The following is a 50,513-nucleotide window of genomic DNA, read 5'->3' as shown; positions in this document are numbered from 1 at the left end:
AACATGAAATCAATCAACAAGTGCCCACACAGATTGTCTGTTAGATTGTTAAAGAACGTTGCATCAAGCAAGGCTGTAAATAGTAATAAAACTTATTTTTTCTGTCAAGCGATTTTTTTGCAGATTTTGTGCAAAATGACCTTTAAACTCATCGTCTTGTCTGTTCGCTTGCGACTCTTGCGTTGCGGGGGTGCATTATAGATAGTTATCAAAATCCTTCAAGATCTTTTTTCATATATTTTTCTAAATTAAGATCGAATGCTATTTTTTTAACCAAAATAATTAAAAAGTGGCATTACACAAGATGATGTTAACTATCATGCGTTAATTGTGTTAAATATTAAACAAGTCATTCAGATTTAGTAGTACTCTTTTAGCTTAATTAACGCATTAATGCGATCTCATATACTATAAATGCTCAATCTGTATTCGAAATTAAATAATAATTTATTATTTTTTCGATCTAAATCTCAAAATTTATAACAAATTACAATATTTTTTCTAAAATTAATGAAAAGATGCTATAATTTATTTCGCTCAAGGAATGGGCAATGCGTAACACAATCTTGTCAATAATATAACTATAAAGGAAAAGTTAACATGACAAAAACAGATAAAGATACTCTCGAAATTCGAGAAACACTAAGTGAGTTGATTGGAGAAGTCACAGCAAAGACACTCTTTGCAAGTTATGGTTTATTCCATCAAAAAGTAATGTTTGGCTTATACCAAAACAAAATATTTTATTTAAAAGCAGAAGGTAAACTTGCCACCTTTTTAGAATCCAAAGGCGCCGCTAATTATCTCGCTAAACAAACACCTTCAAAATTAAATATTTCCACTTATTATCGACTTCCTCAAGAAATCACTTCTGATAAAGAACTTTATAAGCAAATCCTGGAACAATCCCTGCAACAAATTAAAACGCGAAAATTATCTGAAACGCTCGCTAAGAAAAACCGCATTAAAGAATTACCTAATTTATCCATTAAGCACGAAAGAATGTTAGAAAAAGTAAACATTCACAATGTCATGACATTTCAAACATTAGGGGCTAAAAATGCGTATATTAGATTAAAAAAGAAAGGGATTACAGCAGATATTGGCATATTCTGGGCATTTTATGCCGCACTTGAAAATAAAAACATCAATTTGATCAGTGAATCAGAAAAGCAAAATGTCTTAGCTCGTTTAAATACAGCACTCTCTGAAGCAGGATTAAGACCAGTAAAATAGTAATACAAAACAGGCTGTTTATAACAGCCTGTTTTCGCTAAGGGAAATTAATAATAAGAATGTTCACCGCGTTGATGCTCTGTGATGTCTTTCGCACCTTTTAATTCATTCGGGAATAAACTTAATAATTGTTTTTCGATCCCATCTTTCAATGTTACATCTACCATTGAACAACCATTACATCCACCACCAAATTGTAAAATTGCATAACCATCGTCCGTAATTTCAATTAAAGTAATACGTCCACCGTGACTTGCAAGTTGTGGGTTAACTTGTGTTTGAATCACGTATTCAACGCGTTCAATAAGTGGTGCGTCGTCAGCAACTTTACGCATTTTCGCATTTGGTGCTTTGAGTGTTAATTGTGCTCCAAGTTCTTCTGTAACATAATCAATTTCTGCATCTTCCAAAAAAGGTAAACTGATTTCATCAATAAATGCAGAGAAAGACGCATATTTCATTTCTGTATCTGTCGGCTCTACCGCATTGGGTGGGCAATAAGACACCCCACACTCCGCATTAGGTGAACCAGGATTAACCACAAAAATACGGATATTGGTTCCTTCTTCTTGCTGGTCAAGTAAACGACGAAAATGCGCTTGAGCAGCATCAGAGATCATAATTTGTTGCATAAATTATCCTAAAAGAAAGTAAATACTTGAGTAGGTTTGTCAAGAATGATACTCCGAGATTGTTTTTTTTTCTACCTTTTACAGCAATAAATCTTTGCTTACGTTTTCGCGAGCCCCCAAACTTGAATATGCTCTATACCGATTTTACGTAGTTCTTGAATCATTTCATTTAATGTTGCACCAGTGGTAATCACATCATCAATAATTGCAATGGATTTATAAGGATAAGTATTCCATTTGGTATGTAATTTAAACGCATTAGAGACATTCTTCTGACGGGCACTCGCGGTTAATCCTCTTTGTGTATGTGTGTGTTTTACACGTAGAAGAAGCGTATTATCATAAGGGAGCCTTAACCATTTAGCCAAGCATTGTGCGAGTAAGTCAGCCTGGTTATAACCACGTTGCCATTGGCGAATACGATGCAAAGGTACTGGCACAATCACCTCAGGGAGTGTAAGACCATGTGTACGTTTTGCATCTAAAATCGCTAAGAGTAAGAGTCTAGCTAAAGTGCGGTCCAAAAAGAAACCTTTCTGAAATTTGAAACGATGAATGAGTGAAGATAACGGATCAACATAGCGCCCAATAAACACGATTCGATCCCAACTGATTTTATGCTGTAAACAATGCCCACAATAGCGCGCATGTTGTGCTAGCTCCTTGCCACAATGTCCACAATAAACAAATCGTTTAATTTGCTTGTTACAACGGCAACACAATCCGTGTTTCGCAATTGCTAATTTTTGTTGGCAATAAACACAACGAAAACCAAACCAATTCATGCTATCCCCTAATTTTAGATGTGTTACTACAGAATAAAATTAGGGGAAAATTTTCTAAAACATTAACTGCACTTTTGCGAACTATCTCGCAAAATTAGCATTTTGCTAATCAATCAATTTTGCGCACTTTAAAAAATACTCAATACCATGTTCTTCAATATGTAACGTGACGTGATCCGCAACCTCTTTTAATTGGCTATTTGCATTCCCCATGGCGACACCAACACCTGCCATACTTAGCATTTCGATGTCGTTTAAACCGTCCCCGAATGCCATCACATTCTCCATTCGTAATCCCAAATGTGCAACAGCTGCGGCAATACCACTGGCTTTTGAAATATTTTCATCAAATAAATCAACAGAGTGTTCATGCCATCTTACCTGTTGTAACCCACTCAGCACCCCCGAATTATGTACAAACTCATCAGCCGAGTGATCATAAAAGGCTAAGATCTGGAAAACATCATGTTGCTTAAAATACGCTTTATCCACACGATAACTCCCTCTTAATGGGTCAAGTGCACGGCAAACTTTCTCTGTCGCCGCGGAAATACACGTATCCGTTGGAGAAACTTGTGCGTAATCGATTTGATGTTGTTCAAAAAAATCAACTAACTGTTGAATTTTCTGTTTCGGTAGTGGATTTTTCTCTAATGCTTTCCCTTGATAACTCACATATTGACCGTTCATCGTAACAAACAAATCAATTTGTGTTTGTTGAATTAATTGTTTAATTTTAGGTGGGAAATTAGAGGGGGTACGCCCAGTTGCGATAGCAGGAATAATGCCATTTTCTTTTAACTTTTGTAGCGCAGGCACAACAGTATCAGGTATGTAATCTTTGTCTTTTACTAAAAGCGTTTCATCAATATCAAAAAACACAATTTTAATTTTATTGCGATAATCAGGGATTGTCATAGGATACCTTTACTCAAAATTCATTCAACTTATCCATATGAATTTTAGCACTATTTTAATGGGGTACGCATTGTTTTTCGCAAGAAATCACATCAATATTAAGCGAAAACAAAAACTTGCACAGTTTGCTAGTGTATTTATCAATAGAAGAAAAGATGTTTGTGACCAATCTAATACAACTGGTTCTGATCCATTTCAGACTGCTCTTAACGTAAAAAGCCACGTGAAAATCACATGGCTTTTTAGTATGGTGTTACAAATTACACATCGTAAGTCGTTGATGCAGTATCACCACCACGACCAGTCCAGTTGGTGTGGAAGAACTCACCACGAGCTTTGTCAGTGCGTTCATAAGTGTGTGCACCGAAGTAGTCACGTTGTGCTTGTAATAAGTTTGCTGGTAAACGTGCGCTAGTATAGCTGTCTAAGAAAGTGATCGCAGACGCCATACAAGGCATTGGGATACCCACTTCGATCGATTTTGCGACCACTTTACGCCATTCGCCTAAGCTGTTTTCTAAAATGCCTTTGAAGTAATCGTCTGAACCTAAGAAGACTAAATCTGGGTTCGCTTCATAAGCATCACGAATGTTACCTAAGAAACGGCTACGAATGATACAACCCTCACGCCATAAAAGTGCGGTGTTACCGTAGTTAATATTCCAACCGAAGTTTTCAGATGCCTCACGGATTAACATAAAACCTTGTGCGTAAGAAATGATTTTTGATGCCAATAACGCTTTGCGTACTGCTTCAATCCACACTTTTTTATCGCCTTCCACTTTGCCCACTGCTTTGTTGAATAATTTTGATGCTTCAACACGTTGATCTTTGAATGAAGATACGCAACGCGCGAATACAGATTCCGTGATCAATGTTAATGGAATACCGAAATCAAGAGCGTTGATACCCGTCCATTTACCTGTACCTTTTTGACCCGCAGTGTCTAAAATCTTATCAACTAAGCGAGAGCCGTCTTCATCTTTATAGCCTAAAATATCTGCTGTGATGTCGATGAGATAGCTGTCTAGCTCGGTGTTACGCCATTCGTTAAATGTGGCTTCTAATTCGTCATCTGATAAGCCCAAGCCTTCTTTTAAGAATTGGTACGCTTCGCAGATAAGTTGCATATCGCCGTATTCGATACCGTTGTGAACCATTTTTACGAAGTGACCTGCGCCATCACGACCCACCCAGTCACAGCACGCTTCGCCTTGTTCTGTTTTCGCAGAGATTGCTTGTAGAATTGGTTTTACGTGTTCCCACGCTGATTCATCACCGCCTGGCATAATTGAAGGTCCGAAACGTGCACCCTCTTCACCACCAGAAACACCTGTACCAATAAAGCGAATACCTTTTTCGCGTAAGTAAGCCACACGGCGATTCGTATCAGGATAATTGGTGTTACCGCCATCAATAATGATGTCACCTTCTTCTAAGTGAGGTAATAATGCCTCGATGAATTGATCCACAACATCACCCGCGCGCACCATTAACATCACTTTACGCGGTTTTTCTAATTTATCCGCTAAGTCTTGTAATGAATAAGCCCCGATAATATTGGTACCTTTCGCAGCCCCTTGTAAAAACTCATCGACTTTCGAAGTAGTACGGTTGAATGCCACCACTTTAAAGCCGTGATCATTCATATTTAAAATTAAGTTTTGGCCCATTACCGCTAAGCCGATAACACCGATATCGCCTTTTACTGACATTGTTTGCTCCTGTGTTGAAACATTGTAATTGGTGAGAACAGACTGATATGTCTGATCAATTAAAATTTTATTTTGTGCTTGCCACGGTTTTGAAAACCTGACAACGTCTTACAACCACTTCGCTGCCTCTTTATCCAAATACCACTCTGTCACCCCATTTTTTGCCTTAATTTTGGCGGCTGGATAGGGTAGGTTTTCTGCTGGAGTAGTTTGAATTTCTTTTAAGATCTCTGCTTTGCTTGCGCCAGTCACTAAATAAGTCACGCGTTTCGCTTGTTCAATCAGTTTTGCCGTTTTTGAAATACGAATTTGCCCTGTTTCAGGGTGTTTTGCGATAACGGCTAAATTTGGGTCATCAAAATTGGTTTGATGTGGGAAAAGTGATGCAGTGTGTCCATCTGTCCCCATACCTAAAATAATCCAATCAAAAACTTGCTGAGGAACGACCGCACTTAGTTCTTGCTCAAAGCGTTTAAGTTCCGTTTCTACTGGCGCCTCACCACGAATGCGGTGGATATTTTCCGCAGGAATTTGAATGTGGTCGAACAATAATTTTTGCACTTCGCCGTAGTTACTTTCAGGATCGGTTGGTAATACCATACGATCATCGCCCCACCAGAAATGCAAGTTTTGCCATTGAATTTCAGTGTTGTAAGGCGCTTGTGCGAGGGTTTTAAATAATAATTTTGGCGTTGAACCGCCAGATAAAGAAATGTGCACAGGGCGATTTTCAAGGCTGTATGCTAAAAGCTCTTGTGCGATTTTTTCGACGGCATTTTGCGCGTTGTCAAAAATAACTGTATTCATTGCGTATCCTAAGTCGTCTTCAATGATCCCCTTTGAAGTCGGGGGATTGTTCAATACATTACACTTTTTTCTTCATTAAACCGCTGGGTCTGCGCCAAACACGACCAGTTTTTGCGATCAATTTATCTGCTTCGGTTGGACCCCAAGTGCCTGATTCATATTCATACACACGGCCATTTTTCGCTTTGTACTCTAAAATTGGCTCAACAAATTTCCAGCACGCGTGTACCGCATCAGTACGCGCAAATAACGTTGCATCGCCTTTCATTGAATCTAACAGTAAGCGTTCATAAGCAGTTAATAAACTTGGTGACGCTAGATCGGCATAACGGAAATCCATTGAAACTTCTTTTGCTTCAAAGCCTGCACCTGGCTTTTTCAAGCCGAAACGCATTGAAATGCCTTCATCAGGCTGAATACGGATAATCAATTTATTCTCTGGCGCTTTTTGGCTGAATACTGGGTGTGGTGTGGTTTTGAAGTGAATGACGACTTCAGTCACACGGGTTGGTAAACGTTTCCCCGTACGTACATAGAAAGGCACGCCCGCCCAGCGCCAGTTGTCAATTTCACAACGTAATGCCATGTAAGTTTCCGTATTAGAATCCTCAGGCACACCTTTTTCTTGTAAATAACTATTTACTTTTTGACCGTCAACCGTTCCCGAACTATATTGCCCAAGCACTAAATTATTTTTGAGATCATCATCGCTCAACGGGTGTAAACAATGTAAAACTTTGGCCACTTCATCACGCATAGAGTCCGCATTAATAATCGCAGGTGGTTCCATCGCAACCATCGCCAGTACTTGCAATAAGTGGTTTTGGAACATGTCACGCATCGCCCCCGAACCATCATAATAACCGCCTCGTTCTTCTACCCCTATTGATTCCGCGCCCGTGATTTCAACATAATCAATGAAATTACGGTTCCAAAGAGGTTCAAATAAGCCATTTGAAAAACGTAACACAAGAAGATTTTGTACTGTTTCTTTACCAAGATAATGGTCAATACGGTAAATTTGGTGTTCATCAAAGAAACGATGGATTTGCACGTCTAATTCTTTTGCAGTACGAATATCATAGCCAAACGGTTTTTCGACAATCAGACGTTTCCAACCAAATTCTTCGGTATTTAAGCCATGTGCCGCAAGGCACTCTGGAATCACACCGTAAAGACTCGGTGGTGTCGATAAATAGTACAACGTATTACCACAAGTTTGATATTTATCATGTAGTTCGTCAAGACGTGGAATTAATTTGCCATAGTCTGCAGAGTCTGAGGTGTTAATCGCTTGGTAATATAGATGCTGGCAAAATTGATCAAGTGTTTCACCATTCGCCCCTTCACTCTTCACGAGAGCATTACGCATTTTTTCACGAAAACGCTCATCGTCTAAATCCGTTCTCGCCACGCCTAATACTGAAAAATGTTCTGTTAATCGACCGATTTTATAGAGATTGTAGAGTGCGGGAATAAGTTTACGATACGTTAAATCGCCTGAGGCACCAAAAATAACAATACAATTGTTGTCTGCTTCAATTTTCATTTTTGTCCTGAAATCATTTTGTTAAAAAATTCATTTAATCGGTAACATATTATAACAAATTACCCATCGTGCTAATTAAATTTGAAGATTTTCTGCCAATCAAATGTCGTATTCGCCACCATCACAAAATTCGGATTGGTAAAATTATCACGTTGATTATAAGTCAACGCTTGGAAGTGAAAATCAAATATCCCGCCCCCTAACTCTGCTAAAAGCACTTCTGCAGGTGCGGTATCCCACTCTCCCGTCCGCCCTAAACGGACATAACAATCACAGCTCCCCTCTGACACTAAACCACTTTTTAACCCGCAAGAACCATAAATAATGAATTGATATTGATAATCTGGATTCAATAAGGGTTGTACTTTTCGTTTTGCACTTTGCGATCCGACGCCAACTTTAATCACACGTTGTTGTGGCGCACCCTGGGGTTGAAGTTTGGTGACGGTATCTTTGCTTTTCTTATAAGCGCCTAACCCTTGCATCGCATAATAAGTGATTTGCAAAATAGGGGCATGAATGATACTTAGCACAGGTCGTTGGTGTTGTACTAATGTAATCAGAACAGCAAACTGATCGGTACGGTTAATAAATTGTTGAGTTCCATCTAAAGGATCGATTAACCAATATTCCTGCCACATTGCACGTGTTTCAAAAGGCACTTTACAATTTTCTTCTGACAAAATTGGGACATTTGGTGTCAGTGCGGTCAATTTTTCAATTAAAAATTGGCTTAAAAATAAATCGGCTGCGGTCACAGGCGTATCATCCGCCTTTGTTTGAATATTTAATTCGCGTTGTGACACGCCTGTATAAAATTCTGTGAGATACTTTCCTGCTTGTTCAGCAATATGCTGTGTTTTTTCTAATAATTGCGGGGAAAGTCTCAACATAAAAGGGTCCTTGTTATCATTTAAAAAGCCATCCAGTTATCTGATATAACCGTTTGCTCAACACAGAAAAGCAGGCTATCAAATATCTTGATAGCCTGCAACTTAATCAATGAGATAGACACTGATTTTCATACAAACGCCTTCACTTATTCATCTTGTGCTTTCAACTGATTGATTGCCTCTTTATTAAATAAATAGTGCGTTCCACAACACTCACATTGCATGTCAATCGTGCCATGATGTTCTGCTAATACCTCATCAATTTCATCATCTGGAATTAATAATAACGCGGCACCAGAACGCGCTTGAGAGCAGCCACAAAAAAATTCAATCGGTTGAGCTGGGAAAAGCTGCACCGTTTCTTCATGATATAAACGATATAAGAGTTGATCTGTTGTTAAACCAAATAACTCATCTTCTTTTACCGTTGCTGTGAGTGTGGCTAAATGTTCAAAATCCTCCGGTGTCCCTGAACCATCTGGCATGATCTGTAATAACATACCTGCTGCCACAGGTTCGCCTTGATATTCTCCTGCTCGAATAATCAACTGAGTTTGAAGTTGTTCTGAGCGCACGAAATAGTCTTCTAAACATTCTGTAACTGTTGGTTTATCAAGAGCAATCACACCTTGATAACGCTCTCCCTCTGTGGGTGCAATCGTAATGACCAATACCCCTTTACCAACTAACTGAGCCAAACTCATGTCATCATTTACATCCGCTTGTAAACGTGCTAATGCGCGAATTTGTTGTTGGTCATTACCATTCACGAGTGCCAGTTTTAACGGACCATCTCCTTGAATTTGTACCGTGATATCCCCTTCAAACTTTAAAGTAGCCGTTAATAAACTGGTTGCCACCATCATTTCACCCAATAAATTTTGGATAATGCGTGGATATTCGTGAGTATTCAGTGTATCAGCAAAGGTTTTATTTAATCGTACCCACTCACCTCGTACAGCACGATTTTCAAACAAGTAGCGATAAAGTTTATCGTTGTCAATTTGGTAAGTCATAACCTTTCCTCTCTTTAAATCTAGTATTTGCCTCAAAACACAGGATAAATAACCTCTCGTATTTTAACGCACGCGATTCTGTCTCAATATTGTCACTGTTGATGACATTACAGATGATCTTGTTGCTTAAACTTCAATAAATCGCGCCGCTCTTTTTTATTCGGACGGCGATCTGGATGTGGCATCGTTAGCGCATGAATCTTGCGCGCAATCGCCAGTTTAGCGCGCTGTTCAATACTTTTCTCTGTTTCTTGATATAAACCCTGTGCTTCTGGTGCGCCACGACGCTGAGCCGACAGTGCGATGACTTCGACTTCTTTTTCTTCATTACCTTGGCGCAATTTAATCATTGCCCCCACTTCAACCGTTTTATTTGGCTTAGTCCGCTGCCCATTGTAGTGCACTTTTCCCCCATCGATCATCTCTTTAGCCAGGGTCCGTGTTTTATAAAACCGCGCCGCCCACAGCCATTTATCTAAACGAACGTCTTCTGTTTTGTCTTGTTGAGTACTCTTTTGGGTCATTTTTACTCCACTAATGTGCGGTAATTTTTAACAGAAAAATGGCGAGCAAAGACTTTATCAGGCAAGGTACTGTCTGGATTCTCTACACCAATCGTGTAGGCAATGCCAAATTGTTTCGCGCTATCTAACACCAGTTCTGTATCATCAATAAACAATGTCCGAGTAGGATCAAAATAATGTTGCTGCTGTAAGTTATGCCAGAGTGGTTGTTCAATTTTAGGAGCACCAAATTGGTGGCTCGACAAGAGCAAGTCAAAATGCTGTTCAAAACGACAAAATTTCAGTTTCATGTCCAAACTAAATTGGTTACTGTCTGTTAATAACATCACTTGCTTGTTCATCTTATTCACAGCCTGCAAAAAAGGGGCAACATCAGCACGTACCACCAAGCTAGGACCTTGCGCCTCATACAAGTCTCGCAACGGCAAATTCAATTCCTCTGCCCAGAAATCTAAACAATACCAAGCTTTGCTGTGTTCAAGTTCATCATAACGCTGTTTTAACGCGCGACGACTTTCTTCAAGATAGAGATGAAATTTGTCAGCATAGGCTTGAGGAACGATGTTTTTCCAAAAATGATGATCAAAATAGAGATCAATTAATGTTCCGTCTAAATCCAAAATGACTGTATCAATGTGCTGCCAATTTATTTCCATCATTTACATCCCTTTCCTTTATTGCGATAAGCGGTTTATGGTATCGTTATTCCACAATTTTGTAAAATTTTGCGTCTTAACAGGGGGTAAATAAAATGCCACAAAAACCAGCCATTCTCTCAATTTCTCTTGCTGCCAAATCTCGTATTTTTGAAATTCAAGCAGTGGATCTTCAGTTTTCCAATGGCGTGACACGTACTTACGAGCGTTTTAAACCGAGTAGTCGTTCCGCTGTCATGATTTTACCGATTGAAAATAACCAATTACTTATGGTTCGAGAATATGCGGTTGGTACCGAGCGATATGAGTTAGGTTTTCCAAAAGGATTAATGGATGCTAATGAGACACCTGAACAAAGTGCCAACCGTGAATTAAAAGAAGAAATCGGTTTAGGTGCTAAAAAATTCGTCCATTTACGTACGGTCAATACTTCGCCAAGCTACATGAATAATCCCATGCACATTTTCTTAGCGCAGGATTTTTATCCATGTAAACTGGAAGGTGATGAGCCTGAGCCCCTTGAGTTAGTTCGTTTTCCACTCGAAAAAATTGATGAACTCCTGACCGATCCTGACTTTTGCGAGGCACGTAATCTAGTTGGGCTTTATTGTCTTCGTGATTACTTAAATCAACCTCATACCGCCTATCATGTCGCTTTTCCCAATCGCGTATAATTTAGGTTGTTCACTTTCTTCAAAACCGTTCTGCTTGGCGCGGTTTTTCTTTGACATAAATCATAGAACAATAAAAATCTTGAGTAATTTTTCAAAATTTTGATCAACCTAACAGTTTTTAGGTAGAAATTTGATTAAAATGCTCCCATTATTTTTTCAACTTTAAAACTTAACTCTATGAGGTGATGTATGACTGACTTAAATAAAGTAATCAACGAACTTGGTGCACTTGGTATTCATGATGTAAAAGAAATCGTTTATAACCCAAGTTATGAACAATTATTTGAAGAAGAAACCAAACCAGGTTTAGAAGGTTATGAAAAAGGTATCGTAACTCAATCAGGCGCAGTCGCCGTTGATACGGGTATCTTTACTGGTCGTTCGCCAAAAGATAAATATATCGTGCTTGATGACAAAACAAAAGACACGGTTTGGTGGACAAGTGATGCTGCGAAAAACGATAACAAACCAATGACACAAGAGACGTGGAAAAGCTTAAAAGGTTTAGTCACAAATCAACTTTCTGGTAAACGTTTATTCGTCATTGATGCCTTCTGTGGTGCGAACGCTGACACACGTTTAGCTGTACGTATCGTCACAGAAGTGGCATGGCAAGCGCACTTTGTGAAAAACATGTTCATTCGTCCAACTGAAGCTGAATTAGTTGGTTTCAAACCAGACTTCGTAGTCATGAACGGTTCTAAAGTCACTAACCCTAACTGGAAAGAGCAAGGCTTAAATTCAGAAAACTTCGTTGCATTCAACTTAACTGAAGGCGTGCAATTAATCGGTGGTACTTGGTACGGCGGTGAGATGAAAAAAGGGATGTTCTCAATGATGAACTACTTCTTACCATTAAGAGGCATCGCATCAATGCACTGTTCAGCAAACGTGGGTAAAGATGGCGACGTAGCCGTATTCTTCGGTTTATCAGGTACTGGTAAAACAACGCTTTCAACCGATCCAAAACGTCAATTAATCGGTGACGATGAACACGGTTGGGATGATGATGGCGTATTCAACTACGAAGGTGGTTGCTATGCGAAAACGATCAAACTTTCTCCAGAAAACGAACCAGATATCTATGGTGCAATCAAACGTGATGCATTATTAGAAAACGTGGTTGTTCGTGCAGACGGTTCTGTTGATTATGATGATGGTTCAAAAACAGAAAACACGCGTGTTTCTTACCCAATTTACCACATTGACAACATCGTAACGCCAGTATCAAAAGCGGGTCACGCGAAAAAAGTGATTTTCTTAACAGCGGATGCGTTCGGTGTGTTACCACCAGTCTCTAAATTGACTCCAGAACAAACTAAATACTACTTCTTATCTGGTTTCACCGCGAAATTAGCAGGTACAGAACGTGGTATTACAGAACCAACGCCAACATTCTCAGCATGTTTCGGTGCAGCGTTCTTATCACTTCACCCAACTCAATACGCTGAAGTGTTAGTGAAACGTATGGAAGCTGCAGGTGCAGAAGCATACTTAGTGAACACTGGTTGGAACGGTACGGGTAAACGTATCTCAATCAAAGATACTCGTGGTATCATCGATGCCATCTTAGATGGTTCAATCGAAAAAGCGGAAATGGGTAAATTACCAATCTTTGATTTAGCAATCCCAACAGCATTACCAGGTGTTGACCCTGCAATCTTAGATCCACGTGATACTTATGCAGACAAAGCACAATGGCAAGCGAAAGCTGAAGACCTTGCAAGTCGTTTCGTGAAAAACTTCGAAAAATATACAACGAATGAAGAAGGTAAATCATTAGTTGCAGCAGGTCCAAAAGCATAATTAAGTTACGCTTAGATTAAATAGACAAACAGCTCGGTGAAAATCGAGCTGTTTTTTATTTCTGTTTATCGCCACATTTTTGTGTTGAAAACGAATCAAAACAACCGCACTTTTCCCTGATGTTTAACAACACATTTAAGTCATGCAAAATAAAAAAGCACAGTGTTCACCTGTGCTTTTTCGAATTAACTCTTCGTTATACTTTCAAACAAAGGTATTTCATTTCCAAAAATTCTTCAATGCCATAACGAGAGCCTTCACGTCCTAAGCCAGATTCCTTGACGCCACCAAACGGTGCCATTTCATTACTAATTAACCCTTCGTTAATACCGACGATACCGTATTCTAGCGCTTCGGACACACGCCAAATACGCGAAATATCTTGTGTGTAGAGATAAGAGGCTAAACCAAACTCGGTGTCATTCGCCATCTCGATAACCTGTTCTTCAGTATCAAATTTAAACACGGGGGCAAGTGGTGCAAAGGTTTCGTCTTTAGATACCAACATAGATTGTGTTACATCACGTAACACAGTAGGTTCAAAGAAAGTCCCACCGCGGCTATGCAATTTACCGCCGATCACTAAATTTGCCCCTTTCGCTGTCGCATCTTCAATATGTTCTTGAATTTTTTTGACCGCACTTTCGCTGATAAGTGGTCCAATATTCACGCCTGCTTCATTCGCGCTGCCGACTTTAAACTCGGAAACTTTACGGCTAAATTGTTCGACAAAACGCTCATAAATACCTGACTGAACATAAATACGGTTAGTACAAACACAAGTTTGTCCGCTGTTACGGAATTTTGAGGCGAGAATACCTTCAATCGCATTATCTAAATCTGCATCATCAAACACGATAGACGGCGCATTGCCACCTAATTCAAGTGACAGTTTTTTCACGGTATTCGCTGATTGCGCCATTAAGATTTTGCCCACACGCGTTGAGCCCGTGAAGGTCACTTTACGCACAGTTGGGTTTTCGGTGAGTTCCTTACCAATTTCAATCGCATTAGTTGAAGTAATGACATTAAATAAACCTGCAGGAATACCCGCTTGATGCGCTAACTCTGCTAATGCTAACGCCGAAAGGGGTGTTTCTTGTGCTGGTTTTAACACAATGGCACAGCCTGCTGCAAAAGCGGGCGCGGCTTTACGAGTAATCATCGCATTCGGGAAATTCCAAGGAGTAATGGCTGCTACTACGCCAATGCCTTGTTTAATCACGAGTAAGCGGTGATCCGCTTTATCTTGCGGCAGTACATCACCATAAATGCGTTTTGCTTCTTCTGCAAACCACTCAATAAAACTCGCACCATATAAAATCTCACCACGACTTTCTGCAATCGGCTTCCCCTGTTCAAGACTTAACAGCTGTGCTAACTCTTCTTGGTGAACAATAACTAAGTCATACCAACGGCGTAAAATATTTGCCCGTGCTTTCGGGGTGACTTTTTGCCATTGTTTTTGTGCTTTTGCCGCACATTCAATCGCATATTGCGTTTCAGTCGCTGTTAAATCAGGTAATTCACAAATCACTTCATTCGTTGCAGGGTTTGTGACAGAAAAGGTTTTCTTATTTTTTGCTTCCACATATTCGCCATTAATATAGGCTTTGGTTTTAAGTAGAGAAAATTGTTGCATCTGACCTCCCAACCATTAATAAATTTGATTTGTTGTAGATGAGCATTCTACAGGCTTTGAAGATTTAAACTTCAGTGCAAGATCTTTTAATGCCCGCATCAATAATGAGGTATCCACACCAACCGCGACAAATGTACAACCGAGCTCAAGATAATGTTTCGCCATTTTTTCATCAGCGTACAAAATACCCGCGGCTTTATTTGCTGCACACACAGTGTTGATCGCTTGCTCAATCGCCTGTTGCACCTCTGGATGAGCAGGGTTACCTAAATGTCCTAATGATGCACTCAGATCCGCAGGACCAATGAAAACGCCATCTACGCCATCTACTTCAGCAATGGCTTTCAGGTTTTCTAGTCCCTTTTTATTTTCCACTTGCACTAATAAACAGATCTCATCGTCTGCTTTCTGTAAATAATTCGGAATGTTATTCCAGCGTGATGCTCGTGCTAGCGCACTACCCACACCTCGCACTCCTTTAGGCGGGTAATGGATAGCCTGAACTAATTCTTTCGCCTGTTCCGCGGTTTCTACCATTGGAATTAAAAGTGTTTGTGCACCAATATCCAACAACTGTTTAATAATATGAGTCTGTCCAATTGCAGGACGAATAATCGGAGTGGTAGGATAAGCGGCAACGGTCTGTAATTGATGTAATAAAGTACGTAGCTCATTTGGCGCATGCTCACCATCTAACAATAACCAGTCAAACCCAGCATTCGCAGCAAGTTCACAAGCATACCCATCTGCTAACCCAACCCATAAACCGATTTGTGCTTTTTTCTCTTTCAACGCACGTTTAAATGTATTTTGTAGCTGCATGATTCGCTCCATTTACACAAATTGCATCGAAATGCTACCAAGCTCATGATAATCCACATGGAACGTATCACCACGACGAGCTGCCACTGGACGAGTAAAGGACCCCCCTAAAATAATTTCGCCCGCCTTTAAGGTCACACCATAAGGATGTAATTTATTCGCTAACCATGCCACACCTTTGATTGGATTATTCAATACTGCTGCGGATACGCCAGACTCTTCAACGACACCATTGCGATACAGGACAGCCGCCACACGACGTAAATCCACATCCATAGGCTTAATTGCACGCCCCCCTAACACCACGCCAGCATTCGCGGCATTATCCGAAATTGTGTCAAAAACACGACGTGGTACTTTCGTTTTACTGTCAAACTGTTCAATTCGAGCATCAATAATTTCTAAAGCAGGAATCACATAATCCGTTGCATCCAACACATCAAAAATCGTGCAGTTTGGACCTGATAAGTCTTTTTTCAAGATAAACGCGAGCTCTACTTCGACACGTGGCACAATAAAGCGATCAAACGGAATCTCACTGTTTTCTTCAAAGAACATATCATCTAATAATGCGCCGTAATCTGGCTCATCAATTTGTGAGCTATTTTGCATCGCTTTTGAGGTTAAACCAATCTTATGTCCTTTTAATACACGCCCTTCTTCAATTTTCATCGCCACCCAGGCTTTTTGAATTTCATAAGCATCTTCAATCGTAATCTCTGGGTAAGCTAAAGAAAATTGCGAAATTTGTGTCCCTGTCTTTTCTGCTTCATTTAAACGTTGTGCAGCTTGTTGAATAATCTCTTTGGATAACATAGAAAATCCCTCTTTAAGATGATGTTGAATTGGGTGTTAAAGTAATTAAAAAACCAACGATTGCCACTAATGCACAGGCACTCATCACCCAAAGCATTGTTTGTGGACTGTTATTGAAAAAATAAGACAATGCACTACTGGCGATAAAACCACCTGCAAATTGCATTGAAGCAGCTAATGCCATTGCTGCGCCCGCGGTATGACTATGCTGTTTTAATAAACCGCTCATGACATTTGGCGTAATTGCCCCCGTTAAACCAACAAAAACAAACAGCGGTAGCATGATCGCGAGCAGACCATCAGGATCGGCAAAGAAAAAGCCAATACCCGCGAATAACACAAGAACCATTTCGCCCATTAATACGCGATTCACCGCATAGTGTTTAACCAGCTTATTGTTAACGAGAGTTGCTATGACAATCCCAATCACATTAATCCCGAAATAATAGCCATAATCCTGTGCTGGAATATGGAAATAATCGATATATACGAAAGGAGTGCCCGCAACATAAGTAAACATCCCGCCAAACATGGCTCCTAAACACAAAATATAACCAAATGAAAGGCGATGTTTCAAAATACGGCAATAGGCTTGAAAAAATGTAACTAAGTTTAACGGCGTTTGCTGTCGATTTTGGTTGGTTTCCGCTAAGAAAAAATACGTAATAACCCAGCACAACAGACCAATAAACGCCAATAACAAAAACTGGGCTGGCCAGCCAAACCAAAGTAATATTAGCCCCCCAATAAAAGGCGCTAATAAAGGTGCAAGCATCGTCACTAACTGCATCATGGATAACACATGAGTCATACGATGAGGTGGAAAACTATCACGCACAATTGCACGCCCTAGAACAGGTCCCACCCCACCGCCAAATGCTTGTAAAAAACGCGCTACTAACAATTGCTCAATACTATTTGCTAAACTACAAGCTAAACTGGCGATGATATAAATGAACATCCCTATCAATAAGACGACTCGCCGCCCGTACCTATCCGAAATAGGACCATAAAACAGCATCCCCACACAAAAGCCTGTCAAAAAGGTACTGACTGACAATTGCACCCATTCCATGCTGGTATTGAGTTCTTGCGCAATTGTAGGTAAAGAGGGCAAATACAGATCAATCGAGAGCGGTCCAAACCCAACTAACGTCCCTAAGAAGCAGATAAGTGCGGTCTGGTTCCACGTTGTTTTTGTTGATGATGGCATAACGCCCCCGTTTTTTCTGTTTCAATGCCCGACAGTCAAGGTTATTTTTTGAACCGAAGATGCACGTTATTTTTCTTAAAATTTAATGTAGGATGCAATTCTGCTATTTCAAAAGACAGCGCAAAGTAACGTTTTTCAAACAATGGTGTAAAATAATCCGTCAAAATCTTAAACACTTGCTCACCAACGGGTTGTAAACTTGCTTCGGAGCGTCCCGCACCAATTTTTAGCGTAATGTGAACAAAAGCATCGTCTTCTTTCCCATCCGCCATGCGATATACATCAACCCAGTGCACACGACTACGAATTCCCCCTAAAGGAAAAATGCCAGTGCTAGCAAGGTAATCATGAACTTGGCTAAATAGTGGTTGCCAATCTACATCCGCTCGAATATTTTCTGTTGCTTCCACAATGAAATGCGGCATAAATACTCCTTTTTTTCTCAACAGTGCGGTCAGTTTAAACACATTTGTAACTCACCGCACTTTTCCTTACTAGACTGGGAATACAGCGTTAATTTGTCCTGTGCCAGAGCTTGGGAACAAGTCGGTCAGAATTTCCACAGGTTTATCATATTTATCCCAACCCAGCATTCCCAATAACATGACTGTATCGTGCATATTGCCTTCCCCGCGACAAAACTCAGCATATTCAGGCAACATCTTACAGAAGTCTTTGAAATTACCTTTACGCCACATATCGACTACGTGTAAATCAATTTGATGCTCAAATTCACGGGTATAACTGTTCATGCCCTCTTTCGCAAGGTGATCGGGGATAAAGTAATGAGATAACGATCCGCTCGCAAGCACGGCAACAATTCCGTCGTATTCCTTAATTGCCTCTAATACCGCTTCACCAAGCTTACGGCTGTCTTCAAAAGAGTGTGATGTACAGAACGCAGAAATTGAAATCACTTTGAATGCTTTATCTTCATTCATATAGCGCATTGGGACCAAAGTACCATATTCCAATTTTAAACTTTCAATTTCATGTGCCTGCGCGCGAACTCCTTTTGCCACCGCATGTTTTACGATCATATGTCCCAACTCTGGATTACCGTTATAATCAAACGTGATGTCACGAATAAAGTGCGGTAATTCATTACTGGTATAGACCCCTTTAAAATGGGCACAACAATTCACATGGTAGGCACTGTTCACTAACCAATGTGTATCAAACACAATGATAGTGTCTACCCCTAAATCACGACAACGACGACTAATTTCTTTATGTCCTTCAATCGCCGATGCACGACAACCGTGGTGTTTACCTGGTTGCTCAGACAAATACATCGATGGAACATGTGTAATTTTGGCAGCTAAGGCGAGTTTACCCATATCTTGCTCCTTTAACGTTATAATCCCCAACGAGGAATTGGATGATCGTGCATTGAGATACACACATTTTTTAATTCCGCAAAGACCTCAAAGCTATATTCACCGCCCTCACGGCCAATACCAGAGGCTTTGATACCACCAAATGGCTGACGTAAATCACGGACATTTTGGCTATTCACGAATACCATTCCCGCTTCAATACCATTCGATAAACGTAACGCTTTAGCAATATCTTTTGTCCAAATATAAGACGCCAGACCATATTCCACGTCATTCGCTAAACGCAATGCATCGGCTTCATCTTTGAATTTCATCAAGCAAACGACGGGACCAAAAATCTCTTCTTGTGCAATACGCATACGGTTATCAACATCAGCAAACACTGTTGGTTGAATAAAGTTACCTTTTTGTAAATGTGCAGGTAAGTTTTGTGGACGTTCTAATCCACCCGCCAATAAGGTTGCCCCTTCTTCTAAACCAATGCGAATATACCCCGTGACTTTGTCATAATGTTGACGCGTAATCATTGAACCAACTTGTGTATTTGGATCTTGTGGATCGCCAACAATCAGACGTTTCGCACGGGCTGCAAATTCTTTTACAAATTCATCATAGACCGTTTCTTGAATAAAGATACGTGAGCCTGCAGTACAACGTTCGCCGTTTAAAGAGAAAATGGTAAAGAGTGCTGCATCTAATGCACGTTCTAAATCCGCATCATCGAAAATTAAAACAGGTGATTTACCACCGAGCTCCATGGAATATTTTTTCAAGCCTGCGTGTTTTAAAATGTGTTTACCCGTTGCAGTGCCCCCTGTGAAAGAAATCGCTCGCACATCATCATGCGTGACTAAAGCCTGTCCTGCTGTTGAACCAAAACCTTGCACAACATTAAATACCCCTTCAGGAATGCCTGCTTCAAGGGCTAAACGACCGAGCTCATTCGCAGTAAGCGGTGAAAGCTCTGACATTTTTAATACGGCGGTATTTCCCAATGCCAAACAAGGTGCGGTTTTCCACGTTGCTGTCATAAAAGGGACATTCCAAGGCGAGACTAAACCACATACTCCCACTGGTTGATAAAGGGTGTAGTTCAACATTTTGTCATCCACAGGATAGCTATGCCCATTCATGCGAGTACAAACTTCCGCAAAGAAATCAAAATTGTGTGAGGCACGAGGAATCAACACATTTTTCGTTTGGTGAATAGGTAGACCTGTATCCAACGTCTCTAGTTCTGCTAATTTCGCAACATTTTTGTCGATGAGCTCGCCTAAATTACGCATTAAACGTGCACGTTCTTTCGCTGGGATTTTTGACCATTTTGGGAACGCCTCTTTTGCTGCTTTGACTGCTGCGTTAATTTCTTTTTCACCGCCAGAAGCAACCTCACAAATGACTTCACCAGTGGCAGGGTTTACATTCTCAAACGTTTCATCACTGGCAACTTCTTTACCGTTAATCCAATGTTTAATCATAGGTGTCTCCTTTTATCTTAAGCTTTTTTTGCAAAAAAGGCGGTTTCACTGACAATGTAGTTAGTGAGTTTACCAATTTGTTCAATTTCGATTTCAACACAATCGCCTGCTTTCACGTCCGCTAGCCCTTTCGGTGTTCCCGTAGCAATCATGTCACCTGGTTGCAATGTCGTAATATGTGAAAGATGCTCAATTAAATAGGCAATATCAAAAATCATATCTTTCGTATTCCCTTCTTGGCAGAGCTCCCCATTGACCCATGTTCTCAAGGTTAAATTCATCGGATCCTTAACATCATCTTTATCAACAATCCAAGGACCAACTGGCGTAGTACCCACACGGTTTTTCACCCGTAAATTTGGGCGGTAATAGTTCTCTAGGTAATCGCGAATCGCGTAGTCATTACATAAGGTATAACCTGCAACATAATCCATCGCATTTTCCCGCTTCACATTTTTTGCGGTTTTACCAATCACGACCACAAGTTCACACTCATAATGCATATATTCCACATGATCAGGTCGCCATGTTGTACTATTGTGCCCCGTATATGTATGATGCGTTTTCACGAAAACTAATGGTTTTTCTGGTGGCTTAAAATCTAATTCAGAAGCGTGATCGGCATAATTCAAGCCGAGGGCATACATCATGCCACTCGCTGGAGGTAACCACGTTACTGCTTCAGCAGGTAAAAGCTGTTTTTGTTCAGTCAATAATCCTTGTTCTAGTACTTCAACGCTGTGGATTTGATTTTGATAAACCACTTTTGCATATTTACTCATAATCGCCCTACCTTATTCCGCAATCGTGTTGCTCACACAACCTAACTGCACAAAATCCACATTGACTTCATCCCCTGCACTCACTAATAACGGCATATCCTCTGTCCCAGTTAGCAAAATATCTCCTGCTTTAAATGCAATAAATTGGCTTAAAAAGCTGATGAGTTCAGGAACAGAATGCTTCATGTTCAAATGCACGTAAGATTTTTTTATGTCGCCATTTAATGCAACATTAATTGTCACTTCTGCTGGATTTTCCACCGCACTTTTCAGGACGGTTTGCCCTAAAACACAAAACCCATCTTGGCAACGTCCTTCAATATCAGGACGATAATAACTGTCATTGGGCAAAGAATATAAAGCAACGGGAACATAACCTGCCACAGCATGTAAGGCATCTTCGACTTCTACTCTTGAGGTATCTTGTCCAAACACCACTCCTAAGTGCGGTTCAACTCTGAGTTGTTTTTTTCCAGTTGGTAAACCTACTGTAGCCCCGCTACGATTGTGCGTTGCTTCAGGTAACACATAAATCACAGGCGTTTTTGGCAGCGCTTTGTAAGGTGCTTGTTCAAATTCTACTTGGCAACGTTGTAATAAACGTACTGAATTTAGGGCAATCACAAACACCGTTGGCTTGCTAGAAGGCGCAAGTTGTGTAATCTGTTTAGCTAAAGAGACAGACATAATTTCCTCACTTAAAATAAATGGACGAGCCATAACGCAATGCCAGGAACACAAGCGATCACCGCAATGCGAATCAAATCAGAGACAATAAAAGGCAAGACCCATTTCGATGTTGCTAATAATGGTGTATCTTTATCCATCTTATTGATAATAAATAAGTTCATTCCAACAGGAGGCGTAATAAGTCCAATTTCGACTACCATCAACGCCACAATACCGAACCAAATCGTTTTATCTTGTGCGGATAATCCCCAGAAATCTAACCCAAGAATAATCGGGTAAAAAATTGGAATTGTGAGCAAAATCATGGCTAGCGAATCCATCACACAACCTAGGACGAGGTAAATCATCAAAATACAGAATAAAACAAAAAGCGGGGCAAATTGCTGTTCCACAACCCAATTAGCTAATTGAGCAGGCATTTGCGTCAACGCGAGTGCTGAATTCAATAAGTCTGCACCGATTAACACCATAAAAATCATCGCGCTTGCCATCGCCGTTTGCAAAATACTGTCGACTAAGCCTTTCCAAGTTAATCCACCTGAAAGCCAAGAAATCAATCCACAAGATGCCGCACCAATCGAGGCAGCTTCTGTCGGATTTGCCCAACCGCCATAGATACTGATGATCACCACAGCAAACACAATAAAGATTGGCAGTACTTTGACTTGAGATTTTAATGCTTGCAAAAAAGGTACTTTTTCTGAAGTGGGTCCCGCATCAGGACGCAAACTCACTAAAATCTTGATCACAACGACATAACCTAAAAGCGCCAAAACGCCTGGCACAATTGCTGCAACAAATAATTTACCAATTGACTCTTGCGTCAACACCGCATAAATGATCAAAGGAACAGAAGGCGGAATTAAAATCCCCAAGGTTCCTCCCGCTGCTAACGTTGCCGTACTGAGCTCGCCAGAGTAATGACGTTTCTTTAATTCTGGGATCGCGACTTGTCCCATAGTCGCCGCTGTTGCCAAGGAAGAACCACAAATTGCACCAAATGCCGCACAACTCCCCACCGATGCCATTGCTAAACCACCACGCCAATGCCCAATAAAACTACTTGCCGCCTGGAATAACGCTTTTGACATCCCGCCGTGTGAAGCCAATTGCCCCATGAAAATAAATAACGGCACCACCGCCAAGTCGTAATTGGAAAGACGGGCATAAGCCAAACCATTTAGGGTATACATTAATGCATTAAGATCGCCTTGCCCTAAATAAGCATATAATCCTGCTGCCGCCAAAAACATTGAAATACTAATATGGATTCGGAGTAATAATAGGGTAAGTAAGATGAAGAACCCCACAACGCCCATTTCTAAGCCACTCATCATAAACTTAATCCTTTGCAGTTAAATGGATACAAAAATAATAAAAAGAACACAATCCCATCACGATAAAACCTGGCATAATCGCAATATTCGGTAACCAAGTTGGGAAAGACAGCAACGCGGACACTTCCTCATATTCTTTTAATGTTTCACTTTGTAAGCCAATACGCCAAACCAATAAAAACGAAACCAAGCAGAGCAATAAATCTGCTAATGCATCCATTTTATTGCGCAATACTGGTGGAAATTTTGCTGTGAAAAAGTCCACCTTTAAATGTTCTGACATCATCGTACAGAAAGGGAGAAAGAGGGATGCCGCCACAGCGCATCCCATTTGCATAATCTCAATATCCCCTAGTACACCACCCTGACCTAACTTGCGGTCCACTAAGGAATAACAAGACATGATGATCAAAACGATGAATAAAAAACCACCCAAAATCGCCATCGCTTTGGCTATGTGGAATAACCCCATACCCACTGCATTATTTTTGACTTTATCTGGAATGACTATGGCTTGTGTCGACTCACTCATCGCTTACCTCCTTCGCTCACTACTGGTGTTTTTTTACCATTTCGCGTAGATCATCAATTAATTGCTGACCGTTCTTGCCTTGTTTGTTCATACTGTCAATCCAGCTTTGTGTTAATGACGCTGTCATCGCTTTCATTTTTTCAGTATGTTTTGGACCAAACTCGCTAATGACTCCGCCATTTGCTAACACTTTTTTACGCGCATTTTCTTCGGTTTTTTCCCATGCGACAGTAATACGCTCAAGTAAAGCAGGTCCTGAATGCTTATCCAAAATGGCTTTTAAATCCGCTGGCAATGAATCATATTTTTTCTGATTCATTACTAACGCGAGGACAGTCAGCGTTGGGAAAGGCTCGCCTGCCGCTGGCATGACATGGTATTTGGTCACTTCATCTAATTTCGTTGGTGGTACGACTTCCCATGCGCCCATTGCACCATCCACCACGCCTTTTGAAATACTTTCTGCCACTTGTGAAGGTGCAATTGAAATGGCGGAGCCGCCTAACGCTTGAATAATTTGTGACGCTAAACGCGTTGGCGTACGTAATTTATTTCCTTTCAAATCTTCCACTTCATTAAGTGGTTTATTCGAGTGGAACGTCACACCACCATCACTTTGAATAGAGAGGACTTTGAAAGGCTTAAATTCTGTATCTTTGGCATATTTCTCAAAGAATTCCCAAGCCACTTTGTTACCAACGCGCACATTTGGTAACAAGAACGGGGTTTCTAACGCTTCAATGATTTTAAAACGACCTGGTGAATAACCTGGCGCGGTCCAAACGATATCTGCAACACCATTGCGAACTTGATCGATCAGTTGACCAGCGGTTCCACCAAGTTGGTTAGAAGGATACAATTGACACTCAATACGACCGTTTGATTCAGAATGTAAATCCTGACACCAAGGGACTAAAACATCATTATGCATAGTAGAAAGTGCGGGTAAAAAATGACCTATTTTTAATACTACTTTGTCATTTGCGAATGCAGAGGTCGCGGCAGCTAAACTGATAGCGAGTAAAAGTTGACGTGTCTTCATAAAAAGTCTCCTTCACGTTCGTTAGAAAAGGCATTTAAGAACAAACAGCAGTCCAATGTAACCAATTTGTTAACAGGTTGTTACAGTTATAATGGAGTTAAGCCGAGTTTTAAATGTACTTTTCTTGTGAAAAATTGTACTTTTCACAAAAAATCATCATGGATTAGAAGATATGTGATCTTGATCGCGAAATGTTTTTGGTGACATATTTGTCTCCTTTTGAAAGAAACGCGAGAAGTAAGCTGGATCTTTGAAACCTAAATCATAAGCAATTTGGTAAATAGAATGTTGGGTAAATAACAACTTTCTTTTTGCCTCTTGAATCAAGCGTTCAATGATTAATCTTTTTGGGGAAGTCGCTGAAAAATGCTGACAGATTGCATTAAGTTTACTTTCACTAATACACAACTTATCCAAATAGTCATTAATACGCCAATTATTCCGAAAATTTTCCTCAATTAAAAAATTAAACTGATTAAACAGATACAATTCATTATTTCTTGGACTGTATTTTTTCTCATCACTTTTCGATAAACGGTAAATTTCTAATAAAATCAGTTTTGCACACAAACGTAGTGCGGTCTGTTTTTCCTCTGTATTATCTCGGTACTCTGACGCAAGCAAATTAAACAAATACTCAAACTTAAAGATTTGCTGTTGTTGTTCGCCCTCTTGTGCTAATTCAATGCACATCGGATAAAAGTAATTACTATCCCTTCTTAACGATTCAAGTAATTGCCAAACAAACTCTTGTGGAATAGTCAGAACATGCCCATGAGTATCTAACTCTGTATAAAAGCCATGAGGAATAGAAGGTGGGGTAATAAAAAAACAAGGTGCATATAACTTATACTCGTGAGCATCGAGTTGCAGTGAGATACTGCCCTCCGTCAAGTAATGTACTTGGTAAAAACGATCGTGAAAATGTACTAACGATTTACGACCATAAAATAGGGCTAAATTATCAAAGGTTTCATAATGAATGATGTTGCTATCTTCCTGACCACCATATGTCTTCTCAATATTAATGTTTTGGGTTTCCACCACCTGATTTACCATCATGTACTCCTTGACTTCATCATTATGTAAATGAATAGCCTGACTGTAAACGATGGTTCATTCGCTGTATAGCCCTCATCTTCAAAAGAGCGATAGAGATCACATTTTAGTCATTTTTATTTCAAAAATACGGAAAAGTACATTTTTTGCCAAGAAAATTGCATTTTATCTTTGTAACAAATCCACTATAAATTTAACAAATTCGCAACATCTAAACCTGTTTTATCCTAGATGCTATTCCTAATCTCATTTGTTCAAAAGGAGTAAACCATGACTCAAGTCGAAAAAAAATCTCACAAATTACCTGATGATTTTAGAAAAGAAAAAAACCGCCCATTTACTGGCGAAGAGTATTTAGCGAGTTTAAGAGATGGACGTAAAGTCTACATCTACGGTGAATTGGTAGAAGATGTGACAACCCATCCAGCCTTTCGTAATGCCGCAGCTTCAGTGGCAAAACTCTACGATGCCCTACATGACTCAGCAACAAAAGACGAATTATGTTGGGAAACTGATACAGGCAATGGTGGCTACACGCACAAGTTCTTCCGCTATGCACGCAACGCTGAAGAATTAAAAGAACAAAGAGATGCCATCGCTGCATGGTCACGCTTTAGCTATGGTTGGATGGGTCGTACTCCTGATTATAAAGCCGCCTTTGGTAGCGCATTGGGAGCGAACCCTGAGTTCTATGGTAAATTTGCCGATAACGCACGCAATTGGTACAAACGTATTCAAGAAGCTTGCTTATATTTCAATCACGCTATCGTTAATCCGCCAATTGACCGTAATAAACCAATTGACCAAGTAAAAGACATTTATGTCAAAATTGAAGAAGAGCGTGCAGACGGTATTGTCGTTAGCGGCGCAAAAGTGGTAGCAACAAACTCCGCGTTAACACACTATAACTTCATTGGCTTTGGTTCAGCACAAATCATTGGCGATAACGATGACTTTGCTCTCATGTTTATTGCCCCAATGGATGCAGATGGCGTCAAACTCATTTGCCGTCACTCTTATGAATTAGCTGCTGGGGCAACAGGCTCTCCATTCGATTTCCCATTATCTACGCGTTTTGATGAAAATGATGCCATCTTGGTATTAGATAAAGTGTTTATCCCTTGGGAAAATATTTTAATCTATCGCGATCTCGATCGTTGTCGTACTTGGGCACAATATGCTGGCTTTGCAACATTATTCCCAATGCAAGCTTGTACTCGCCTTGCTGTGAAATTAGATTTCATCACAGGTCTATTGCATAAAGCATTACAATGTACTGGCGTAATTGAGTTCCGTGGCGTTGCTGCTCAGATGGGTGAAGTGATGATGTATCGCAATCTCTTCTGGACCTTAACTGATGCGATGGCGGGCTCATCATATCAATGGAAGAATGGCTGCCAAATGCCAAGTGCTCAAGCGATCCAAACCTATCGCGTCATGGCACCAATGGCATACCATACCGTGAAAAAAATTATTGAACAAACCGTAACAAGTGGGTTAATTTATTTACCTTCACATATCCGTGATTTCAATAACCCAGAAATTGACCAATACTTAGAAAAATATGTACGTGGCTCAAACAATATTGAATATCGTGATCGGATTAAAATCTTAAAACTACTTTGGGATGCCATTGGCACTGAATTCGGTGGTCGTCACGAACTCTATGAAATTAACTACGCAGGTAGCCAAGAAGAAGTTCGTTTACAAGTACTCGGTCAATCAACAGGCAACGGTACATTACAACGTTGTTTCGACTTGGTTGATAAGTGTTTGGCTGACTATGATGAAAATGGATGGAAAGTACCGCATCTCAATAACTCAGATGACATTAATATTTTGAACAACTTAAATCGTTTTTCAAAATAACTGAGTAGCAAAAATAAGGAAAATCACTATGCTTACTCCAATTCAACAAAATTTCCGTAACGCAATGGCAAGACTTGCAGCAGGCGTCAATATCATTACGACCAATGGGCTTGCGGGAAAATGCGGTATTACTGCCACAGCAGTTTGTTCAGTCACTGATACTCCACCTACTGTCATGGTGTGTATCAATAAAAACAGTGAAATGAACCCTGTTTTCCAAGCAAATAAGCGCCTTTGCATTAACGTGCTCAATGCGGAACAAATCGAATTAGCCCAACATTTTGCAGGTTTCAAGGGCAGTTGTATGGATGAGCGTTTTGAATGGGATGTGTGGCAACCTAAAGCAGACTCAAATGCGCCACCAAGTTTAAAAAATGCTTTAGCAAACTTAACGGGCTCCATTGTGGATAGTCGTGACATTGGCACACATTCTATGTTTTTAGTTGAACTTGAGGACATCCAAGTTAGCGAGGAAGGGCAAGCCTTGGTGTACTTCTCCCGCAACTTTCATCAAGTTGGCACAAAAGACTAACCGCATACAACAAAATCAAAAGCGACGATAACACGTCGCTTTTTTATTATGATGCTCATCTCCACAAAGTGCGGTGACTTTTTTAATTTTTTCGCTCGAGTAATTTAATATGGCGAGTCGCCGCTAGCCATGCGCCGATATACCCAACGAGCGTACAGACAATAATCAAGAATAAAAACTCTGCGAGATTCACACCATGCAATTCAAATTGAACCGCAAAAATATCGGTCACATATTTGACAGCACTCGTAAAATAACCAATCACAAGGCTGCTAAATAAGCACGCTAATAGCCCGCCCAAAATCGCATAAATCATGCCAGTGTATAAAAAAGGACGCAAAATAAATTGATCAGTGGCCCCCAGTAATTTCATCACCTCAATATTGGTTTGGCTACTATAAACATCAGAGCGGATGCTATTTCCAATCACAAGAAAGACCGCTAATGCCATCAGTACCGCACAAAAAATCGCAACATGTGCAACTAACCAAGTTAGTGCCGTCAATTTCTCTAACCAATCATTATCTAAACGAACTTCTTGTACCCCTTTAATTTTATCTAAGTTCTGGCGTAGCTCATTACGTTTCTGTGATTGATTGTATTCTGGCAAAGCATTCACAATCACAACGGCGGGTAATGGATTATCATCTAATATATCCAACTCATTACCAAATCCAGACCAATCACGAAACGCATTTAAACTCTCCTGACGCGAAATGTAATTTAACGATTCAACTCCAGCTTGCTGACGAATTTTTTCCACTACCAAATTGGCATCTTCTTCACTTAACGTCTTATGCAAATAAACAGTAAGTTCACTTTCTGGATAAAACTGGGTGGTGGCTTGATGAATGTTTTTCCACAACAAATAGCTCACAGTAGGAATAGTCAAAGACACACTGATGACTAAAATAGTCAATAAAGTGCCCAAACGGCGCTTGAGCAAATCCGCCCAAACTGCGCGTAATACATAATGTATTTGTACCCAAAAAGGCGCTTGAATACGACGAGATCCCATCACTACTTTCCTCAACGTAAATAGCCTTGTTCCAAAACAAGGCAAGGTTTTGGTTTTTGTTGAATGATATTTAAATCATGCGTAGCAATGAGTACAGTCATGCCCAACTGATTTACTTCTTCGAACAAACTAAAAATCTCAAAAGATAATGCGTTATCTAAATTACCTGTTGGCTCATCTGCTAATAACAATTGAGGCTTGTGGACGATCGCACGTGCAATATCAACACGTTGTTGCTCCCCACCAGATAAATGGACAGGCAAGTGATTAGCACGATCACGTAACCCCACTCGGTCTAATGAGGCCAGTGCACGTGTTTCTGCTTCTTTCGGGTGCATCCCCGCAATAATCAATGGCAATGCCACATTATCCACAATTGAACGATCGGCTAATAAACGATAATCTTGATGAACCATCCCAATTTGACGACGTAGAAAAGGAATTTCATACGCAGATAAACGCGTAATATCATGCCCGTTAAACTCAATTTGCCCGCCATTTGCACGTTCCATTCCCATAATCAATTTCAATAGCGTGCTCTTACCTGCGCCAGAATGACCAATCAAATACGTCATACTCCCAACAGGTAAATGAAAGCTAACATTCTGTAAAGCTGGCTTACCACCTAAATAAGCCTTACTGACATTAGAAAATCTAATCATTTCTTCCCTACTTCACGTCTCTATTTCACACCCAGATTTGCTCTCGCAATCCCTCACTGACAGCTTACAACCATTACTCTTCCTGTACGAATAATGCATCAATAAACTCTTCTGAATTAAACTCACGTAAATCTTCAATTTTCTCGCCGACCCCAATATAACGAATAGGTAAATTAAATTGATCAGCAATTGCAAAGATGACACCACCTTTTGCCGTACCATCTAATTTAGTCAAGCTAATCCCCGTTAACCCGACAGCTTCATGGAATAACTTCGCTTGACTAATGGCATTTTGACCCGTTCCCGCATCAAGCGTCAGCATAATTTCATGGGGTGCAGTCTCATCATACTTTTTCATAACACGAACGATTTTTTTCAATTCGTCCATTAAGTTATTTTTATTTTGTAAACGACCCGCAGTATCTGCGATTAACACATCAACATTGCGTGCCGCCGCCGATTGCATCGCATCAAAAATCACTGAAGCCGAATCTGAACCTGTGCTTTGCGCCACCACAGGAATATGATTACGCTCACCCCAAACCTGTAATTGCTCCACTGCAGCAGCACGGAAAGTATCTCCTGCAGCTAACATCACCGACTTTCCATCCTCTTGGAATTTACGAGCTAATTTGCCAATCGTCGTCGTTTTACCGACGCCATTCACCCCCACCATGAGTATGACATACGGTTTTTTGCTGGGGTCGATCACTAATGGTTGTGCAACGGGTTTTAGAATCTCCGCCATTTCCACTTTTAATTGTTGATACAACAATTCCGCATCTTGCAACTGTTTACGACTGGCGTGTTGCGTTAAATTGTTGATAATTTTAGTCGTGGTTGGCACGCCCAAATCTGCCACTAATAATTGTTCTTCTAATTCCTCAAACAATGCATCATCAATTTTTTTCCCCAAGAACAAACTGCGGAACCCAGCACCAATATTTTGTTTAGTTTTTAACAACCCTTTTACTAAACGACTGAAAAATCCTCCTTCACTTGGTTTTTCTTGCTCTTTCACCACTGGCTTTGCTTGTGAAAGAATATCGTCTGTCTCCTGTTGTACCTCTTCATTTTCGACCTCAGGCTCCAGAATTTGTGCAGTAACTTCATGCTGCGTCAAAGTTGTCAGATTTTCAGCCTGCTCTGCCTGTTGTCGTGGCAACTCATGTGTCGGAGCCATGTTGTCAGCTTGTTGATTTTTAACCACTTCTTCAGGCGATAAAACAGCATCAGAATCCACCACACTTGTTTCAGTGTATTCTGGTTCCGATACAGTACGACATACCGTAGAAACAGGTTCAGAAGACAACACTTCATCATGCTTTTCTGCTTCTTGTGTGGCTTCATCTTGAGCAGAGTTCACCTCTTGCTGCTCATTTTTCTTACCCAAACCTAACCAAGACCAAAAGCCATTTTTCTTATTTTCTGTTGACATATTTCTCTCTCAAAACTCTCATTTGATTCTTCTATAATAAAGACAAAAATTGTTTGATAGTTTACCACTGAATAGAAAGACAATGAAAAATTTCCGCATATTTAGATAAAAAAGGGTAAAATACGCGCGCAATTTATATTAATAGGACAGGATAACGTCACACTTAACGCAATAAAAAGGAATGAAAATGAAAAAAATGATCACTCACCTCAGTATTCTCAGCCTATCTGCATTACTCGTTGCATGTAGCGGCGGTGGTGGCGGCAATGGCGGAAATAATAACAACAGTACAACAGCGGCGTCGATTCAGGTTGTGCCTAGTACTGAACAGCAAACATCCTCTCAGTCTCAGTCTCAGTCTCAGTCTCAGTCTCAGTCTCAGTCTCAGTCTCAGTCTCAGTCTCAGTCTCCAGTAGAGACTATTCAATCTACACTTCCCATTACACCTAAATTAAATTGGAAGACAGATTGTTCTGCATCCAATAATGCTTTTTGTAATGAGGAGGGAAATAAAAATGCAGTAAAAGTATATACAGTAACAACAACGGAAGACCCGCAAAATAGCGAAAAAAATATCATAACGGAAAAAGAGGAAAAAATTACGCTTATTGCAGGAGAAAAATCTAGTGATGGATATAAATTCCACTTATTAGATGATGGAAATGTCTATTATGGTTATCGACTACGCGCAAATACCAACAAAGATAGTAGCTATTATGAGCTTATTTATGCAGCTAATAATGAGTTAATCACTACGTTTCCAAGTAACTATACTGCCACATATAAAAAAGATAGTGGATTTATTTATACCCCCTATACTATCGCTAACACTAGCAATAATAGGATTAAAAAAGAAGGCAACGTTGAACTATATTACCAAGATGGGAAAGTCAAAGGTTTTATATATGATACAAATATAAAAAATAATCCTATCTTTACAATATCTGGGGAAAGTAATAACTTAATAATTACCTCAACTCAATATATTAGCCATTCTGGGACAACTATTTCTGAAAACCAAAAAGCCTCCATGACAGTAAACTTGATCAACTCTAAAGAAAGTGAAAATGATTATAAATATATTATTGGTACAACAAAATCTGATCCTGGTGGAAATAATGAAGTTGGTTTTTCTGCCCTCTTATTTGCAGAAAAACAAGCTGATATACCATCAAACCCTGTAAGGCAAAAATAAACTCTCTTGATACAGGCACATATCATGTGCCTTTTTTAATTCACCTAACATAATATAAAAACCAAACCCCACTCCATTTAGACCAAAAATAAAATATTGAAATCCCCCTCCAATTTTGTCAAAAAATAACCTTATCCAAAATAAAATCCTATTCAAACGCCTTAACTGCAAAATTTAAAACCAAATAAATTTAATTTTATAAAATTTAAAAATAACAGATAAAAACATGAAAGAATTAAATAAAATTTAATTAAAAATAAAAAATACTATATTCCATAATTACTTTTTTGTGTAAAATAACCCAGCATCATACAGGGATATTATGATGTATATTATTTAATAAAACACTAAAAGGAATTAGCAATGGATAGAACTATCTTAAAAATCAGTATAGCCGTTGGACTATCTATCTTTTTTACTGCTTGTATTAAAAGTTATACAATTAAGTATCCAGATAAACCTATTGAAATAGGTCAATCCCCAAAATCTGCTCAGCAAAAATCTCAATCAAATACTACTGATGAGGATGTTCATAAAGATGCATGTGACATTAAATCATCATATCAAAATAAATAATCCCTGTTTTATGAGCATATTAAGGAAAATGTCTATGTAATCGCCAGTCTCTAATCTCTGAGTACGGCTATACAACAATAAAGGCATTGAAATAAACGTCTTTATACATCATGAAAAGCGATGTGTAAGATAGATTACATAGGTAACTTATTAAAATAATGCTAATTAAATAGTGCATCACATAGTAAAATAATCACATTATTTACGTATTCCTAAACAATGAAATGAGAAAAATAACTGAAAAACGAACCGCACTTAAAGGCGAAGTCCGCATTATCGCTGGACTATGGCGTGGGAGAAAATTACCCGTTTTATCATCAGATGGATTACGACCAACAGGCGATCGTGTTAAAGAAACCCTTTTTAATTGGTTGATGCCTTACATTGTAGATGCACACTGCTTAGACTGTTTTGCGGGCAGTGGTTCATTGGGTTTTGAAGCGCTTTCACGTCAGGCGAAACATGTCACCTTTGTTGAATTAGATAAGCACGTCGCAACGCAATTAAACAAAAATTTGCAAACATTAAAATGTGCTGCAGAACAAGCTAATATCGTCAATCAAAATAGCCTCGATTTTTTACAAGCTACACCGCCGATACCGCGCTTTGATATTGTCTTTATTGACCCGCCTTTTCATATCGGTCTTGCACAAAAAGCGATTGATTTGCTGACAACACATAATTGGCTCAAATCAGATGCGCTGGTTTACGTTGAAACAGAAAAAGCACACCCCTTGGTCGTTCCTGCAGATTGGCATATTTTAAAAGAAAAAGTCACAGGACAAGTCTGCTACCGACTTTATTGCACTAATATAAAAAGAAACTAATTTATGAAAAAACAAAAAATCTACCTCTTTCCTTTCTTCGTAATGTTAATGAATGCTGGCATCACGCCATTTGCAATGGCAGCAGATCAGGTGGTCACCGTTGATAACCATCGACCAGATGAACACTTTCATCAATCCCCCAAAATTCCACCTCATATCAATTTACCCGCTAAATCTAAAAGCACAGAATCCTCTTCACCCAGTCTTTCATTAACTGCAGAACAATTGCTTCAACGACCTGATCTCTTAATTCGTGCACTTATCCCCGTGTTAAGAAATAATGATATGCAAGGAGTGGCATTGTTATTGCCGATTTATGAAAAATTGCCTCACCACGATCCCCTTTTATTAAAGTGGGCACATGCCATTGTGGCAAAAAAACGAGGAGAACTCACCAAATCTATTCGTCTTTATCGTGAGCTAATTGCAGAACAGCCTCAATTGCAACCTGCACGTTTACAACTGGCGATTGTATTAATGCAGAACCGTGAGTATGAGGCAGCGGAAGGACAATTTAATCGCTTAAGAGCGGACAACTTACCACCTCAATTGGTACACATTATTGATACCTATCTCCATGCAATTCATGAACAAGATGATTGGAATTTTTACAGTGGAATAAATTACTTACGCGAAAAAAATGTTAATAATGCACCTAAAAAAGGGACAAAATCAGGCGGTTTTAGCCCTTCAAGTGAGCCAGAAAGTGCAGAGGGCGTGAGCTATTTTTTAGGTGCCAATAAAACTTGGTCAATAAAACATGGCTTCTTTACTGAAGTGAATGCAGATATTAATGGGAAATACTACTGGGATAACCATAAATATGATGAGTTTTCACTGCGTGTAGGCATGGGAGGGGGTTACCGGACCGCGAAAACAGAAGTACAACTTATGCCTTATATGGAACAATTTTGGTATGCTGGCGGCGAAAATGCCGACAAAAGTGCACGTACATTACATCGCTATTCAAAAACGGGCGGTGCCGCTTTAAATGTCAATTATTGGCTAAACCAAAATTGGAAAATCAGCACTGCATTTGAATATGGTGAGCAACGTTATATTGAAACTGCACGTAAAAAAGCCAATGGAAATCTCTATTCCCTATCAAATACGCTCATGTATTTTCCTAATAGCCAGCAGTACTGGTTTGTAGGTGCCGATTTTTATCGTAAAAATGCTCGTTGGAAAGCCAATGCCTTTGACCGTAGAGGAATACGTTTAGGTTGGGGACAAGAGTGGTCTAAAGGGATCTCAACACGCTTACAACTGAGCTATGCAAAACGCGCTTACCATATGCCTTCTGCATCAAAAAATGCCTTTTTTGCGCCAAATTTCTTTAAATTTGCACAAAAAAATCATGAGTACGGAATCAACTTAACAGTGTGGCATCGCAGTATTCACTGGCTAGGTATTACACCCAAAATCACTTGGTCATACCACAAAACAGACAGTAATAACCCGTTTGCACGTTATGACCAAAATCGCATTTATTTAAGTGTGAGTAAGAGCTTTTAAAACATAAAAATGCCCGAATGTAAGTCGGGCATTTTCCTCTATTATATTTGTTCCTATCTTCTTAATAAGTATCCTCTATATTGATGTTTATCTAATCTATCCAATTTACGTATTAGCGCATTTTCAATATCACTCGGGATATTTTTATACTTACAAAGACTCATACCGTCGCCTCTCTTGGAAACTCTCTGCCGCAAGGTGAAATCGGACGCTATCCATAAAACCGCTGAAAAGATAAAATGTTGTAGAGAATCCACAACACAAACAATAGCGCTGTATCACTATACAGATAAAGCAATTTTCTTCCTCAATATCAACAATGTAACTATGCATAAATTATGCTAAAATCACGCCACTTTTTATTCATAATAATAGATATATGTTAGATATTGTTTTATACGAACCTGAAATCCCACAAAATACAGGCAATATTATTCGTTTGTGTGCGAATACTGGCTTCCGTCTGCATTTAATTGAACCGCTTGGTTTTACTTGGGACGATAAAAAATTACGCCGTTCTGGCTTGGATTATCACGAATTTGCAGAAATTAAACGCCATAAAACGTTTGAGGCATTTTTGCAATCAGAACAACCAAAACGCTTGTTCGCCTTAACGACTAAAGGCACACCAGCACACAGCCAAGTGCAGTTTGAATTGGGGGATTATTTGATGTTTGGTCCTGAAAGCCGTGGGATTCCGATGTCAATTTTAGATAGCTTGCCAGCAGAACAAAAAATCCGTATTCCAATGACAGAAAATAGTCGTAGCATGAATTTATCTAACTCAGTCGCAGTCACAGTCTATGAGGCGTGGCGGCAATTAGGCTATGTTGGTGCTATCAATCTTGCTCGATAGTGAGAATGATCAGCATCATTTAAATAAAAAACAGGTCGCACTAAGCGACCTGACTTTCGTTAAATGCTGTGTTCATCGTCTCTTGTAATTGGCTAAGCATAGCATACCGCTTCCGATACATTGAACGTTTATTACTCGGAATACTGTCCATATCTTTCATCAACACTTGTGCGGGCAATTCCCAATAAGCATTCAATACCCCGCCAGACTCAGCAAAAATCGCGTCATAATCCACCACATAGCGCTTGCTTTGCACGACACGTGATTTATTTTGGTATTTATGTGGAATACCCAGCAACGTTTCATAGCCCAATGCCTGTGTTAACGCCTTCATGGCTTCTACCATTAAATAAGCTGGACGCAAACCATGGCATTTTTTAGTCAATTGTTTAACAATGTCTTTTGACCCCTCAAAGTTAGGTCCCTGAATCACAGCAATCAATAAACTTTGTTTGACTTTCCCAAAAGTTAATAAATAAATCAGTTCTTGAGTCGGCTTATAACGCAATTCTAATGCCCAAAATCCTTCCATTGCTTGATGTTCATTAATATTCAAATACAACTCAAAGTCTTCTGTCACTTCACCAAAACAAATCGGCTTTTCCCATAACTGTGATAAACCTAGCGCGGTTAATTTTTCAGGCAAAAAATGTAAGTTATCGCACATATTCTCTAGTCGTTGCTTCGTATTAAAGCGTTTGTCTAAGAAACGATGCGCAAGGGGATAACTAAAATTAGGCTTCAGATCAAGCAAAGTCACTAAACTTGGATGTTGATTAATAAATTGCTCAAAACGTCTAATATTGCCACGATGCAATAAAGAACGAAGATGAAAACGAAACCGTTTTAAACGATACGACTTTTTACCCCGATCAGGATATAAGCGTATAGGATCGGGCCATTTATACTGTGTAACTGTCATAAAATTCAGATGATTGGAAACAATGAAAGTATATTTTCGCATAAAATGCTTATTTTATCATTTTTTTATCTGATGTTATCAGGTATGCTAACTGCGATTAAGGAGCCTGTATGTCAGAAACAAAATTGAATTATCACAAAACGCACTTCCTAATTAGTGCCCCTAATATTCGAACATTACCCGAAGATAAAGGGATTGAAATCGCATTTGCGGGGCGTTCAAATGCGGGGAAATCAACCGCATTAAATGCGTTAACGAATCAAAAAAATCTAGCACGTACCTCAAAAACCCCGGGACGTACACAATTAATTAATCTGTTTGAAGTTGAACCACAATGTAAATTGGTTGACTTACCCGGTTATGGCTATGCGGCTGTTCCTGAACAAATGAAAATCCAGTGGCAAAAAGCCCTTGGAGAATATTTACAAAAACGTGAATGTTTAGCAGGGGTCGTGGTGTTAATGGATATCCGTCATCCTCTGAAAGATCTCGATCAACAGATGATAGATTGGGCGGTTTCCTCTGAATTACCAGTTTTATTATTACTGACTAAAGCAGATAAACTGAGCCAAAGTGAAAGAAGTAAGCAAGTGAAAATGGTTCGCGAAGCTATTTTACCTTTCCAAGGGGATATCCAAGTTGAAGCGTTTTCAGCATTAAACAAAATTGGTATTGATAAATTATCATCGAAATTAGACAGCTGGTTTGCCCCACTTTTCACAAAATAACGATTATTTTTGCGATCGAGCTCGTAAAAAAGTGCGGAATTTATGAAAAATAAACCGCACTTTTTTATGCTCCACACGTTTTTGATTCTGTGGAGTTCACGATGTCTCTTGCAATTGTATATAGCCGCGCTTCTATCGGCGTGCAGGCGCCTTTAGTCACAATAGAAGTACATTTTAGTAATGGTAAGCCACAATTCAATTTGGTGGGTTTACCTGAAAAAACAGTAAAAGAAGCACAAGATCGGGTACGCAGTGCATTATTGAATGCTCAATTTAAGTACCCTGCAAAGCGTATTACCGTCAATCTCGCCCCTGCTGATTTACCCAAAGAAGGTGGGCGTTTTGATTTACCTATTGCGCTCGGAATGCTCGCTGCCGCGGGACAAATTGATCCACAAAAACTGCAACAATTTGAATTTGTCGGGGAACTGGCATTAACAGGTGAACTACGTGCAGTACATGGCGTCATTCCTGCAATACTCGCTGCTCAAAAAGCCAAACGTCAACTCATTATCGCACATCAAAATGCAAATGAAGCAAGCCTGGTGCTGAATCAAGATACTTATTTTGCACATAATTTGTTAGAAGTCGTTAATTTTCTTAATCATCAAGGTGAGTTACCTTTAGCCTCTAGCCTCGCTACGCAAAATAGGAATGATTACTACACAGAAAATCATATCGACTTGACTGACATTATTGGTCAACAACATGCCAAAAGGGCATTAACGATTGCAGCTGCAGGACAACATAACTTACTCTTTTTAGGACCGCCAGGTACAGGGAAAACCATGCTTGCTAGCCGACTCAATACCTTATTACCCGCCATGAGCGATCAAGAAGCAATCGAAACAGCCTCGGTGACCAGTTTAATTCAAAATGAGCTCAATTTTTATAATTGGAAAACACGTCCGTTTCGTGCTCCTCATCATAGTGCTTCTACTCCAGCATTAGTTGGTGGTGGGACCATTCCTAAACCAGGAGAAATCTCACTTGCGCACAATGGAGTATTGTTTCTTGATGAGCTACCCGAATTTGACCGCAAAGTATTGGATGCCCTGCGCCAACCTCTGGAAAGTGGCGAAATTATCATTTCACGCGCCAATGCAAAAATTCAATTCCCCGCTCGTTTTCAATTAGTTGCGGCAATGAACCCAAGTCCTACAGGACATTATCAAGGAACGCATAATCGCACAACACCACAACAGATTATTCGCTACCTCAGTCGGTTATCTGGGCCTTTTCTAGATCGTTTTGATTTATCCATTGAAGTCCCTTTACTCCCACAAGGTGCCTTACAACATAATCAAACTGAACGTGGTGAAACTAGTCACACTATTCGAGAAAAAGTATTAAAAGTACGACAAATACAGTTGGAGCGAGCTGGCAAAATTAATGCGTATTTAACCAGTAAGGAGATCGAACGAGATTGTAAACTGAGTGACAAAGATGCGTTGTTTTTAGAACATGCCTTAGCCAAATTAGGACTGTCGGTACGTGCTTATCACCGCATTTTAAAAGTGGCGCGCACGATTGCCGATCTGAATGAGGAAACACAGATTACACAACACCATTTAGCAGAAGCCCTCGGCTATCGAGCGATGGACCGCCTATTACAAAAGTTATCGAAAATGTAATCCATACCGCAATTCACTCCAGCTTCTACTGCGCTTACCTACATTGGTACGCCTCTCAGCAGAGGAATGAATTGATAAGGCGAAACAGATGTCGGCGCAGGAATATCATTAAATAACATGTTAAATGGTTTAGTTGGTACCACTTTTTCATTGCGCCATAGGCTACCTATTCCGACTAATTGCACATCTGCAGGCAATGTCTTCAGCCCAGCTTTTAACACAGAAATGGTATTTTTACGTGGATGTCCTATCGCAATTGCAACACCATGTTTTTGTGCGTAACGAATAGCTTGTTGGAATTGGCGCTGTACATCAGCATATGTATTACTGTCATCCAAAAAAATATGGCGTTGTAGCGAGCGTACGCCTTGTGCTTTTGCAATATTATGCGCCACACTACGCCCTATGGTTCGACTATCCAAAAAGAACAAATGTTGCTCATGTAGCACCGTCATGAGTTTTGCCATTAGATCGGGATCAGATGTCGCCGCACTGCCCATATGATTGTTCATCCCAATTGCATAAGAAACAATTTCTTGGGCATGTTTGATATGTTGACGTACTTCTTCTTGTGTTAGTCCCAATGTTAATCCCCCCGCTTCAATTTTTTGATGGTTCAATGGTTGCATTGGCATATGAATAAGCACATCACGTCCCTGTTGTTTTGCTTGTTGGTTACGTTGACGCGCATAAGGTGCGGAAGGAATAATCGCAACAGAAATGTTTGTTGGCATAGCATAAATCTCAGCATCCTCTTTTTGATGATAGCCAATATCATCAATGACAATGGCTAACTTAGCTGGTTGCGCTACCACCAAGGGGGTTAAAAAGAGCGAAAAAATGACCGCGCTTATTTGCCATTTCGTCAGTAATGTTTTCATTTCAACCAGCCTATTGGGTTCACTGCTACGCCTTTACGACGGATTTCAAAATACAATGCAGACTGTGACTGCCCCCCACTCGTTCCAACTTCTGCAATTTTTTGTCCTGCTTTGACAAATTGTCCTTCTTTTACAACAACTGATTGATTGTAGCCATACAAACTCAAATCACTTTCACCATGCTTTACAATTACCATTAAGCCATAACCTTGTAACCAACTTGCTAAAATCACACGTCCATCAGCAATAGCTTTCACTGCTGACCCTGTATTCGCAGCGATCACCATGCCTTTCCAGCGCAGCTCCCCCATTTGACTCGAACCAAAACGATTTAAAATCTGCCCAACAACAGGATAAGCATATTGTTTATTCGGCTTACCTAACCCTGTCGTGTTTGCCATCAGTTGCTTTTCTTGTGCTGTTGGCTGATAAGGTTTTTGATTTTTCTTTTCTTCTGCTTGTTTTTTCTGCGCATAAGCTTCACGTTCACGTTGTTCTTGTAAACGCGCAGCTTGCTCAGCACGCTGAATCTCTTGGCGTAACGCATTTTCATTCGCTCGCAACGTTTCTAAACGTGTTTCATCTCGAGATAAATTTCGGTTAAGTTGGTTTAATGTAGATTGGCGTTCTTGTTGAACTTTTTGTAATGCTTCTTGTTGTTTTTTTTGTGTCGACAATTGCCGTTGCTGTGCTTTTTGCTGGATGAGAATCAGCTCCTTATCCTGTGCTAGCTGTGTTTGTGTCGCTTTTAACTCCTCAATTAATGCTAAACGGGCTTGATTCATATGGGAATAGTAGTGTTTCATTCGATCTACTTGCTTTGCTTCTTCAGAAAGCAAACGTTCTAATGCAGAAGGATGAGCAGCAGAACGATAAGCCGAATCAAGTTGTTTCGCAAGCTGCTGCTTTTGGGTTTTCTCTTGTTGTGCTAAACGCCGAATTTGTTTTTCTGTGACACTAATTTGTTGACTGATTTCTTTTAAGTCCAATTCAGTTTGACGCAACTGTCCAATCACATCATTAATTTCATTTTCTTGTGTTTTTAGGGTCGACTGGAGTTTTTGTTGCTCTTTTTTCTGAAGCGCAATTTTTTGTTCCTGTTGCTTAATTTCTTGCTGAAGTTTAGACAGATCATTTGCCTGCACCGTGACAGATAAACTGATACTGCCACTCAAAAGTGCAGTCAATATGTTACGTTTTTTGCCTTTACTGAATAAAACCCACATCACTAAACTTTCCTTCAAATTAAATCAATTTAACTATACCATTATTTACCCAAGTGCTCTAAAGCTAATTTTCATTTAAATTTTTGCGACAGATCAGAAAAGCACAGTATTTTCCTTTCAAAGCCACCTGTTTTTTGCTATAACTTGCCTATTATTTTTGATTAACATTTGAGGAGATTTTCTATGGAATTGGTCTTTATTCGTCACGGTTTCAGTGAGTGGAATGCCAAAAATTTATTCACAGGCTGGCGCGATGTGAACTTAACTGAGCGTGGTATCGAAGAAGCAAAATCAGCAGGTAAAAAATTACTTGAGGCAGGTTTTGAATTTGATATCGCCTTCACATCTGTGTTAACTCGTGCGATCAAAACGTGTAATATCGTGTTAGAAGAATCTAACCAACTTTGGATTCCCCAAGTGAAAAACTGGCGTTTAAATGAACGTCACTACGGCGCATTACAAGGCTTAGATAAAAAAGCAACTGCTGAACAATATGGTGATGAGCAAGTTCACATTTGGCGCCGTTCTTATGACATTTCTCCTCCAGATTTAGATCCACAAGATCCACATTCTGCACACAACGACCGCCGTTATGCACACTTACCAAGCGATGTTGTGCCAGATGCAGAAAACTTAAAAATTACCCTTGAGCGTGTATTACCATTCTGGGAAGACCAAATTGCACCCGCATTACTTTCTGGTAAACGTGTACTTGTCACGGCTCACGGTAACTCATTACGTGCACTTGCAAAACACATCGAAGGCATTTCTGATGCTGACATTATGGATTTAGAAATCCCAACGGGTCAGCCATTAGTGTACAAACTTGATGACAACTTAAAAGTAGTTAAAAAATACTACCTTTAATTACTAAACAAAAACGATAAAAAATCGGGGCAAATATCCCGATTTTTTTGTTTGGAAGAAAGAAAAAGTGCGGTCATTTTTACCGCACTTTTGATTTCACTAGAATGCATTATTTAGACTTTGATGTAACGCTTGTACTGAATACACTTCAGAATCTTCTAAATGCCCCACGCTTCCTGCTAATGCCTCTGCCCCTGCTAACGTCGTTTGTAAAAAGACTTTTTGTTGCAATGCACTACGACGAATAGCATGACCATCTGTGACAGTTTCCGCTAGGCCACTCACTGTATTAATCACCAATGCAATGTCACCATTTTTAATTGCATCGACGATATTTGGGCGACCTTCACGCACTTTATTGATGATTTGCACAGCCACACCATTGTCACGCAAGAATTTTGCGGTGCCTAGCGTCGCACATAAACCATAGCCCGCCTCTTGCAATTTACGTGCAATGGGTAACAAGCGAGGTTTATCCGCATCATTGACAGACAAGAACACTTTACCCGTTTTTGGAATACGTTCACCAGCGCCTAGCTGTGCTTTTAAGAAGGCTTCAGCAAAGGTTTTACCCACGCCCATGACTTCACCCGTTGAACGCATTTCAGGCCCTAATACAGTATCCACACCAGGGAACTTGATGAATGGGAACACCGCCTCTTTCACAGAATAGAAATGCGGAATGATTTCCCCTTGAATACCCTGTTCTTTCAAGCTCATACCCGCCATTACACGCGCTGCGATTTTTGCTAACGGACGACCAGTCGCTTTGCTCACAAATGGTACGGTACGGCTTGCACGCGGATTCACTTCTAATACATAAATCACACCATCTTGCACCGCAAATTGCACATTCATTAAGCCTTTCACGCCTAATGCAAACGCCATTTCTGCGGTTTGACGATGGATTTCATCTTGCACTTCTTGGCTTAATGAATACGGCGGTAATGAGCAAGCCGAGTCACCACTATGAATACCCGCTTGTTCGATATGTTGCATAATTCCGCCAATCACCACATTTTCGCCGTCGCAAATACAATCTACGTCCACTTCAATGGCATTATTTAAGAAATGATCGAGTAAGATTGGGCTGTCATTTGACACCGAAACCGCCTCACGCATATAACGATTTAATTCCTCAACGTTATACACAATTTGCATTGCACGACCACCCAATACATAAGACGGACGCACCACTAACGGATAGCCTACTTCCTCTGCCAATTTCACAGCTTCTTCTGCGTTACGAGCAGTGCGGTTAATTGGTTGTTTTAGGTTCAATTTGTAGAGAATTTGTTGGAAACGCTCACGATCTTCCGCCGCATCAATGCTGTCAGCTGACGTCCCGATAATATTCACACCGTTGGCGTGTAAATCATTCGCTAATTTTAATGGCGTTTGACCACCGTAATGCACAATCACACCATACGGTTTTTCTACATGGATAATTTCAAGCACATCTTCCAACGTTAATGGCTCAAAATACAGGCGATCTGAAGTGTCAAAGTCCGTTGAAACCGTCTCAGGATTACAGTTCACCATAATGGTTTCAAAGCCGCTTTCACGCAACGCTAATGAGGCATGAACACAGCAATAATCGAACTCAATCCCTTGACCAATACGGTTCGGACCACCGCCTAAAATCATAATTTTTTTCTTATCTGATGGACGGCTTTCACATTCTTCTTCATAGGTGGAATATAAATACGCCGTATCTGAGGTAAACTCGCCCGCACAGGTATCGACACGCTTATAAACGGGGTGTAAATTTAACGAAATTCGTTTATTTCTGACCGCACTTTCTGCAGATTTCGTCAACTGAGCAATACGTTTATCAGAGAAGCCTTTGCGTTTTAAACGACGTAATTCCGCATAATCCAACTCATCTAAATTGCGTTTTTCCAACGCTAATTCTTCCAACACTAAATCTTGAATTTGAATTAAGAACCAAGGGTCAATTTTGCTGTAATGATGCACTTCATCTAACGTGAATCCCGCACCAAAAGCATCTGCGACGTATAAAATACGTGTTGGTCCTGGGTTGCCCAATTCTTGACGAATTTTCTCAAGATCCTCCGACATTAAATTAAAGCCACAAATCCCAGTTTCTAAACCACGCAAGGCTTTTTGTAATGACTCTTGGAATGTACGCCCCATCGCCATCACTTCGCCCACTGATTTCATTTGAGTAGTCAAACGATCATCGGCTTTCGGGAATTTTTCAAAGGCAAAACGTGGCACTTTAGTCACCACATAGTCAATCGACGGTTCAAAAGAAGCTGGAATTAATCCGCCTGTAATATCATTACGCAATTCATTTAAGGTATAACCAACGGCTAATTTTGCTGCCACTTTGGCAATTGGGAAGCCTGTCGCTTTTGAAGCAAGCGCAGAAGAACGGCTTACACGCGGGTTCATTTCAATCACAATCATTTCGCCATTGGCTGGATTAATTGCAAATTGAACGTTTGAACCACCTGTATCTACACCGATTTCACGCAACACCGCAAGGCTGGCGTTACGCATAATTTGGTATTCTTTATCGGTTAACGTTTGTGCTGGCGCAACGGTAATTGAGTCGCCCGTATGCACGCCCATTGGGTCAAAGTTTTCAATCGAGCACACGATAATGCAGTTATCCGCTTTATCACGCACTACTTCCATTTCGTACTCTTTCCAACCCAATACCGATTGTTCGATTAATAATTCGTGAGTTGGCGATGCCTCAAAACCACGCTCACAAATGGCATAAAATTCATCTTTGTTATAGGCGATACCACCGCCAGAGCCGCCCATTGTAAAAGACGGACGAATTAAGGTCGGGAATCCGACTTCCGCTTGTGCCGCCCAAGCTTCATCAAAAGTATGACAAACAAAAGACTTTGGTGTGCTTAAGCCGATTTTTTCCATCGCTTCTTTAAAACGACCACGATCTTCCGCTTTATCAATGGCATCTTCAGTCGCACCAATCAACTCCACGTTGTATTTTTTCAACACGCCATTTTTTGATAAATCCAACGCACAGTTCAATGCTGTTTGACCACCCATTGTTGGCAAAATCGCATCTGGACGTTCTTTTTCGATGATTTTCTCAACCGTTCGCCACTCAATCGGCTCAATATAGGTCACATCCGCCATATTCGGATCGGTCATAATCGTTGCAGGATTTGAGTTCACTAAGACGACTTTATACCCTTCTTCACGCAACGCTTTACACGCCTGTGCACCCGAATAGTCAAATTCACACGCCTGCCCAATCACAATTGGGCCAGCGCCGATAATTAATATGGTGTTTATATCTGTACGTTTTGGCATTTTTGTTCTCTCTCTGTAAAACGATTAAAAATTTAACCGTACGTTTGTTTATTCTAAATCGATGAGTTGGTGTCTTCACTCGGCACAAAAAACTCACCTTTTCCCACCGCAATTACTTCACCACCGACATAAATGGTTTGAGCTTCATCAACACTGAGTGTTAAACGGTTTGGACGTTGGATTTCATCGCCTTGGGTAATTTTCCAGTTCAGTGGTGTTAAGCCATTTTTAATGCATAACCCACCTAAATTTGCAGCTGCAGATCCTGTACCAGGGTCTTCCACAACTGCGCCATTTGAACCAAAAAACAACCGCACTTTGGCTTGATTATGTTCTTCAAACCAAACATATAAAGCAGATTGTTGAACAAGTTGATGAAAAAGTGCGGTGTCAATTTGGCAAGTTTTAATGGCGAAAGCAGAATTGAGTTGGATAAGCAATTGCTGACTTCCCGTATTCACCCAAGCAATTTGAGCGATGTCAGCTGGCTGCAAACCCAATAATTCTGCATATAAAAGGGGATCATCCTTGATAGGTTGAATCTGAATATCCGTATTCAAACCAAAAATAATCTGATTTTGTTGATGATAAATCTCGACCAATCCTGCATCTGTTTGCAGTTCATAACGATCTGGTAAACCTAATTGGCGATGTAGCACAAACGCCGCGCCAATCGTAGGATGACCCGCAAAAGGCAATTCATAATCAGGGGTAAAAATTCGTAATTTTTTCACCGCACTTGACTGCTCAGCTTGATGTACAAATACCACTTCGGACAAATTAAATTGTCGTGCAATCAGCTGCATTTGCTGATCGTTTAAACCATCTGCCTGTGGAAAAACAGCCAACGGATTGCCACCAAAATGGCTTTCAGCAAAAACATTGACGAGATAATACGCATAAGGTGTTAACATCATTGAACCTCGAGTTTCAGATGCAAAGTGCGGTTATTATTTGATAAATTTTGCGTAGATAAGATGATTTTTTAATCCTCTACGCAAAGTTCTTTTTTATTAATGATGTGCAGCGTAAGTCGATAATTGACTTAAATTTGCTTTACGCATTTCGTTAATAAATTTATCAAATAAATACGACACATCGTTTGGACCTGGGCTGGCTTCTGGGTGTCCTTGGAAAGAAAACGCAGATTGGTCGGTCAACTCAATGCCTTGTACTGAATGATCAAACAAAGAGCGGTGTGTGACACGCACATTACTCGGTAAACTGGCTTCGTCCACTTCAAAACCATGGTTTTGGCTGGTGATTAAGACTTTTTGAGTATCTAAATCTTGTACTGGGTGGTTTGCACCGTGATGACCAAATGCCATTTTCTTGGTTTTCCCTCCTGCAGCTAAACCCAATAATTGGTGACCTAAACAGATACCAAAAATCGGCTTTTTCGATGCAAGTAAGGTTTTAATCGCAGAAATCGCATAATCGCAAGGTTCTGGATCGCCAGGGCCATTGGATAAGAAAATGCCGTCTGGGTTGAGTGCAAGCACTTGTTCTGCGGGGGTTTTCGCTGACACAACAGTGATTCGGCAACCACGTTCAGCTAACATTCTTAGAATATTGTGCTTTACACCAAAATCATAAGCCACAATATTAAATTCAGGCTGTTTTTGCTCAACAAAACCTTTGCCTAACTGCCATTCGCCTGATGTCCATGTAAACGTATCATGAGTGGTCACAGCTTGAGCCAAATCTTGGCCCGCCATTGAGCCAAAACTTTTTGCAAGCTCAAGGGCTTTTTTCTCATCAACTTCACCTGTCATAATACAACCCGCTTGTGCGCCTTTATCGCGTAAAATTCGAGTTAAACGACGAGTATCGATGTCTGCAATCGCCACAACATTATTATTTTGTAAGTAATCACTTAGGCTAAGCTCTGCGCGAAAATTACTGTGCAATAACGGCAAGTCACGAATAATTAATCCAGCTGCATACACATTATTTGATTCACAGTCTTCTTGATTAATTCCCGTATTGCCAATGTGAGGATAAGTTAATGTAACAATTTGCTTAAAATAAGATGGGTCAGTGAGGATTTCTTGGTAGCCAGTCATTGAGGTATTAAAAACAACTTCGCCAATGGTGTAACCTTTTACCCCAATGGATTTGCCATGGAAAATGCTACCATCAGCCAAGACAAGAATTGCTGGTTCAGACATAAAAAACTCCTAATTTGTTTTGGTTGAACACTTACGAATGTTCATTAACCACAACTTAGTAAAACTTATTTAAACCTGACCGCACTTGGCTAATGAGAAATAAAATAAGCCACTAAATCGTGTCTGAAAATCAACTTCTGATAAGAATTTCTCTAACTAGAAGTGAAACTCGGCAATTCTAATGGACAACGCGTAACTATTCAAGTTATTTTAGCAAACGTTTAAATGAATATTTATTCTTTATAATTGCATAAAAATACAAATTAATCCAACTTTTTTATGTACATAAAGTATTTTGTAGTTAATCATTAACTTGCTAAAATGAGGTGTCTTTTAATCTGACAGAGAATAGGTATGAAAAGAACAGCACTACTTAGCACACTTGTTTGTACTTCACTTTTATTAAGTGGCTGTGCCACTATTGATCAGCAAACGGGTGAACGCAAAGATCCGCTCGAAAAATTTAACCGCACTATGTGGGATTTTAACTACAACGTTGTTGATCCTTATGTCCTCAAACCTGTTGCAAAAGGTTGGAAAGAGTACGTACCAACGCCAGTTAAATCAGGTTTAACCAACGTGGCAAACAACTTAGATGAACCAGCAAGTTTCGTAAACCGTATGCTGTCTGGTGATTTTAAAAAGGCCATGGTGCACTTCAACCGTTTCTGGATTAACACAGTCTTTGGTATCGGCGGATTAATTGATGTAGCAAGCTATAGCGAACCGCTCAGAATCAAAGATAGTAGTCGCTTTGGTGATACTCTCGGTCGATACGGTATTGAAACTGGTTCTTATGTGATGTTACCGTTCTATGGTGCTGCAACCCCCCGCCAAGATATTGGTAACTTAGCCGATACTACATATCCTATGCTGTCTTTATTAGGCCCTTGGACTTTATTAAAATCGGGTGTTCAAATTATTGATGGACGTGCCAATGTATTAGATAAGGAAGCCTTATTAGAACAAGCACAAGACCCTTACATTACATTCCGTGAGGCATACTTTCAAAACTTAGAATACCGTATTAAAGATGGAAAAATAAGTGTACCCAAACAAGATCTGTCACAAGATATTTTAAATGAAATTGATTAATAGGAATAGAATATGGAAATGACCTCAACTCAACGTTTGATCTTAGCAAACCAATATAAATTAATGGGTTTACTAGACTGCGAGAATGCAAAAAAATATCAACGTTTAGAAGCTATCGTAAAGGGTGGTTTTGCTTTAGAACTCAAAGAACTCGATAAAGAATTTTCCGATTTATCAGAAAATGAATGCCAAATGGTCTTAAATACACTGGAAATGTATCATGCACTACAAGTTTCCTATAATAATTTAAGTGACAAATCCGCATTAAGTTCACATCGTTTACAATTTGCAGGTTACTGTGCTTTACGTGAGAAAAAATACCTTAACTATTTACGCTTTATTACGGGTATTGAGGGTAAATACCAAGACTTTATGCGTTGTGAACATGGTTGTGACTCACAAATACCGATGTGGGATAAATATACTCGTATGCTAGATGCTTGGCGTGCTTGCCCACATGGCTATCATTTAAGTATGACAGAAATTCAAAATATCTTAAATGCATAAAAAGATATTGCACTTCTAGAGAGAACATTGTTCTCTCTTTTTGTATCTAACTACGCCTAAAAGAGCAAAAAATTCCATCTCAAGTAAAAAAAGCATATACTGTTTTACATAACTTTCTCACCTAAGGAGTGCACATGAAACGCCTTTCTTTCATCTCTTTACTATGTTTAGCCAGTACAACTGTATATGCCAATAATCAACAAGTTGAAGAAGAATCACATGAACAAGAAAAACCCGTCTTCTATTGCAGTACAAACAATGAGAAACTGATTGAATTAAGTAAATATGGTGAAGTTTATATTTATCGTTTTGGTGCCGATCTCAACTCACCAGAACTCACTCTCGAAAATCATATTGAAGAAGTCATCAAACGAACACAAACTGAAAATGGTATTGAAGTAAAACGTTCATATGATCTAAAAAGTGGTCCTTATACATATAGCGTGTTTTCTAGCAATCCTAAAATCCCAGAAGAAAATGGAGTCGAAGTTTTTAAACATAAAAAGCGGATTGCTCGTGTTGAATGCTCAGGTGGAATACACATCTTTGAATAATTTATTATAAAAAAATAGGGCAGAAATAAATATTCTGCCTTATTTTTTAACTTAATCCCCTCTTTCATCTTTTCTTCATTATTTTTTGCTAAATAGCACGCTTATAATCCTACACACCATACCAATAACATAAAAATCCCATACCTTACTCATAAAACACA

48 protein-coding genes are annotated in these 50,513 nt (G+C 39.8%); 16 read left to right on the top strand and 32 right to left on the bottom strand.

What is annotated here, in order from left to right:
* The first annotated feature begins 600 nt into the window (after nucleotides 1–600).
* Entirely contained in the window at nucleotides 601–1,236 is a 636-nt protein-coding gene (locus tag ACWIT3_RS09505) for a TfoX/Sxy family DNA transformation protein (RefSeq protein WP_457162448.1), read from the top strand.
* Nucleotides 1,237–1,283: 47 nt separating this feature from the next.
* On the opposite strand, the gene nfuA is transcribed toward ACWIT3_RS09505, so the two are convergent.
* From nfuA to yrfG, 10 genes are all read right to left on the bottom strand, one after another.
* Nucleotides 1,284–1,868, bottom strand: coding sequence for a Fe-S biogenesis protein NfuA (nfuA, locus tag ACWIT3_RS09500; protein ID WP_046339949.1), 585 nt, complete (start codon nucleotides 1,866–1,868; stop codon nucleotides 1,284–1,286).
* Between the two features lie 98 nt (nucleotides 1,869–1,966).
* The gene (locus tag ACWIT3_RS09495; RefSeq protein ID WP_457162447.1) at nucleotides 1,967–2,653 is read right to left on the bottom strand and encodes an amidophosphoribosyltransferase; all 687 of its coding nucleotides are present in this window, start codon (nucleotides 2,651–2,653) and stop codon (nucleotides 1,967–1,969) included.
* A 105-nt stretch (nucleotides 2,654–2,758) separates the two neighbouring features.
* A complete protein-coding gene (locus ACWIT3_RS09490; protein ID WP_457162446.1) occupies nucleotides 2,759–3,571 on the bottom strand; it encodes a Cof-type HAD-IIB family hydrolase in 813 nt (270 codons plus the stop codon).
* A gap of 260 nt (nucleotides 3,572–3,831) precedes the next feature.
* Entirely contained in the window at nucleotides 3,832–5,286 is a 1,455-nt protein-coding gene (gnd, locus tag ACWIT3_RS09485; RefSeq protein WP_046339946.1) for a decarboxylating NADP(+)-dependent phosphogluconate dehydrogenase, read from the bottom strand.
* A gap of 108 nt (nucleotides 5,287–5,394) precedes the next feature.
* Nucleotides 5,395–6,093, bottom strand: coding sequence for a 6-phosphogluconolactonase (gene pgl, locus ACWIT3_RS09480; protein ID WP_457162445.1), 699 nt, complete (start codon nucleotides 6,091–6,093; stop codon nucleotides 5,395–5,397).
* Nucleotides 6,094–6,151: 58 nt separating this feature from the next.
* Nucleotides 6,152–7,642, bottom strand: a complete 1,491-nt coding sequence (zwf, locus tag ACWIT3_RS09475; RefSeq protein WP_457162444.1) for a glucose-6-phosphate dehydrogenase — start codon at nucleotides 7,640–7,642, stop codon at nucleotides 6,152–6,154.
* Between the two features lie 71 nt (nucleotides 7,643–7,713).
* The gene (gene cysQ / locus ACWIT3_RS09470) at nucleotides 7,714–8,535 is read right to left on the bottom strand and encodes a 3'(2'),5'-bisphosphate nucleotidase CysQ (protein ID WP_457162443.1); all 822 of its coding nucleotides are present in this window, start codon (nucleotides 8,533–8,535) and stop codon (nucleotides 7,714–7,716) included.
* A 146-nt stretch (nucleotides 8,536–8,681) separates the two neighbouring features.
* Complete coding sequence (hslO, locus tag ACWIT3_RS09465; RefSeq protein WP_457162442.1) at nucleotides 8,682–9,551, bottom strand: Hsp33 family molecular chaperone HslO; 870 nt, start codon at nucleotides 9,549–9,551, stop codon at nucleotides 8,682–8,684.
* A gap of 107 nt (nucleotides 9,552–9,658) precedes the next feature.
* Nucleotides 9,659–10,075, bottom strand: a complete 417-nt coding sequence (hslR, locus tag ACWIT3_RS09460) for a ribosome-associated heat shock protein Hsp15 (protein ID WP_457162441.1) — start codon at nucleotides 10,073–10,075, stop codon at nucleotides 9,659–9,661.
* A gap of 2 nt (nucleotides 10,076–10,077) precedes the next feature.
* Nucleotides 10,078–10,734, bottom strand: coding sequence for a GMP/IMP nucleotidase (gene yrfG, locus ACWIT3_RS09455; RefSeq protein WP_457162440.1), 657 nt, complete (start codon nucleotides 10,732–10,734; stop codon nucleotides 10,078–10,080).
* A gap of 92 nt (nucleotides 10,735–10,826) precedes the next feature.
* Here yrfG and nudE point away from each other — a divergent pair, with 92 nt between their 5' ends.
* Nucleotides 10,827–11,405, top strand: a complete 579-nt coding sequence (gene nudE / locus ACWIT3_RS09450; protein WP_457162439.1) for an ADP compounds hydrolase NudE — start codon at nucleotides 10,827–10,829, stop codon at nucleotides 11,403–11,405.
* Nucleotides 11,406–11,594: 189 nt separating this feature from the next.
* Nucleotides 11,595–13,211 carry a phosphoenolpyruvate carboxykinase (ATP) gene (gene pckA / locus ACWIT3_RS09445; protein ID WP_457162438.1) on the top strand — a complete coding sequence of 539 codons (1,617 nt, stop codon included), beginning with the start codon at nucleotides 11,595–11,597 and terminating at the stop codon, nucleotides 13,209–13,211.
* Between the two features lie 196 nt (nucleotides 13,212–13,407).
* Here pckA and ACWIT3_RS09440 read toward each other — a convergent pair whose 3' ends face one another.
* The 13 genes from ACWIT3_RS09440 to hpaA form a co-directional block, all read right to left on the bottom strand.
* Nucleotides 13,408–14,853, bottom strand: coding sequence for an NAD-dependent succinate-semialdehyde dehydrogenase (locus ACWIT3_RS09440; protein WP_457162437.1), 1,446 nt, complete (start codon nucleotides 14,851–14,853; stop codon nucleotides 13,408–13,410).
* Nucleotides 14,854–14,868: 15 nt separating this feature from the next.
* Nucleotides 14,869–15,675, bottom strand: coding sequence for a 4-hydroxy-2-oxoheptanedioate aldolase (hpaI, locus tag ACWIT3_RS09435; RefSeq protein WP_457162436.1), 807 nt, complete (start codon nucleotides 15,673–15,675; stop codon nucleotides 14,869–14,871).
* A 12-nt stretch (nucleotides 15,676–15,687) separates the two neighbouring features.
* Nucleotides 15,688–16,491 carry a 2-oxo-hept-4-ene-1,7-dioate hydratase gene (gene hpaH / locus ACWIT3_RS09430; protein ID WP_046339935.1) on the bottom strand — a complete coding sequence of 268 codons (804 nt, stop codon included), beginning with the start codon at nucleotides 16,489–16,491 and terminating at the stop codon, nucleotides 15,688–15,690.
* 13 nt (nucleotides 16,492–16,504) lie between these two features.
* Entirely contained in the window at nucleotides 16,505–17,704 is a 1,200-nt protein-coding gene (locus tag ACWIT3_RS09425; protein WP_457162435.1) for a Bcr/CflA family multidrug efflux MFS transporter, read from the bottom strand.
* Nucleotides 17,705–17,745: 41 nt separating this feature from the next.
* Nucleotides 17,746–18,129 (bottom strand): 5-carboxymethyl-2-hydroxymuconate delta-isomerase, encoded by a 384-nt coding sequence (locus tag ACWIT3_RS09420; RefSeq protein WP_457162434.1) that lies wholly within the window; start codon nucleotides 18,127–18,129, stop codon nucleotides 17,746–17,748.
* Nucleotides 18,130–18,198: 69 nt separating this feature from the next.
* Nucleotides 18,199–19,044, bottom strand: coding sequence for a 3,4-dihydroxyphenylacetate 2,3-dioxygenase (hpaD, locus tag ACWIT3_RS09415; protein ID WP_457162433.1), 846 nt, complete (start codon nucleotides 19,042–19,044; stop codon nucleotides 18,199–18,201).
* A gap of 17 nt (nucleotides 19,045–19,061) precedes the next feature.
* Entirely contained in the window at nucleotides 19,062–20,522 is a 1,461-nt protein-coding gene (gene hpaE, locus ACWIT3_RS09410) for a 5-carboxymethyl-2-hydroxymuconate semialdehyde dehydrogenase (protein ID WP_457162432.1), read from the bottom strand.
* Between the two features lie 17 nt (nucleotides 20,523–20,539).
* Nucleotides 20,540–21,304 (bottom strand): fumarylacetoacetate hydrolase family protein, encoded by a 765-nt coding sequence (locus ACWIT3_RS09405; RefSeq protein ID WP_457162431.1) that lies wholly within the window; start codon nucleotides 21,302–21,304, stop codon nucleotides 20,540–20,542.
* Between the two features lie 12 nt (nucleotides 21,305–21,316).
* Nucleotides 21,317–21,991, bottom strand: a complete 675-nt coding sequence (locus tag ACWIT3_RS09400; protein ID WP_457162430.1) for a fumarylacetoacetate hydrolase family protein — start codon at nucleotides 21,989–21,991, stop codon at nucleotides 21,317–21,319.
* A gap of 11 nt (nucleotides 21,992–22,002) precedes the next feature.
* Nucleotides 22,003–23,331, bottom strand: coding sequence for a TRAP transporter large permease (locus ACWIT3_RS09395; protein ID WP_457162429.1), 1,329 nt, complete (start codon nucleotides 23,329–23,331; stop codon nucleotides 22,003–22,005).
* 4 nt (nucleotides 23,332–23,335) lie between these two features.
* Entirely contained in the window at nucleotides 23,336–23,863 is a 528-nt protein-coding gene (locus ACWIT3_RS09390) for a TRAP transporter small permease (RefSeq protein WP_457162428.1), read from the bottom strand.
* Nucleotides 23,864–23,882: 19 nt separating this feature from the next.
* On the bottom strand, nucleotides 23,883–24,905 hold the full coding sequence (locus tag ACWIT3_RS09385; RefSeq protein WP_457162427.1) for a TRAP transporter substrate-binding protein: 1,023 nt from the start codon (nucleotides 24,903–24,905) through the stop codon (nucleotides 23,883–23,885).
* A gap of 156 nt (nucleotides 24,906–25,061) precedes the next feature.
* Nucleotides 25,062–25,964, bottom strand: a complete 903-nt coding sequence (gene hpaA, locus ACWIT3_RS09380; protein WP_457162451.1) for a 4-hydroxyphenylacetate catabolism regulatory protein HpaA — start codon at nucleotides 25,962–25,964, stop codon at nucleotides 25,062–25,064.
* Nucleotides 25,965–26,234: 270 nt separating this feature from the next.
* Between hpaA and hpaB the strand changes: the two genes are divergently transcribed.
* Together hpaB and hpaC are read left to right on the top strand one after the other, a co-directional pair.
* Nucleotides 26,235–27,833, top strand: a complete 1,599-nt coding sequence (hpaB, locus tag ACWIT3_RS09375) for a 4-hydroxyphenylacetate 3-monooxygenase, oxygenase component (RefSeq protein WP_457162426.1) — start codon at nucleotides 26,235–26,237, stop codon at nucleotides 27,831–27,833.
* A gap of 28 nt (nucleotides 27,834–27,861) precedes the next feature.
* A complete protein-coding gene (gene hpaC, locus ACWIT3_RS09370) occupies nucleotides 27,862–28,365 on the top strand; it encodes a 4-hydroxyphenylacetate 3-monooxygenase, reductase component (RefSeq protein ID WP_457162425.1) in 504 nt (167 codons plus the stop codon).
* 82 nt (nucleotides 28,366–28,447) lie between these two features.
* On the opposite strand, the gene ftsX is transcribed toward hpaC, so the two are convergent.
* The 3 genes from ftsX to ftsY all read right to left on the bottom strand — a co-directional run bounded on the left by ftsX (nucleotide 28,448) and on the right by ftsY (nucleotide 31,483).
* A complete protein-coding gene (gene ftsX, locus ACWIT3_RS09365) occupies nucleotides 28,448–29,383 on the bottom strand; it encodes a permease-like cell division protein FtsX (protein WP_457162424.1) in 936 nt (311 codons plus the stop codon).
* Between the two features lie 11 nt (nucleotides 29,384–29,394).
* Nucleotides 29,395–30,045, bottom strand: coding sequence for a cell division ATP-binding protein FtsE (gene ftsE / locus ACWIT3_RS09360; RefSeq protein WP_457162423.1), 651 nt, complete (start codon nucleotides 30,043–30,045; stop codon nucleotides 29,395–29,397).
* A gap of 73 nt (nucleotides 30,046–30,118) precedes the next feature.
* Nucleotides 30,119–31,483: a signal recognition particle-docking protein FtsY gene (gene ftsY / locus ACWIT3_RS09355; RefSeq protein ID WP_457162422.1), complete on the bottom strand. Its 1,365-nt coding sequence runs from the start codon at nucleotides 31,481–31,483 to the stop codon at nucleotides 30,119–30,121.
* A 187-nt stretch (nucleotides 31,484–31,670) separates the two neighbouring features.
* Here ftsY and ACWIT3_RS09350 point away from each other — a divergent pair, with 187 nt between their 5' ends.
* From ACWIT3_RS09350 to trmL, 5 genes are all read left to right on the top strand, one after another.
* On the top strand, nucleotides 31,671–32,678 hold the full coding sequence (locus ACWIT3_RS09350; protein WP_457162421.1) for a hypothetical protein: 1,008 nt from the start codon (nucleotides 31,671–31,673) through the stop codon (nucleotides 32,676–32,678).
* 363 nt (nucleotides 32,679–33,041) lie between these two features.
* Nucleotides 33,042–33,254: a hypothetical protein gene (locus tag ACWIT3_RS09345; RefSeq protein ID WP_457162420.1), complete on the top strand. Its 213-nt coding sequence runs from the start codon at nucleotides 33,042–33,044 to the stop codon at nucleotides 33,252–33,254.
* A gap of 224 nt (nucleotides 33,255–33,478) precedes the next feature.
* A complete protein-coding gene (rsmD, locus tag ACWIT3_RS09340; protein ID WP_457162419.1) occupies nucleotides 33,479–34,081 on the top strand; it encodes a 16S rRNA (guanine(966)-N(2))-methyltransferase RsmD in 603 nt (200 codons plus the stop codon).
* Between the two features lie 3 nt (nucleotides 34,082–34,084).
* Nucleotides 34,085–35,596, top strand: a complete 1,512-nt coding sequence (locus ACWIT3_RS09335; RefSeq protein WP_457162418.1) for a surface lipoprotein assembly modifier — start codon at nucleotides 34,085–34,087, stop codon at nucleotides 35,594–35,596.
* 379 nt (nucleotides 35,597–35,975) lie between these two features.
* Nucleotides 35,976–36,452 (top strand): tRNA (uridine(34)/cytosine(34)/5-carboxymethylaminomethyluridine(34)-2'-O)-methyltransferase TrmL, encoded by a 477-nt coding sequence (trmL, locus tag ACWIT3_RS09330; protein ID WP_457162417.1) that lies wholly within the window; start codon nucleotides 35,976–35,978, stop codon nucleotides 36,450–36,452.
* Nucleotides 36,453–36,492: 40 nt separating this feature from the next.
* Here trmL and ACWIT3_RS09325 read toward each other — a convergent pair whose 3' ends face one another.
* On the bottom strand, nucleotides 36,493–37,374 hold the full coding sequence (locus ACWIT3_RS09325; protein WP_457162416.1) for a VirK/YbjX family protein: 882 nt from the start codon (nucleotides 37,372–37,374) through the stop codon (nucleotides 36,493–36,495).
* Nucleotides 37,375–37,484: 110 nt separating this feature from the next.
* Between ACWIT3_RS09325 and yihA the strand changes: the two genes are divergently transcribed.
* Together yihA and ACWIT3_RS09315 are read left to right on the top strand one after the other, a co-directional pair.
* Nucleotides 37,485–38,102, top strand: coding sequence for a ribosome biogenesis GTP-binding protein YihA/YsxC (gene yihA / locus ACWIT3_RS09320; RefSeq protein ID WP_457162415.1), 618 nt, complete (start codon nucleotides 37,485–37,487; stop codon nucleotides 38,100–38,102).
* Between the two features lie 101 nt (nucleotides 38,103–38,203).
* Nucleotides 38,204–39,736 (top strand): YifB family Mg chelatase-like AAA ATPase, encoded by a 1,533-nt coding sequence (locus ACWIT3_RS09315; RefSeq protein WP_457162414.1) that lies wholly within the window; start codon nucleotides 38,204–38,206, stop codon nucleotides 39,734–39,736.
* A 38-nt stretch (nucleotides 39,737–39,774) separates the two neighbouring features.
* Here ACWIT3_RS09315 and ACWIT3_RS09310 read toward each other — a convergent pair whose 3' ends face one another.
* Both ACWIT3_RS09310 and envC read right to left on the bottom strand, forming a co-directional pair.
* On the bottom strand, nucleotides 39,775–40,617 hold the full coding sequence (locus ACWIT3_RS09310) for a divergent polysaccharide deacetylase family protein (RefSeq protein WP_457162413.1): 843 nt from the start codon (nucleotides 40,615–40,617) through the stop codon (nucleotides 39,775–39,777).
* Nucleotides 40,614–41,843, bottom strand: a complete 1,230-nt coding sequence (gene envC / locus ACWIT3_RS09305; protein WP_457162450.1) for a murein hydrolase activator EnvC — start codon at nucleotides 41,841–41,843, stop codon at nucleotides 40,614–40,616. Before envC ends, ACWIT3_RS09310 begins: the two co-directional genes overlap by 4 nt.
* 183 nt (nucleotides 41,844–42,026) lie before the next feature.
* Between envC and ACWIT3_RS09300 the strand changes: the two genes are divergently transcribed.
* Complete coding sequence (locus tag ACWIT3_RS09300; RefSeq protein ID WP_457162412.1) at nucleotides 42,027–42,710, top strand: 2,3-diphosphoglycerate-dependent phosphoglycerate mutase; 684 nt, start codon at nucleotides 42,027–42,029, stop codon at nucleotides 42,708–42,710.
* A gap of 99 nt (nucleotides 42,711–42,809) precedes the next feature.
* Here ACWIT3_RS09300 and carB read toward each other — a convergent pair whose 3' ends face one another.
* The 3 genes from carB to carA all read right to left on the bottom strand — a co-directional run bounded on the left by carB (nucleotide 42,810) and on the right by carA (nucleotide 48,196).
* Complete coding sequence (gene carB, locus ACWIT3_RS09295; RefSeq protein ID WP_457162411.1) at nucleotides 42,810–46,025, bottom strand: carbamoyl-phosphate synthase large subunit; 3,216 nt, start codon at nucleotides 46,023–46,025, stop codon at nucleotides 42,810–42,812.
* Nucleotides 46,026–46,078: 53 nt separating this feature from the next.
* On the bottom strand, nucleotides 46,079–46,939 hold the full coding sequence (locus tag ACWIT3_RS09290; protein WP_457162449.1) for a PhzF family phenazine biosynthesis protein: 861 nt from the start codon (nucleotides 46,937–46,939) through the stop codon (nucleotides 46,079–46,081).
* Between the two features lie 99 nt (nucleotides 46,940–47,038).
* Nucleotides 47,039–48,196 carry a glutamine-hydrolyzing carbamoyl-phosphate synthase small subunit gene (carA, locus tag ACWIT3_RS09285; protein ID WP_457162410.1) on the bottom strand — a complete coding sequence of 386 codons (1,158 nt, stop codon included), beginning with the start codon at nucleotides 48,194–48,196 and terminating at the stop codon, nucleotides 47,039–47,041.
* Between the two features lie 354 nt (nucleotides 48,197–48,550).
* Here carA and ACWIT3_RS09280 point away from each other — a divergent pair, with 354 nt between their 5' ends.
* The 3 genes from ACWIT3_RS09280 to ACWIT3_RS09270 all read left to right on the top strand — a co-directional run bounded on the left by ACWIT3_RS09280 (nucleotide 48,551) and on the right by ACWIT3_RS09270 (nucleotide 50,352).
* A complete protein-coding gene (locus ACWIT3_RS09280; protein WP_457162409.1) occupies nucleotides 48,551–49,291 on the top strand; it encodes an MlaA family lipoprotein in 741 nt (246 codons plus the stop codon).
* A 12-nt stretch (nucleotides 49,292–49,303) separates the two neighbouring features.
* Nucleotides 49,304–49,798: a YfbU family protein gene (locus tag ACWIT3_RS09275; RefSeq protein WP_457162408.1), complete on the top strand. Its 495-nt coding sequence runs from the start codon at nucleotides 49,304–49,306 to the stop codon at nucleotides 49,796–49,798.
* A 134-nt stretch (nucleotides 49,799–49,932) separates the two neighbouring features.
* Nucleotides 49,933–50,352 carry a hypothetical protein gene (locus tag ACWIT3_RS09270; protein ID WP_457162407.1) on the top strand — a complete coding sequence of 140 codons (420 nt, stop codon included), beginning with the start codon at nucleotides 49,933–49,935 and terminating at the stop codon, nucleotides 50,350–50,352.
* Nucleotides 50,353–50,513 lie beyond the last annotated feature (161 nt).

This window comes from Pasteurella sp. P03HT, from assembly GCF_054052285.1.
The sequence above is the reverse complement of the archived record's forward strand: the minus strand, read 5'-3'. Positions and strand labels throughout refer to the sequence as shown.

What these genes read in the sequence shown, in the direction of transcription:
- ACWIT3_RS09505 (WP_457162448.1), top strand. Translation starts at nt 601, where the DNA reads ATGACAAAAACAGATAAAGATACTCTCGAAATTCGAGAAACACTAAGT.
- nfuA (WP_046339949.1), bottom strand. Translation starts at nt 1,868, where the DNA reads ATGCAACAAATTATGATCTCTGATGCTGCTCAAGCGCATTTTCGTCGT.
- ACWIT3_RS09495 (WP_457162447.1), bottom strand. Translation starts at nt 2,653, where the DNA reads ATGAATTGGTTTGGTTTTCGTTGTGTTTATTGCCAACAAAAATTAGCA.
- ACWIT3_RS09490 (WP_457162446.1), bottom strand. Translation starts at nt 3,571, where the DNA reads ATGACAATCCCTGATTATCGCAATAAAATTAAAATTGTGTTTTTTGAT.
- gnd (WP_046339946.1), bottom strand. Translation starts at nt 5,286, where the DNA reads ATGTCAGTAAAAGGCGATATCGGTGTTATCGGCTTAGCGGTAATGGGC.
- pgl (WP_457162445.1), bottom strand. Translation starts at nt 6,093, where the DNA reads ATGAATACAGTTATTTTTGACAACGCGCAAAATGCCGTCGAAAAAATC.
- zwf (WP_457162444.1), bottom strand. Translation starts at nt 7,642, where the DNA reads ATGAAAATTGAAGCAGACAACAATTGTATTGTTATTTTTGGTGCCTCA.
- cysQ (WP_457162443.1), bottom strand. Translation starts at nt 8,535, where the DNA reads ATGTTGAGACTTTCCCCGCAATTATTAGAAAAAACACAGCATATTGCT.
- hslO (WP_457162442.1), bottom strand. Translation starts at nt 9,551, where the DNA reads ATGACTTACCAAATTGACAACGATAAACTTTATCGCTACTTGTTTGAA.
- hslR (WP_457162441.1), bottom strand. Translation starts at nt 10,075, where the DNA reads ATGACCCAAAAGAGTACTCAACAAGACAAAACAGAAGACGTTCGTTTA.
- yrfG (WP_457162440.1), bottom strand. Translation starts at nt 10,734, where the DNA reads ATGATGGAAATAAATTGGCAGCACATTGATACAGTCATTTTGGATTTA.
- nudE (WP_457162439.1), top strand. Translation starts at nt 10,827, where the DNA reads ATGCCACAAAAACCAGCCATTCTCTCAATTTCTCTTGCTGCCAAATCT.
- pckA (WP_457162438.1), top strand. Translation starts at nt 11,595, where the DNA reads ATGACTGACTTAAATAAAGTAATCAACGAACTTGGTGCACTTGGTATT.
- ACWIT3_RS09440 (WP_457162437.1), bottom strand. Translation starts at nt 14,853, where the DNA reads ATGCAACAATTTTCTCTACTTAAAACCAAAGCCTATATTAATGGCGAA.
- hpaI (WP_457162436.1), bottom strand. Translation starts at nt 15,675, where the DNA reads ATGCAGCTACAAAATACATTTAAACGTGCGTTGAAAGAGAAAAAAGCA.
- hpaH (WP_046339935.1), bottom strand. Translation starts at nt 16,491, where the DNA reads ATGTTATCCAAAGAGATTATTCAACAAGCTGCACAACGTTTAAATGAA.
- ACWIT3_RS09425 (WP_457162435.1), bottom strand. Translation starts at nt 17,704, where the DNA reads ATGCCATCATCAACAAAAACAACGTGGAACCAGACCGCACTTATCTGC.
- ACWIT3_RS09420 (WP_457162434.1), bottom strand. Translation starts at nt 18,129, where the DNA reads ATGCCGCATTTCATTGTGGAAGCAACAGAAAATATTCGAGCGGATGTA.
- hpaD (WP_457162433.1), bottom strand. Translation starts at nt 19,044, where the DNA reads ATGGGTAAACTCGCCTTAGCTGCCAAAATTACACATGTTCCATCGATG.
- hpaE (WP_457162432.1), bottom strand. Translation starts at nt 20,522, where the DNA reads ATGATTAAACATTGGATTAACGGTAAAGAAGTTGCCAGTGATGAAACG.
- ACWIT3_RS09405 (WP_457162431.1), bottom strand. Translation starts at nt 21,304, where the DNA reads ATGAGTAAATATGCAAAAGTGGTTTATCAAAATCAAATCCACAGCGTT.
- ACWIT3_RS09400 (WP_457162430.1), bottom strand. Translation starts at nt 21,991, where the DNA reads ATGTCTGTCTCTTTAGCTAAACAGATTACACAACTTGCGCCTTCTAGC.
- ACWIT3_RS09395 (WP_457162429.1), bottom strand. Translation starts at nt 23,331, where the DNA reads ATGATGAGTGGCTTAGAAATGGGCGTTGTGGGGTTCTTCATCTTACTT.
- ACWIT3_RS09390 (WP_457162428.1), bottom strand. Translation starts at nt 23,863, where the DNA reads ATGAGTGAGTCGACACAAGCCATAGTCATTCCAGATAAAGTCAAAAAT.
- ACWIT3_RS09385 (WP_457162427.1), bottom strand. Translation starts at nt 24,905, where the DNA reads ATGAAGACACGTCAACTTTTACTCGCTATCAGTTTAGCTGCCGCGACC.
- hpaA (WP_457162451.1), bottom strand. Translation starts at nt 25,964, where the DNA reads ATGGTAAATCAGGTGGTGGAAACCCAAAACATTAATATTGAGAAGACA.
- hpaB (WP_457162426.1), top strand. Translation starts at nt 26,235, where the DNA reads ATGACTCAAGTCGAAAAAAAATCTCACAAATTACCTGATGATTTTAGA.
- hpaC (WP_457162425.1), top strand. Translation starts at nt 27,862, where the DNA reads ATGCTTACTCCAATTCAACAAAATTTCCGTAACGCAATGGCAAGACTT.
- ftsX (WP_457162424.1), bottom strand. Translation starts at nt 29,383, where the DNA reads ATGGGATCTCGTCGTATTCAAGCGCCTTTTTGGGTACAAATACATTAT.
- ftsE (WP_457162423.1), bottom strand. Translation starts at nt 30,045, where the DNA reads ATGATTAGATTTTCTAATGTCAGTAAGGCTTATTTAGGTGGTAAGCCA.
- ftsY (WP_457162422.1), bottom strand. Translation starts at nt 31,483, where the DNA reads ATGTCAACAGAAAATAAGAAAAATGGCTTTTGGTCTTGGTTAGGTTTG.
- ACWIT3_RS09350 (WP_457162421.1), top strand. Translation starts at nt 31,671, where the DNA reads ATGAAAAAAATGATCACTCACCTCAGTATTCTCAGCCTATCTGCATTA.
- ACWIT3_RS09345 (WP_457162420.1), top strand. Translation starts at nt 33,042, where the DNA reads ATGGATAGAACTATCTTAAAAATCAGTATAGCCGTTGGACTATCTATC.
- rsmD (WP_457162419.1), top strand. Translation starts at nt 33,479, where the DNA reads ATGAGAAAAATAACTGAAAAACGAACCGCACTTAAAGGCGAAGTCCGC.
- ACWIT3_RS09335 (WP_457162418.1), top strand. Translation starts at nt 34,085, where the DNA reads ATGAAAAAACAAAAAATCTACCTCTTTCCTTTCTTCGTAATGTTAATG.
- trmL (WP_457162417.1), top strand. Translation starts at nt 35,976, where the DNA reads ATGTTAGATATTGTTTTATACGAACCTGAAATCCCACAAAATACAGGC.
- ACWIT3_RS09325 (WP_457162416.1), bottom strand. Translation starts at nt 37,374, where the DNA reads ATGACAGTTACACAGTATAAATGGCCCGATCCTATACGCTTATATCCT.
- yihA (WP_457162415.1), top strand. Translation starts at nt 37,485, where the DNA reads ATGTCAGAAACAAAATTGAATTATCACAAAACGCACTTCCTAATTAGT.
- ACWIT3_RS09315 (WP_457162414.1), top strand. Translation starts at nt 38,204, where the DNA reads ATGTCTCTTGCAATTGTATATAGCCGCGCTTCTATCGGCGTGCAGGCG.
- ACWIT3_RS09310 (WP_457162413.1), bottom strand. Translation starts at nt 40,617, where the DNA reads ATGAAAACATTACTGACGAAATGGCAAATAAGCGCGGTCATTTTTTCG.
- envC (WP_457162450.1), bottom strand. Translation starts at nt 41,843, where the DNA reads ATGTGGGTTTTATTCAGTAAAGGCAAAAAACGTAACATATTGACTGCA.
- ACWIT3_RS09300 (WP_457162412.1), top strand. Translation starts at nt 42,027, where the DNA reads ATGGAATTGGTCTTTATTCGTCACGGTTTCAGTGAGTGGAATGCCAAA.
- carB (WP_457162411.1), bottom strand. Translation starts at nt 46,025, where the DNA reads ATGCCAAAACGTACAGATATAAACACCATATTAATTATCGGCGCTGGC.
- ACWIT3_RS09290 (WP_457162449.1), bottom strand. Translation starts at nt 46,939, where the DNA reads ATGTTAACACCTTATGCGTATTATCTCGTCAATGTTTTTGCTGAAAGC.
- carA (WP_457162410.1), bottom strand. Translation starts at nt 48,196, where the DNA reads ATGTCTGAACCAGCAATTCTTGTCTTGGCTGATGGTAGCATTTTCCAT.
- ACWIT3_RS09280 (WP_457162409.1), top strand. Translation starts at nt 48,551, where the DNA reads ATGAAAAGAACAGCACTACTTAGCACACTTGTTTGTACTTCACTTTTA.
- ACWIT3_RS09275 (WP_457162408.1), top strand. Translation starts at nt 49,304, where the DNA reads ATGGAAATGACCTCAACTCAACGTTTGATCTTAGCAAACCAATATAAA.
- ACWIT3_RS09270 (WP_457162407.1), top strand. Translation starts at nt 49,933, where the DNA reads ATGAAACGCCTTTCTTTCATCTCTTTACTATGTTTAGCCAGTACAACT.